This window comes from Acidimicrobiales bacterium (assembly GCA_016794585.1).
GTDB lineage: Bacteria > Actinomycetota > Acidimicrobiia > Acidimicrobiales > DATDAH01 > JAEUJM01.
In genome coordinates this window covers 1-57,671 of record JAEUJM010000019.1, presented here as the reverse complement: position 1 = coordinate 57,671, position 57,671 = coordinate 1, and the positions used below count along the sequence as shown (strand labels likewise).

The window sequence follows — 57,671 nt, the reverse complement described above, 5'->3', positions numbered from 1 at the left end:
CAGGGCCGCCCGCCGTCCGCGACGCCGGAGTCGGGATCGGGCAGCGCCACGACGGTCGATCCGGGAGCGGCCACGACCGCAGTCGCCGGCGACGAGGAAGACCAGTCCGTGGAGACAGGCGATCCCGCGACGGCGGGGACGCCGACCACCTCGCCGGCCGGCGTGGCGCTGGTCAGCGCCGGCGGCAATGCGTCGCCGACCACGGTCGCCCCACCCCCGCCCACCACCCCCACCACGGCATCCTCCCCGCCGACGACCGCGGCCGCAGCGCCCGACGGGGCGGCCGACGAGCCGGCACCCTGAGCGACGACTCGTCGCGCTGATTCCTCGGGGTTTCGGCTGGCGGCGTCGACGCGGCCGACGTGTCAGCGACCGTGCCCGACGGGGGTCCGCTCGGCGCCCTGAAAGTCGGTCGGGCGGTTCGCCGGAGGGCTGTGCTGGCGGCGTCGATGCGGCCGACGACGGCTTCGCCGGTGCCTGACGGGGTCGGCTCGGCGCCCTGACGATGGCGGTCGGAGCGGCTACTTCAGGAACTTGCTGGTGGTGTTGTCGGCCAGGACCTTGCCGCCGGTCTGGCACGTGGCGCAGTAGTTCACCGTGTAGCTGCGGTACTCGACGGCCCGCACCGTGTCGCCGCACACCGGACAGGTCTCGCCCTCACGGTGGTGGACGGCGCCGGGCCGCTCCTTCGACGAGCTCATGTCCTCGCGGCCCCGCTCGTAGGTGAGCGACGCCTCGCACTCGGTGTGGATGGCGGTGGCGAGGCGCTCGACCTCGTCGGGGGTGAGCTTGGCCGCGTTCGCGAAGGGGGAGAGCTTGGCGGTGTGACAGATCTCGTTGGCCAGGCGCCGGCCGAGGCCGGCCAGCGCCTGCTGGTTGCGCAGCACCCCGTGGATGCGCCCCGAGTGCTGGGCCAGGACGGCTCCGAGCGCGGCGGCGTCGAGGGTCTCGGCGTCGGGGCCGAGCCCGAGGATCGGGTCCTGGGTCTCCACGTCGCCGGCGACGGCCCACACGCCGGCCCGCTTCTCGGTGCCGGCCTCGGTGAGCAGCAGCGCCCGTCCGTCGGCGAAGACGAAGCGGGCCAGCCCGCCGCGAGGCTTGGGGCTCTGCTTCTCGTCGGGCTTGAGGCGGCCGCCCTGCATGAGGTGGATGACGAAGGTGAGCGGCGGGAACTCGAGCAGTAGGTACTTCCCCCGCCGGCCCACCCGCTGGAGGGAGGTGCCGTAGGCCTCGTCGGGCTGGGGCGCGTAGGTCTTCAGGGCCGTGAAGGAGATGGGCCGGAACGTGGCCAGCTCGGCGCCGCCGAACTCCTCGGTGAGACGCTCGGCGTGGGCCTGGAGCTCCGGCATCTCGGGCACCGCGCCAACCTACCGCCAGCGCCGCCACGGACGGTGGCCGCCTGCGGTCGAGCGGCTCGACGTGGAGGGAATAGCCCCCGGAATCCGGGGGCTATTCCCTCCAACGAGGGCGTTTCGGCGGCGTCAGGGTGGATCCGGCCACCCACGGTGGGACGTGCGGCCCTCGTCGGCGCCCGCCGAGCGGAATCGACGAGGTGGTGACCGCAACCGGGCTCGTCGGGCTGACCGACGGGCCCGCCGGCCGTGCGCACTCCGTCCGTGCTCATGGCCGTAGCGTGGGCGGCGATGGGGATCGTCGGGGTGGATCACGTGCAGGTGGCGGCGCCGCCGGGGTGCGAGGACGCCGCCCGCCACTTCTACGGCGAGCTGCTGGGGATGCCCGAGCTGCCCAAGCCACCCGTGCTCGCCGCCCGCGGCGGGTGCTGGTTCCGCTGCGGCGCCCAGGAGCTCCACGTCGGCGTCGAGGCCGACTTCGCCCCCGCCCGCAAGGCCCATCCCGGCCTGCTGGCCGACGATCTAGAGGACCTGGCCGCCCGCCTCACCGCCGCCGGCCACGACGTGGTGTGGGACGACGCCAACCCCGGCGTCACCCGCTTCCACGTCCACGACCCCTGGGGCAACCGCCTCGAGCTCCTCGCCGCCCCGTAGCGGCGGCGGCCGTTTATCTGAACGCCGGGGCCGATCGGTCCGTTGAACGTCGTGGTCCCCCTCGTCGAGGGACTCGGAGGTTCAATGACGGATCGACGGCGGCGGTCTCAATCGGTCATCGCGACAAGGAGCTCGTCGAGTGCCTGTGCTGGATTCTTCCATCCGAGGGTCTTGCGGGGCCGGCCGTTGAGGCTGTCAGCGACCTCGGCGAGGCGTTCGACGTCGTGGAGCGACAGGTCGGTGCCTTTGGGGAAGTACTGGCGGAGCAGTCCGTTCGTGTTCTCGTTGCTGCCGCGCTGCCAGGGCGAGTGCGGGTCGCAGAAATAGACGTCGACGCCGGTGTCGACGCTGAACTGGGCGTGTTCGGCCATCTCCTTGCCCCGGTCCCAGGTGATGGAGCGGCGCAGCGCCTCGGGCAGGGTCTGGATGGCCTCGGTCATGGCGTCTCGGACCGACGGGGCGCTCTGCCCCTCCGGAAGGTGCAGGAGCATCACGAACCGGATCGAGCGTTCCACCAGGGTGCCGATCGCGCTCTTGTTGTTCTTGCCGATGATGAGGTCACCCTCCCAGTGGCCGGGCACTGCCCGGTCCTCGACCTCGGCGGGCCGCTCTGAGATGGTGACGATGTCTTTGAGTTGGCCGCGGCGCTCGACCCGGCTGCGGTGCTTGCGGGCGGCGCGGCCGGTGCGCAGACACGCAGTGAGCTCTCGGCGCAGCTCGCCCCGGCCCTGCACATACAGCGACTTGTAGATCGTCTCGTGCGACACCCACATCTCCGGGTCGTCAGGATGGTCCTCGTGCAGCGCCGCCGAGATCTGCTCGGGGGACCACAGCTTCTCCATGCCCTCGACCACCATGGCGCACATCCGGGGGTTCGCCGCCAGCTTGGTCTCCTTGGGCCGCTCCCGCCGAGAACACGCCGCCCGATGCGCCGCCATCGGCGCGTAGAGGTCGCGTCCGCCGTTGTCTTTGACCTCGCGCCACACCGTGGAGCGGTGAAACCCGATCCGCTCGGCGATGACCGCGAAGGACTCGCCTCGTTCGAGCCCGAGGCGGATCTCGACCCGATGATCAAGCGTGAGCCGGCCGTCGGGGACCTCCCACATCTCCGGGCGCACCACCCCACCCAAAGGAACCAGCACATTCGAATACCGACCCTGCGCCGAGGCAGACCGCCGAGGCAATGTCGTCGCGCGACATGCCCCGCGCCGCCAAACGGATCATCTCCCTGCGCTTGTCCTCGGTGACCCTCCGCCACTGCCGCTTCGCTTTGCCCATCACACGACCTCCTCGTCTCGCTTGAGACTGTTCGTCTCGACGAGATGTCGCGAGGACCCCTTGAGCCCGCCGGCGCATACCGCTGCCGATCCGTCAAAGAACCGCCAGAACGGGGGGATGCACCTCAGGTTGGCGGATGAGTGGCGCAGCTCACCCCGAGACGTCGAAGACCCAGGCATCGCCGACGGGCTCGATGTCTCGGCCCTCGAGCCCGCCGACCACGAGCAGGTGGTCGCCAGCGGTGCCGACGGCGGGCTCCCTGCGGTTCGTGAACGGGCCGTCGGTGCCGTCGAGCCATACGCCGGGCGCCACCCGGACGGCCAGCTGGAACGGCCCGTCGTCCGGGTTGTCTCGGGTGGCGCTGGTGGCGACGAGGCCGACGTCCAGGTCGTGGAGGTCGTAGAAGGGGGCCTCCTCCCACTCGCCGCCGAGCGTGAACCACCGAGGCTGCGGACCGCTGTGCATGCCTGCCTCACCTTCGACGGTGATCGCTCCAGAGGCGCCCCCCTCTAGGAAGAAGGCGGGGGCCTCGACACCGTTCCAGTTGGCATTGACCACGTCGGCTGGCGGGAAGGGCAATTCGCCCCAGGAGTTCGTGCTCGGGTCGTATCTGGCGATGATCGGGGAGAGCGGGGTCTCTGATTCATCGAAGTCGTTCGAGCCAGCGCCCACGACGACATTCCCTTCCTGCCAGATGGCGTCGGCATGGACTCGCGGCTCCAGCGGACCGGGTGGCATCTCCTGCCAGGTGTCGGACGCGAGGTCGTACACGGCACCGTCCGAGGTGGCCCCGGGGTCCGGACCCGGCGCGACTGGCCGACCCGGTCCTAGGTCATCTGACGTGGTACCTCCCCAGACGGCGAACCTTCCCTCGTGGCGGGCGATTGCGGGAACGTCCCGTGCACCGAGCGGATACGGCGCGCCGTTGGTCCACGCGTCCTCGCCCACGTGCCACCGGAGTGTCTGTGGCTCACTACCTCCGCCACCCGGGAGAATGCGCAGCAATGCCATCGTGGTCCCGTCCCACAGCGGCCCGCTGAGGATGCCGTCGACCCCGGTCGGGGGCGCCTCGGTCCAGGTCATTTCCTCGAGATCGAACACCGCGGCGGTGGCCGGGCTTCCTTCGCCGTCGGCGACGGCGAGGCGGTTCGCGACGAGCGATGCGGTGGCATGACGTGTGGACGTTCCCAAGGGTGCCTCCGGGATGGCCTCCCACTCGTCGGACTCTGGGTCGTAGATGCCACCGTCGACCTGCACGTCGCTGGCCCCGCCCTGCCCGCCACCGCCCCAGACGAGGATGCGGCCGTCATCGGTCGTCGCGGTGAAGGCCCCTTCGCGGGCGGCGAAGGGAGGATCGGCGGCCTGGTGCCATGAGCCCACCGGCTCGGAGAGCGATCGGCCATCGGGGCCGGTCACGACCCGCTGGCTCTCCGGATCGCCCTGGCGCACGGCGACACTCGCGCCGAGTGCGACCAGGACGAGCGCCACGGCGCCGGCCACCACCGAGCGCTTCCGACGGCGGCGGCCTCTCACCCGTCGCTCGACGACGGCGAGGTCGGGCTCGCCGCCGACGGCCGCGCCTCGTCGGAGCAGGTCCTGTGGTTCAGCCATGGCGCTCGACCTCCTCGAGGTCGTCGGTGTCGTGCGCGGCGTGGGCGGCGTCGAGGTCGGTGAAGGTGGTGCGCAGGGCGGCGAGGGCCTGGGAGGACAGCGACTTCACGGTCCCCTCGGCGCAACCCATCTCGGACGCGGCCTCGGCCACGCTCAAGCCGACGAAGTAGCGCAAGGTGATGGCGGAGCGCTGACGGCGGGGGAGAGCGGCGACGGCCGTCCGCACGGCGAGGGCGTCGGCGACGTCGGCGGGAGCGTCGGTCGCGGCCCCGGCCGTGGCCAGCCGGTTGGCCCGACGCTCGGCGAAGCGCCGCCGCCACCACGAGTTGGCCAGGTTCAGGCCTACCCGCCGCAGCCATGCGCCGGGCGCGTCCATGTGGCGGACGCGCTCCCACTGCTCCTGGGTCCGCACGAGGGCGTCGTGGGCGAGCTCCTCGGCGATGCGGCGGTCGCCGACGTGCAGGGAGAGCAGACCCACGAGGGCCGGGTACTGGTCCCTGCAGAACGCGGCGAACGCCGGGTCCCCTGGTCCTGGTTCGGCGATGACGGCCCTCCCGGCTCTCGTCTGGACCGTCTATCGCACGAGTGTGGGGAAAGGTTCAGGCACCCCACGCGAACTGGCTCCCGATTCGACCGCCAGGGCGGTCGAATCGGGAGCCAGAACAGGAGGCGTGGTCAGCCGTCGGCGGTGGAGAAGTCGCCGGTGAGGTCCACCACGGGCTCGTCGTTGCAGGCGAAGCCCTCCTCGGGGGCGTGGCGGACCCACTCGCCGTCCTGCGCCTCCACGATCATCACGCAGGGCACCACGCTGTTGGTCGACGGGTCGGCGACGGCGTGGAGGCCGCCGGCGTCCCACTCGGTGACCGAGCCGGCGGTCTCGAGGACGCAGCTGCGGGTGAGCGTCCCGGCCTCGGAGCACTCCTTCGCCGACTGGGCGAACAGCAGCCAGCCCGACACGGACTGGGCGCCGAGGAGGGCGACCTTGCCGTCGACGGCCTCGATCATGTCGATGTAGTCCTGCGTCGCCGGGTTGTCCGCTGCTTCCTCGAAGGGGGTGAAGGCCAGGCGCACGATGGTGCCGTTGGCCGCGTCGCCGGCCGCCTCGAGGTACAGCGGGTCGTAGAAGTTGCTCTCCAGGAGGGTGACGGTGGGCGAGTAGTCGATCTCCTGCATGGCCTGCTGCAGCTGGGACATGGCGTCGCCCTGGGCCACGAAGGTGAACCACTCGACCCCCGCGTCCTTCAGGGCCTGGGCGAAGGGCGCCCAGTTGGCCTCGCCCAGGATGTTGGTGGCCTGCTCGAGCACCACGGTGCCGCCCTGCGACTCGATGGCCTCGGCGATCTTGTCCTTCTGCTCGCGGGTGGTGGCGAGGTCGCCGTAGAGGATGCCGACGTGGTCGATGGCGCCGGGGAACTCCTCGTTCAGGAGCTGGATGGCCCCGACCGGGTACTGGTCCGACGGGTTGGGCAGCGGCTGCACCGCCCGGGTCTCCCGCCAGATCTCGTCCCCATGGGTCCCCGCCTTTTCCGCGGTGACCGAGAAGCCGGCAATGTCGATGAGCCCACATTCCCGGCCGGTGGTGGCCCAGAGGTTGTCCTGCACCGCTCCGTCGCCCACGATGGCGAACTCCTGGCCACACGCCTGTTGCATCTGGCCCTGGTACTCGGCGATGGCGGCGTCGTACTGGGTCAGCTCGAGCTGGCGACCGTCGATGCCGCCCTGCTCGTTGCACCACGCCACGAAGCCCTCGCCCGCGTCGAAGATCTCCTGGTTGAGGCCGGGTGCCCCCGAGAAGCCCGGGTCGGCCACGGTGCCCACCTGGATGGTGTCGGCGCTGATGCCCTGGGTCTCGGCGGGGTCACCGCCGCCCGCGGCGGTCGTGTCGGTGGCCCCGGAGTCGGCCGCCGGCCCGCACGGGGACTCCATCGTGCCGAAGGTCACGCCCTCGGCCCCCTCGGTCCCGGAGGTCGCCGACGTGTCGGTGGTGTCCGACCCGCCCGCAGAGTCCTCGCCCCGGCTCGAGCAGGCGCCCGCCAGCAACGCCACGCACGCCCCCACGACCAGCAGTCGTCGCAGCCTCATCGGTTTCCCCCTGGTTCTGCCGAGCCCCCCGGCACCGGCGACGCGCACCATAGCCCCGGCGACCGCCGACCGCTGGTCGAGGCCCGCCCGCTCAGTAGGTGGTGGCGGCGCGCAGGGGAGCGAGGGCGTCGCCCACGGCGGCGAGGGCGGGGGCGGCGAGGATGAGGGCGCCGGCGGTCCCCGACAGGGTGATGCGACCGGTCATGAAGGCCTCCTGGGCGCTGAGGTCGCCCCGGGCGACGGCGGCCGCCGTCTCGTAGTCCTGCGTGAAGGTCACGTCGGGGTCGGGGTGGGGGCCGGCCTCGATGGAGCGGGCGTCACCGGCCACCACCACGTGCCAGACGACCCGACCGTCGGGACCGCCGTCGACGTGCTGTTCGATGACGAGCCGGTCGTCGGCGCCGGCATCGGGGGGCGGGCCCAGTGCATCGTGGGCGGCGGTGAGCCACTCGTCGCTGAGGTACCTGGCCATGCCCGAGCTTGGCACGCACAGGTGGCAGGGTCGTAGCCCTGACGGGGGCGGTCGAGCGGTCGGTGGCCGCATCGGGGCCGGGCGCCCGCCCCGGTGGCCTAACGTCGGTGCCCATGCCTGAGCGCGGACGCGGAGAAGCGGTGTTCGACCACGAGCCGGTGACGGGCGCCTGGCGCCTCCTCAGCGGTCCCGACGACGTGCTCGACCTCATGGACACGGGCGCCGAGGGCATCGTCGCCGTCGTACGTGACGCCGGCGCCACCTTCCTCGCCCCGATCTACCACGAGCTCACCGGCATCATCTGCACGGGCGGCACGGTGCGCAGCCACATCGGCATCGTCAGCCGGGAGTTCCAGGTGCCGTGCGTGATGGGCGCCACCTTCCCCGACGGCGAGCCCGCCGACGGCGACCAGGTCACCATCGACAACGGCGTCATCCGCACGTGAGCCTCCGGTGAGCGACCAGAGCAGCGCCCTCACACCAGAGGAGATGAAGGCGAAGGCCAACGAGCTCATCGCCTACCACGGCCCCATCTCCCGTCAGCTGACCGAGGAACGCACCTCGCTCGAGTCGGCTCTCATCCCGGTGACCGCCTACATCGTGGTGGCCTGCGTCGAGTCCTGGTACCGCTACCCGGAGATGATGCGGCGCATCGAGGAGGCCATGGCCGCCGGCGACATCGGCCGGGCCGGCCGCCGCCCGGGCAGCCAGGTCAACACCGTCTACCTCTGGTCCATCGCCAACTTCTGGCTCCTGGGCCGCAAGGTCATGGCCATGATCGACCCGGTCGCGGCCAACGCACCCGAGCCGGCCCACACGGTGCTCGACTTCTGGGAGCGCGCCGCCCAGGGCTTCCGAGGCGACGACGGCACCCGCCAGGCCTTCGACGCCGGCGGGGTGGTGCGGCCCTACGGCGACGACATGATCGCCACCCTGCTGGCCGGCGCCACCGACGTTGACGACGACCGCCGCGCCACCATCAAGCGCTTCAACGCCACCCTGATCAACTACCTGTTCCTGCTCTACTTCGACACCCGGGTGGGCTCCGGGGACACCGGCCCCTACCCGCTGCCCGACGGCCGCACCCTCATCGTGCGGGACTACTACCGCCTCGCCCAGAGCGACTTCTGGTGGTCCGACGTGGCGGCCGACGTGCCCTACCAGAACCTCACCGCGGCACTCGTGCTCGACGACGTCGACGTGCACATCACCGACTTCGGCACCGCCAACACCACCCCCGAGGACTACCTCGATCGGCTGGTGTCGTTCGGCCTCTACACCACCGACGGCGCCGACGACGGGTCCCTGCGTCCCGTGCCCGACGACGAGATCGACGGCCTGCTCGCCGCCGTGCGCAAGGCGCAGTCCCAGCACTACCGCAACATCGCCGCCATGAGTCGGGACGAGAAGATCCGCTGCGGCGCCTACGTGTACTTCTCGTTCCTCAAGCCCTTCGCCGACGTCGCCGGGGTGGGCGACGAGCTCGACTGGACCGTCCCCCGCGACGTCCCTGAGCCCCTCTACCAGCTGCTCTCCGCCATGGAGGGTGAGAACGCCGGCGTGGGCGACGAGGAGCACTACTACGAACCGCTGCCCTGAGGACACGGACGAGGGGGCGCCCGCGGGGGCGTACGCTCGCCGCCATGGCCGAGCCCACGGACGCCCAGCTCACCGATGACCCCGCCAACGAGGGGCGCCACACCCCCGACGGCGAGCGCTACTGGAACGAGAGCTGGTACCTCGACTTCGTCACCGATGACGGCTCGCTCGGGGGCTACGTCCGCACCGGTCTGTACCCGAACCTCGGGGTCTGCTGGTACTGGGCGTGCGTGGTGGGGGAGGGGCGGCCCCTCGTCACCCTGATCGACCACGAGGTGCCCATCCCCGCCACCGGCGTGGCCGTCCGCAGTGACGGGCTCTGGACGGATTACGTGGTCGAGACCCCGTGGCGCCACATCTCGCTGGGCCTGGAAGGCTTCGGGGTCACCCTCGACGATCCCGCCGACGTCTACGCCGCCACCGACCCCCGCGATCTCCGCGGTGAGCGCACCGCGCTCGGTCTCGAGCTCGACTGGGAGACCCAGGGCGAGGTCTTCCCCTTCCCCTTCGGCATCACCCGCTACGAGGTGCCGTGCCGGGTGCACGGCGAGATCCTGGTGGGCGACGAGCGCATCGAGTTCGAGGGCTCGGGCCAGCGCGACCACTCCTGGGGCGTGCGGGACTGGTGGGCGATGTCGCACAACTGGTCGGAAGGGGCACTGGCCGACGGAACGCGCTTCCACGGCACCCACTCCATGCCCGGGTGGGGCGACTGGTCGATCGGCTACGTCCAGGCCCCCGGCGGCACCCCGGTGGGTGACGTCAACAGCTACCGCACCGAGCCCGACTTCGCCGCGGACGGCATGCCCGAGCGGGCCCACATGACGTTCCCCGGCCTCGACATGGAGATGACCGCGGTCGCCCACTCGCCGGTGCTGCTGGTGTCGCCCGCCGGCGACATCTCCCGCTTCCCCCGCTCGATGGTCCGGTACCGGGAGGCCGACGGCCGCACCGGCGTGGGCTGGGTGGAGTACGGCCTCCCCGAGGCCGAGCCGCCCGCCACCGCCTGATCAGTCGGTCGGGACCTCGGGGCCGAAGATCTCCTCTTCGTTCTCGAGGAGCTCTTCGGGGGTCGGGGTGGGCTCACGCCGGGCCCGGATGACCTCGATGAGCACGGGGATCAGCGACAGGCCGATGATGGCGAAGATGGCGAGCTCGAGGTTCTCCTCGACCCACGGCACCCGGTCGCCGAGCACGTAGCCGAGGGTGGTGATGCCCACCGCCCACATGAGGGCCCCGATCACGTTGTAGGTGACGAACGTGCGGTACCGCATCTTGCCGACGCCGGCCACGATGGGGGCGAAGGTGCGCACCACCGGGACGAAGCGGGCCAGGACGATGGTCTTCGAGCCGTGGCGCTCGAAGAACTCCTGCGAGCGCTCGATGTACTCCTGTTTGAAGATGCGCGAGTCGGGACGGCGGAACAGCGCCGGGCCGACCTTGCGCCCGAACAGGTAGCCGACCTGGTCGCCGGCCACGGCGGCGATGAAGCAGCCCACCAACAAGATGGGCAGGGCCGGCAGCTTGTCCTGCGAGGACAGCAGGCCGGCGGTGAACAGCAGCGAGTCGCCGGGCAGGAAGAAGCCGAAGAACAGCCCCGACTCGGCGAAGATGATGAGGAAGAGTCCGAGGGCCCCGAACGACTGGAGCAGGGACTCGGGGTCCAGGCCGCCCGCGGCGATCACGGCGGAGACGATCACATGGGAAGTCATGTCAGATCGTCTCCTCGTGACCGCCGCGGGAGCCCGTCATGATCAGGCGCTGACTTCCTCGGGGTGATGCCCCTCGGGCTCGATGGGGGCGTCCATGCCCTCGGCGTCACGCTTCGAGAACGAGATCGCACCGAGCAGCACCACCAGGGAGACGCCGGCGATGGCGAAGCGGGCGGCGTTGTCGTCGAGGGCGATGATGGCCGGCAGCAGGAGCAGCGAGACCAGGTTGATGACCTTGATCAACGGGTTGAGGGCCGGGCCGGCGGTGTCCTTGAAGGGGTCGCCGACGGTGTCGCCGATGACCGCGGCCTTGTGGGCCTCGGAGCCCTTGCCGCCCTCGAAGCCGTCCTCGATGTACTTCTTGGCGTTGTCCCACGCCCCACCGGCGTTGTTCTGGTAGTTGGCCATGAGCTGGCCGGTGAGGATGGTCGCGGCCAGGAAGGCGCCGAGGGCGTAGACGTTGATGCCGAAGCCGATGATGGCCGGGGTCAGCACCGCGAGCAGGGCCGGGGTGGCCAGCTCCCGCAGCGAGGCGGTGGTGCAGATGTCGATGACCGGGCCGTAGTCGGGGCGCTTCGTCCCCGCCATGATCTTGCCGTCGGCGAACTGGCGGCGGACCTCCTGCACCACGGTGCCGGCGGTGCGGCCGACGGCGCGGATGGCGAGGGAGCTGAACATGAAGGCGATCGAGCCACCGATGAGCAGGCCGATGAACACCTTGGGGTCGGCCACGTTGATGGGCAGGGCCTCGAAGAGCTCGTTGCCGGTTGCCTCGAGGCCGACCTCGTCGGCGATCACCTCGATGAACGAGGCGAACAGGGCGACGGCGGCGATGACCGCCGAGCCGATGGCGAAGCCCTTGGTGACGGCCTTGGTGGTGTTGCCCACCGCGTCGAGGCTGACCATGATGCGCTCGGCGTCACCCTCGAACTCGCCGGACATCTCGGCGATGCCCGCGGCGTTGTCGGCCACGGGGCCGAAGGTGTCCTCGGACACGACCACGCCGGTGGTGCTGAGCATGCCCATGCCGGCCAGGGCGACCAGGTAGAAGACGAACTGGATGTTGCCGCCGCCGAGGGCGATGGCGGCACCGAGGGCGCCGGCGATGGCCACGATGGCCCACACCGAGGACTCGAGGCCAGAGCTGATGCCCGAGAGGACGGTCGTGGCCGGGCCGGTACGGGCGGCCACGGCGATGTCCTGGACCGGCTTGTGCTCGGTCGAGGTGTAGTACTCGGTCAGGCGGCTGACCACCTGGGCCAGCACGAGGCCGGCGACCACGGCGCCGAGCATGCGCCAACCGGCGTTGCTGACGTAGGTGTCCAGCGAGGGGTCGCCGACGTCGTTGCCGACGTAGAGCAGGGCGACGGCGCCGGTGCCGAGGACGGTGAGGATGCTGGCGAGGGCGAAGCCGCGGTTGATCGGGGCCATGGCCGACTTGTCCTTGTCGGTCGCCCGCACCGCGAACACGCCGATGATCGAGGCCAGCACGCCGATGGCACGAGCAGCCACCGGGAAGATGAGACCGAGGGCGGGGTTGGCGCCGATCGAGTCGAACGCGGCCACACCCAGGATGATCGAGGCCACCAGGGTGACCTCGTAGCTCTCGAACAGGTCCGAGGCCATGCCGGCGCAGTCGCCGACGTTGTCGCCCACGTTGTCCGCGATGGTGGCGGGGTTGCGGGGGTCGTCCTCGGGGATGCCGGCTTCGACCTTGCCCACGAGGTCGGCGCCGACGTCGGCCGCCTTGGTGAAGATGCCGCCACCCACGCGCAGGAACAGGGCGAGCAGCGAGCCGCCGAAGCCGAAGCCGATGAGGATGGCCGAGGCGGTGTTCTGGAAGATCATGATGATGACGGTGGCGCCGAGGAGGCCCAGGCCGACGGTGAACATGCCGGCCACGCCGCCGGTGCGGAAGGCGACCTGGAGGGCGGCGGGCATCGACCCGGAACGGGCGGCCGCGGCGGTGCGCACGTTGCCTCGCACGGCCAGGCTCATGCCGATGAAGCCGGTGAGGCCCGACAGGATGCAGCCGGCGATGAAGGCCAGCGTGCGGAACAGGCCCGACTGGAAGAAGCTCAGGGCCACGACGCCGTCCGGCTTCAGCACCTCGGTGGAGGTGACGAACACGATGATCGCCACCGGGACGACGATGATCGCGATCGTGCGGAACTGGCGCTTGAGGTAGGCCATGGCCCCCTCTTGGATCGCCGCGGCGATCTCGCGCATCTTGTCGGTACCGGTGTCGGCGTCGAGCACCGATCGCACCAGGAAGGCGCCGACGGCGAGGGCCAGGATGGCGGTGGCCGCACTGAACCACAGCCAGAACCACTCGGCGCCGCCGAGCGTGAATTCCTGGTACCCGCCTTCAGCGGCGAGGACGTTGAGAAGGGGCAACGTGTTTCCTTTGGTCGCAGGCAGCCCTGTGCCGCCTGTGGGACATGGGGTGTGGGCGCGGCGATCTGTTCAGACCGCCGTCATGCCGCCTCAAGATTTGCCCAGCGACCCCTGTCGAGGCCAATTGGCGACCGCTGGCGGTGGGTCGTCGGCCCGCCCGGCGGCGCGCCTAGGAGAGTTGTCTAGGAGAGTCGCCGCTCGGGCGGACACCGCTACTCAGGCCTGCATCGCCCGTAGCTCGACTCGCATCTCGGAGCGGATGCTCGCTCGTTGCTGTGGATCCGTCAGGCGTTCTTGTCGAGATTCAGCTCGTATCCAGTCCTCGAAGCCTTGTACTGGATCACCGATCGACGGAACGTCCGCGAGTTCCTCGGTCCACTCCTCAAGTAAGTCGGCTTCCTCGAAGGTGTGCCCAAAGGCCTCCCAGAATCGGGCGGTCGGCACCTCAAGGCGGGTCATGTGGAATACGTTGCGCTGCTGGAGGATGTTGACGCCCACCGGCGACAGACATGCGACCCGCTTCTCGACGTTGAGTGTCGACTGTTCCGCCAAACCGATCTCCGCCAGGCGAGCCGCTTCGAAGGGCAGGGTGGGGCCACGGAGCTCAGGAAGTGGCATACGATCGAAGAATCCATTGCTCCACTTCTCAGCCGCGATGGCGTCGTGGGGGCGGACTGCGGCTACCAGGATCCCATCGGCGAGCTTTGCCCCTCGTCGCATAGCGCACGGGTGCGCCAGCACCAGCGCCGATCCGTCGACCTGGACACCTGGGATTGCGACCCCGTCGATTACGTCGCCCGTGAAGAGTGGGCGGCGCGACGACACCTCGTCACCTCGGGCGAGGTAGAGCCGTGAGGGTGCGTCCCAGGTTTCGAGGCTCACTCACGTGTCTCCACCTGCAGGCGGATCACTGGTTCGCCGTCGTCACCCATCGCGACCTCAAGATGATCGTCGGGCAGGACCCGCCACTGAGGGAAAGACGCGTCGAGCAGGTCTTCAGAAGTGATGTGGCCAGCGGCGTACTCAAGCAAGCCGGTGGCATCACCTTCGCTGTAGATGTCGATTGCGGTGATCTCGGACCCTGCCAGGGGAATCTCCATCCACGACGCCACGTCGCTCACGAGATGGTCGCACCGCAGGACGTCAACGAAGGCGAGCAGTCGAGCTACGGAACGACGATGGGCCCCAGTCGTGGACTCGCCGTGACGCCACTTACGGACGGCCGGGACGGTGACGTCCACAAGACGGGCGATGTCCCTCCAGGCAAAACCCAGGCCAGCGAGTTCGCTGAGGAGGTCCTGCACAGACCGTTTAGCAGCCTCGTCAGTCCGAGCATCGAGTTGGATGGCCATCGCCTCGTCGTGCACCTCGGCGACGTCTTCAAGGAGATACCTGGTTACCCCGCGAAGATGGCCTGCTCGATCTGCGAGTTCGTCCTGCGTAGTCTTCGTTGGGGTGTCAGACGGTCGGTCGAGAAGCGCATCGGTCCTCGTTGAGTCCTGGGTCCAGTCGCGATGCATCGTGCTCACGCCAGCGGATCCTTTCGAAAGACGTCGTCGATTAGTCGGTCTGTCAGCAGCTGGTCAAACAGTGACCGTGCAGGACCCCTGAGCTGGTCACAAGCCACGAGCAGATCGGGCGTTCGGAAGGCAGGGATCAGGTCCGGCTGCCAGAAACTATCGAAATCCAGCACGAAGACGGGGCCGGTGGGGGGTGGTAAGGGCCGTCGGAGAGGGCCAGAGGGGTCGACCACTGGCCCGTCGGACGTACCGTGCCGGAGCACCAGTCGCTGCTCCGCGCCCGTTTGGTACTGGGCAGCGCCGGTCCACTCGACTGCGACTAGACCATCGGCTCGGGATGACAAAAGACTCGGGTCAATCCATTCGACCCACTCACTTGGCTCAGTAAGGCCGGGAACTCGTATCTCGTCGATGTAGCGGAGTCCCAACCGGATGACGCCATCTGGCCTCAATACGTCCTCGACGGCCTCGAACGCTCGGCGCAAGATCTCTCGGAACGCAGGGTAGCCCCGGTAGCTCGTAGCCTCGATCGTCAACCGCTCCGGACGGACTGTCACAGCGACGGTCCGATCGCGCATGGTGATCCGAGTCACTTCCTCGGTCTTGACGACTGGGTTTCCCGGCACGCCACTTGCGAGGGCAATTTCCACCGTTTGCTCTTTTGCACCCTCGATCACCCAGTCGCTACCGAGATGATCCCTAAGCGCTCGCTGCCCGGGAGGTCGGAGAGCTGTGGTCGCTGCGGGAAACCGGGCCTCGACGGCTACCAAGGCCAAAGGGGCGTTCGGCCATACCTCGGAATCTGCCATACCAATAGAGATACCAGAAGTGTAACTGCATCGCACAGCCGCGCGGACACGTGGGCGCTCCGCCGCTACACGCGGTCGTAGAGGATGGCCCGCTTGACCTCTTCGATGGCCTGGGTGACCTTGATCTCACGGGGGCAGGCCTCGGAGCAGTTGAAGGCGGTGCGGCAGCGCCACACGCCCGACTTCTCGTTGAGGATGTCGAGGCGGTCGGCCGCACCCTCGTCGCGCGAGTCGAAGATGAAGCGGTGGGCGTTGACGATGGCCGCCGGGCCCACGTACGACGAGTTGCCCCAGTACACCGGGCACGACGTGGTGCACGCCGCGCAGAGGATGCACTTGGTGGTGTCGTCGAAGCGCTCGCGGTCCTCCGAGGACTGGTAGCGCTCGGTGTAGCCGGGGTCGCTCTCGTTGATGAGGAAGGGCATCACCGAGCGGTACTGGGCGAAGAAGGGCTCCATGTCGACCACGAGGTCCTTGATGACCGGGAGGCCGCGGATGGGCTCGACCGTGACGATCTTGCCGGCGTCCTTGATGAGCATCGTGCAGGCCAGGGCGTTGGCGCCGTTGATGACCATGGCGTCCGATCCGCACACGCCGTGGGCGCAGGAGCGCCGTAGCGAGAGGGTGCCGTCGTGGTGGTACTTGACCTCGTGGAGGGCGTCGAGCACGCGGTCGGTGCCCTCCATCTCGACCTGGTAGCTCTCCCAGTGGGGCTTGGTGTCGCGCTCGGGGTCGAAGCGCTTGATGCGCAGCTCGATCTTGAAGAGCTCGACCGCGGGGGCGGGCGCCGCCGCCCCGCCCGACTCCGACGGGGCCTCGGCAGTGGTGGTGTCAGCCATCAGTACTTGCGCTCCATGGGCTCGTAGCGGCCACCGATCACGGGCTTGTAGTCCAAGGTGATGGTGCCGTCGTCGTTCAGGGTGGCGAGCGTGTGCTTCATCCACTCGCCGTCGTCGCGGTTCGGGTAGTCGTCACGGGCGTGGGCGCCGCGGCTCTCGGTGCGGGCCCGGGCGCTCTTGACGGTGACGTCGGCGAGGTCGAGCAGGTAGCTCACCTCGAGCGCCTCGGTGAGGTCGTAGTTGAAGGTGTCGCCCTTGTCGGTGATGGCGACGTCCTCGTAGGCCTCCTTCAGCTCGGCGACGGTGGCCTCGGCCGTGGCCAGGGATTCCTCGGTGCGGAACACCGTGGCGTACTTGGTCATGTCGTCCTGGAGGCGGGTGCGCAGGTCGGCGTAGTTCTCCGAGCCCTTGCCCGCCTTGAGCTTCTCGATGCGGGCGGCGACGTCCTGTTCGGCACCCGGCACCGCCTCGGGGTGGCCGACGCTGTTGACGTAGCGGGCCATGTCCTTGCCGCCGCGGCGGCCGAACACGACGATGTCGAGCAGCGAGTTGGTGCCGAGGCGGTTGGCGCCGTGGACCGACACGCAGGCGCACTCGCCGGCGGCGTAGAGGCCGGGGAGCACGGTGTTGTCGGTGTCGATGACGACCTGGCCGTCGACGTTGGTGGGGATGCCGCCCATGGCGTAGTGGGCGGTGGGCTGGATCGGGATGGGGTCGGTCTTCGGCTCGATGCCCTGGTAGGTGCGCACGAAGTCCGAGATGTCGGGCAGCTTGGCGTCGATCTGCTCGGGCGGCAGGTGGGTGAGGTCCAGGTGGACGTAGTCCCCGTTGATGCCGCAGCCCCGACCCTCGAGGATCTCGGTCATGATCGACCGCGAGACCATGTCGCGGGGGGCGAGGTCCTTCACGGTGGGGGCGTAGCGCTCCATGAAGCGCTCGCCGTCCTTGTTGCGCAGGATGCCGCCCTCGCCGCGGGCGGCCTCGGAGAGCAGGATGCCCAGCTTGTAGATACCGGTCGGGTGGAACTGGAAGAACTCCATGTCCTGCATGGGGATGCCCCGACGCAGGAGGAGGCCCGGGCCGTCACCGGTGAGGCTCACGGCGTTGGACGACACCTTGAACATGCGGCCGAAGCCGCCGGAGGCGAAGAGCACGCCCTTGGTGCGGAACACGTGCAGGTCGCCCGTGGCCATCTCGTAGGCCACCACTGACGACACCCGCTTGCCGGCGTCGCTGTCGGGGTCGTCCACGAACGCGATGTCGAGGACCTGGAATTCGTTGAAGAAGTTCACGCCCCGCTTCACGCACTGCTGGAACAGGGTCTGGAGGATCATGTGGCCCGTGCGGTCGGCCGAGTAGCACGCCCGGCGCACCGGGGCCTCGCCGTGGTTGCGGGTGTGGCCGCCGAAGCGCCGCTGGTCGATCTTGCCCTCGGGGGTCCGGTTGAACGGCAGGCCGAAGTGCTCGAGCTCGATCACCGCGTCGATGGCCTCGCGGCACATCACGTCGATGGCGGGCTGGTCGCCGAGGTAGTCGGCGCCCTTCACCGTGTCGAACGCGTGCCACTCCCAGGAGTCGTCCTCCACGTTGGCGAGCGCCGCACACATGCCGCCCTGGGCGGCGCCGGTGTGCGAGCGGGTCGGGTAGAGCTTGGTGAGGACCGCCACGTGGCACTGCCCCGCGACCTCGATGGCGGCACGCAGGCCGGCGCCACCGGCGCCGACGATCACCGCGTCGTAGCTGTGGTGATGGACTTTCACGACCTCACTTTTCCACGCGCTGGGCATCGGCACCGCATCGACCGCGCCCGGACGCCCCCTCGGGGTCGCGCGACTTCCTAGAATCACCCCTTGGTGGGGGAGACGAAGCCGATGAGTCGGGCCGAATCACAGGAGCGGACGAGGGCGGCGTTGCTCGCCGCGGCCGACCGGCGATTCGAGGCCCAGGGGTACCTGGGCACCACGCTGTCCGAGATCGCGGCCGACGCCGGGCTCACCAAGGGTGCGGTGTACGCCAACTTCCGATCGAAGGCCGACCTGTTCCTGGCGGTCCGCCAGGAGTGGTCCCTGGGCGGGATCCCGCTCCTCGCCGAGCAGGCTGCCGCCCTCGACGACCTCGACGAGTGGATCGCCCTCATCGCCGACTGGGTGGCCGCCCTCGGTGGCGAGGGCGAGCAGCGCCAGCGGGCCTACTCCGAGTTCCTGGTCGAGGCGGCCGCGACCCCCGAGGCGGCACGCGCCTTCGTCGAGCCCTACCGCTCGGCCCGCACGATGGTGTCGACCATGCTGGCCGCCGAGCTCAGCCGCCTGCTCGATCTCGCCGTCGAGCCCCTGCACCTCGAGGTGCAGGTCGACATCTTCTTCGCCGCCGTCGCCGGTCTGGCGTTCATCCGCACCCTCGACGCCACCATCCCGAGCGAGGCCTACCGGGTGGCCGTGCGCAACCTGATCCTCGGCACCATGGAGGTCGCCGCGGAGCCGCCGACGGGTTGATCCCGCCGCTGCGGGCCGACTTGACCCGGCGGTGACACGCTGGGACACTCGGAAACTGAGGGTATTCGAGTGCCGGTCGGCGCCCTTCGACCGTCGGCACTCCGCCGTCACGGTCCCCTTCACCGCCGTGACGGCGGCCCTCCCACGCCACGGGCGTACCCGGGAGGAGGTGCGGGGGCCGGTTCCCACCACCTCCTCCCGGCGGCGAGGGCGGGTCGGGTGAACGTGCTCAGGCGGACCCGACGATGACGGTGGCGTAGTGGTTGGCCACGCGGTCGAGGTCGCCGCCGAGGAGCTCGAGATCGATGGTGAGCGGCCCCGGCGCGTCGGGCACCTCGAACTCGATGCCGCCGATGCGGGTGCACTCGTCCGCGGGCAGGTCTCCCTGCCACCCCCACGTCTCCTCACCGCCGGCCCACCGGACCGTGGCGCCGACCCGGGCGCCGGCCACCAGCCGGTGCAGGTCGGACACGGCGTGCACGTCGAGCGTGAGGCGCTCGCCGGCGCGCACGGTCTCAGGCGGGCGTTGGCAGGTCACGATCACCGGCCGGCACGCCTCGACCAGCGCGGCGTGGGCCGCCTTGGGTGCGCGGTCGTGCCCGAGCACGCTCCAGGTCACCGCCGGGTGGCCGTCGGCGAAGCAGAACTGGGCGAACCCACCGGTCGGGCGGTACTTCAGCTTGCGGAGCGCCTCGATGTGGTGCTTCACGACCTCGGCCTGGTAGCGCTGGGTGGCGTCACGCCACTCGTCGAAGGTGGTGGAGTCCGCCGGCGGCACGTAACGGTCGAAGGCGTGCTTCTGGAGGTTGTGGGTGCGGGCGAGGCGGGGCCAGTCGAGATCTGGCCAGCGCTCGGGCTCGCAGAAGGCGGCGTCCTCCGGCACGGCCTGCGCGCCGAACTCGGTGACGAAGCGGGCGAGGCGGGGGAGGCGGCGCAGGAAGGTCGGGAAGTCGCGCTCGTCGCCGAAGTACCAACCGAAGTAGGTGTGGGTGTCGGTGCCGTCGAGCTGGGGCAGGTGGGGGAACATCCCCGAGCTCGCGATGACCGGTCGGGACGAGTCGGCCTTGCGGAGCGAGCGCTTGATGGAGCGGTCGAGGATCGTGCGGTTCCAGGTGGGCAGCTCCTGGGCGGCGAGCGCCCGTAGCGCCAGCTTGCGCACCTCGGCGGGGTCGCCGAGCGCTTCGGCGTCGATGTCGATGGCCATGGGCTCGTTGTGCCCGCACCAGATGGCCACCGAGGGATGGTGGCCGAGCAGCTCGACGGCCTTGCGGGCCTGGCGGACCGCCTGCTTGCGCACCCCACGGGCGTAGCCCCACTGGAGGGGGAGGTCCTGCCAGAGCAGGAGTCCGGCCTCGTCGGCGGCGTCGTACACCTCGGGCCGGGTGATGTGGGCGTGCAGGCGGAGGAAGTCGAGCCCGGCGTCACGGGCGAGGGCGACGTCACCTCGGAGATCCTCGACGGTGGCCTCGGCGAGGGCCTGGCGGGTCGGCCCCTGGTTCGAGCCCTTCAGGAAGAGGCGCTCGCCGTTGACGTGGGCGATCCAGTTGCGCAGCTCGACCGTGCGGAAGCCCAGTCGGCGGGTGACCCGGTGGCTGACCTCGCCGCCGTCGGTGCGCACCTCGATGGTGACGTCGTGCAGCGGCTGGTCGCCGAGCGACCACGGCCACCAGCGCTCGGGGTCGGCCACCGAGACCGACCACTCGACCCGGTTCTCGCCCGCTGCGAGCGGATGTTCGGCCACCTGCTCGACGATCGGGCGGTCGTCGCCGGCGGGCGCGACGGTGGTGCGGATCTCGACCGTCCCTGCGTCGAGCGTGTCGACCACCGCCCCGATGGCGACGGTGGCGTTCGTCTCGCTGGCGTCGGTGCAGATCATCGACGGGCGCCGGAAGCGCACGGGGCCCGTCTCCTCGAGGCGCACCGGCCGCCAGATGCCGCCGGGGTTGCGGTCGCGGTCGTGGCAGTCCCAGTGCTGGAACACGCCGGTCAGGTTGCGCTTGGCCGCCCGGTCGAGCTGCGGCGCGCAGATCACCTCGATGGCGAGCGCGTGCTCGGCCCGCGCGGTGAGGGCCTCGGTGACCTCGAAGGTGTGGTGGAAGAAGTAGCCCTCGGTCGCACCGACGTAGCCCTCGTCGAGCCACACGTCGCCCTGGTAGAAGACGCCGTCGAGGACCAGCCAGGATCGTCGCCCCTCGGCGGGCGCGGGCGCACCGAAGCCGTGGCGGAAGAGCAGCGGTCCCTCGGTGCCCGCGAAGGCCGGTGTCGACTGCCAGTGGCCCGGCACCTCGATCGGCTCCCAGCCGGAGTCGTCGAACCCATCGAGGGTGTAGGTGCGACGCAGGTCCTCGTCGGCGATCGCCGCTCGCCACGTGCCCGAGAGATCGAGAGCCAAGGGGTCCGAGGGTAATGGTCGCGGCCGGGCCCCCGGCCCTCGGGGCCGCGGAATCCGACCCGGACGGGGCCGCCGGGGTAGGGGACGGTCGTGGACACCTACCAACTGCTCCTGGCCATCCTCGGGGTGGCGGTGCTGGGGTCGGCGGTGCTCCCCCGGCTGGTGCACCGCCGGCCGATCTCGGTGCCGATCGTGTACGTGGCGGCCGGCATGGTCCTGTTCGCGCTGCCGCTGGGCCTGGAGGCGCCGCTGCCCGGCACGGGGGCGGACACGGACACCAACTGGGCCGAGCGGCTCACGGAGTTCGTGGTGATCGTCTCCCTCATGGGCGCCGGACTGAAGCTGCGCCGACCCATCGGCTGGCGGTCTTGGGGCACCACCTGGCGATTGCTCGGCATCACCATGCCGCTCACGATCGCCGGCATCGCGCTGTTGGGGGGACTGGCGGCGGGGCTGCCGCTGGCGGCGGCCGTCCTCCTCGGCGCCGTGCTCGCACCCACCGACCCGGTGCTCGCGTCCGACGTGCAGGTGGAGGGCGTGCAGGGTCCCGAGGAGGAGGACGCCGACGACGAGGTCCGCTTCGGCCTGACCTCGGAGGCCGGCCTCAACGACGCCCTCGCCTTCCCGTTCACGAACCTCGCCATCGCGATCGCGGCCGGTGGAAGCTGGCTGGCCGGTTGGGTCGTGGACGACGTGGTCGTGCACCTCTCCGTCGGTCTCGTGGTGGGCGTGCTGCTCGGTCGGGTCATCGCCTACCTGGCCTTCAGCGTCGGGTCACCGCTGGCCCTCGCCCGCACCGGCCAGGGCTTCGTCTCCGTGGGAGCGACCCTGCTGGTCTACGGCGTGGCGGAGCTCGCCCATGGCTACGGCTTCCTCGCGGTGTTCGTGGCCGCGGTCACCATCCGCAGGTACGAGCTCGACCACGAGTACCACGAGGTGCTGCACGACTTCGCCGAGACCCTCGAACGCCTCGCGAGCATCGTGTTCCTGTTGCTGCTGGGCGGGTCGGTGGTCGACGGTGCCCTCGGGGCACTCACGCCCGCAGGCATCGCCGTGGCCGTGGCCGCGATCGTGGTGGTGCGGCCGCTGGCTGGCTGGGTCGGCCTGCTCGGGTCGCCCACCGACGCGCCCACACGGGCGGCGCTGGCCTTCTTCGGGGTCCGCGGGATGGGCACGATCTACTACCTGGCGCACGCGGTGACCGAGGAGGCCTTTCCGGAAGCCCGCGAGGTGTGGTCGATCGCCATCCTCACCATCGTCTTGTCGATCGTCGTCCATGGGACCACCGCCAGCATCGCCCTGTCCGGGATCGAGCGGAAGGTCGACCGTGACGGGGCGGGCACAGACCGCCGAGCTCGACCGTCGCCCCCCTCCGCGTGACCGGTAGGTTGGCGCGCATGTCGTCGCGACCCGCCACCATCGGCCAGCTCCGCGAGTCCGGCTGGGAGTCGGTTCCCATCAAGGAGGAGGTGCGCCGCAACGCGGTCGCCAAGATCGCCTCCGGCGAGCCCCTCTTCGCCGAGGTGCTCGGCTACGAGGACACCGTCATGCCCCAGCTCGAGAACGCGCTGCTCGCGGGGCACGACGTGATCTTCCTGGGCGAGCGGGGTCAGGCGAAGACCCGCATGATCCGCTCGCTCACCGGGCTGCTCGACGAGTGGATGCCGATCATCGTCGGTTCCGAGATCAACGACGACCCCTACCACCCGGTGTCGAAGCACGCCCGGGACCTCGTGGCCGAGCACGGCGACGACACCAACATCGAGTGGGTCCACCGCGACCTGCGCTACGGCGAGAAGCTGGCCACCCCCGACACGTCCATCGCCGACCTCATCGGCGAGGTCGATCCCATCAAGGTCGCCGAGGGCCGTTACCTCTCCGACGAGCTCACCCTCCACTACGGCCTCGTCCCCCGTACCAACCGTGGCATCTTCGCCATCAACGAGCTGCCCGACCTCTCCGAGCGCATCCAGGTCGGACTGCTGAACGTGCTCGAGGAGCGAGACGTCCAGGTGCGCGGCTACAAGATCCGCCTCCCCCTCGACGTGTTGCTCTTCGCCTCGGCCAACCCCGAGGACTACACGAACCGCGGGCGGATCATCACCCCGCTGAAGGACCGCTTCGGCGCCCAGATCCGCACCCACTACCCCCTCGACGTCGAGACCGAGGTGGCCATCGCCGCCCAGGAGGCCCGTCCGTTCGACCTCGAGGGCGTGCGGGTCTCCGTGCCCGAGTACATGTCCGAGATCGTGGCCACCATCAGCCACCTGGCCCGTCAGAGCCCGCACATCAACCAGGCCTCCGGCGTGTCGGTGCGCCTCACCGTGTCGAACGAGGAGACCCTGATCGCCAACGCCCTCCGGCGGTCGCTGCGCATGGGCGAGACCGAGGTCGTGCCGCGGGTGAGCGACCTCGAGGCGCTCGTCTCCTCCACCGCCGGCAAGGTCGAGATCGAGGCCATCGAGGAGGGCCGCGACGCGCAGATCGTCGAGCAGATCATGAAGGGCGCGGTGCTGACGGTGTTCAAGGAGCACTTCGCGGTCGAGGACCTGCGTGGTGTGCTCGACGCCTTCGACGAGGGCGCGGTGGTCAACGCCGGCGAGGACGTCGGCGCCGACGACTACGCCCAGCTCGTCACCTCGGTGCCGGCGCTGCGCGACGCCGTGCGGCAGCTGACCGACGACGAGTCGCCCGCGGCGGTGGCCGGCGCCGTCGAGCTCGTCCTCGAGGGCCTCCACCTGTCGAAACGCCTCAACAAGGACGCAGTCGGCGCCCGCGCCACCTACCGAGGCCGCGGCTGAGCCGAGCGGTCCGGGAGCGGGGACGGGAGCCCAGATGGGGGAGAGCGGCTCGGTGGACGGGTGGGAGCGGGCGGCCCAGCGGTTCGTGGCGAACGGCCCCATCGGGCTGATGACCTTCGACGCCCGAGCCGTCGTGGTGTACGCCAACGAGGCGGCGCTGGAGATCATCGGACGCGACCCCACGGGAATGTCCGTCACCGACCTCCTGCACGCGGACGACCTCACCCGGATCCTCGCCGCAACCAAGATCCAGCGGAGCTGGGCCGACCCCTCCCGCAACCCCGGATCGGTGTGGCGGATGCTCCTGGCCGACGGTGGCAGCGTCGAGGTGCTCACCCAGGCCCGGATGCTTCCGGTCGACGGCGAGTCCTACCTCCAGATCGGGTTCCTTCCGGCACCACCGCGGCTCACGGTGCTCGACACCCTCCACGACGTGGCCGCCGGCCGGCCCCTGTCGCACACCTTCGCCCGGCTCATGGAGGGCATCGTCAGCGATGTCGCCGGCATGGCCATCAACTGGATGGACCCGGAAGGCCAACTGCACGTGTTCGGCAACCTCCCGCCGGTGCTCGCCGGGGTCGGGAGGGACGGTCGGCGGGACGCCGACCCCGAGACGCCCTGGTGGCGGGCGACCGAGTACGGCGAGCCGGCCGAGCAGGTAGGCCTCGACGGCCTGCCGGCCGAGGTCGGCGACGCCGCGACCGCAGCCGGCTTCGTGGCCTGCTGCGTGTCGCCCGTGCCCGACCCGGCGACCGGCGAGTCTCTCCTCTACGTCAACTGGGTGCGCGACGCCTCGATGCTCGCCTACGTCCGGCAGACCTTCGCCGACGTGCTGGCCGATGTCCTGCAGGTGGCCCTCGTGCGCGCCGAGGACGCCCGCCGCCTGTACTTCGCCGCCCGCCATGACCACCTGACCGGCCTGGCCAACCGCGGCGCCTTCTTCGACGCCCTCACCGCAGCCATCGGTCAGGGTCCCGCGAGCGTGCTGTACCTGGACCTCGACGGTTTCAAACTCGTCAACGACCACTTTGGTCACGACGCCGGCGACCAGGTCCTCGTCGCCGTCGCCGAGCGCCTGGAGGCGTGCGTGCCCGGGGACGCGCTCGTGGCCCGTCTCGGCGGCGACGAGTTCGCCATCGTGGTGCCCGGCGACGACGGGACCGTGGCGGAGGCGCTCGCGGTACGGGTGGTCGACTCGGTGGGCCGGCCCTTCGCGCTCGAGCCCTACGGCGAGATCGCGGTCAGCGTCAGCGTCGGCTGTTCGGTCACCGACGGGCAGGCGCCGGCGAACGCCAACGACCTCGTGGTGGCCGCCGACGAGGCCTTGCGCTCGGCCAAGGGAGATGGCAAGGGCACCTGGGTGCGGGCCACCAGCCGCTGAACGGCTGCACCGCCCCGCGGCGCGCGGCACGATGGTGGCCATGGCCATCTCGAAGGACGCCGCCCGCACCTACCAGCTCGAGTACGCCCCCGTCTTCGACGCCGCCTGCCGGGCGGCCGCCCGCTGCAACATGGCCGTGCAGGCCGCCGACCCGGCCACCGGCGCCATCACCCTCTCGACCTCGATGTCGCTGGCGTCTTGGGGTGAGAACATCGCCCTGCAGGTGGGGCAACTCGAGCCGGGTGTGATCCAGGTGGGCATGCGCTCGGGGGTGAAGTTCGGCCTCGTGGACTGGGGCAAGAACGACAAGAACATCAACCGCTTCTTCGCCGCCCTCGACGCCGAGCTCGGCCTGTCGGGGCCCCTCCCCGGTGTGCCCCCGAACGCACCCCAGCAGATGTCCCCGGGTCCCCGCGGGCAGATGTCACCGGCGCCGCACTTCGCCCCGGGCGTCGGCGTGCCCGGACCCGCCCTCGGCGTCCCCACCGCGCCCCCCGGCCCGCCGGCGGGCTGGCACCCGGACCCGGGTGGCCGCCACGAGTACCGCTACTGGGACGGCGCCACCTGGACCGACCAGGTCAGCGACGCCGGCGCCGTCTCCGCCGACCCGCTCTGAGCGGAGCCGTTCCCGAGGCAATGGCGCGCGCCATTGCCTCGACTTCGCCGGGCGGCCGGCTCCTCGACTACGGGGAGAGGAGGTCGCGGGTGGCCCAGTCCGAGGCCAGCGCCGCCGAGTCGCGGGGCTTGCGGTTCCGATCGAACAGCCCGAAGGGCACGTCGAAGCCGTGGAGCCACTCGTAGTTGTCGATGCCCGTCCAGTGGAAGAAGCCCCGGACGTCGATCCCGTCGGCCGCCGCGGAGGCGACCTCGGCCAGGGACGCCCGGAGCACCTCCTCGCGCCACTCGTCGTCGGTGGTGCCGACGCCGTGCTCGGCGATCAGCAGCGGCCGGCCAGGCAGCTCGTCGGCGAGGCGACGCAGGACGATGCCGAGGCCCTCGCTCCACGGGGCGTAGCCGAGGGGCCCGACGCGGGCGTCGGCGGGATAGGGGACGAACGGGTTGTCGGCATCGTCGGCGATCCCGTAGGCCGAGTAGTAGGAGAAGCCGACGAGGTCGAACGAGCCGGCCATCTCGGGGATCTCGACGTCGGCGCGGCCGGGCGTGCGCAGCAATCCGTCGCGCAGGGCGCTGATCCACCCCCACAGGGCCTCGTCGACGGTGTCGGCGAGGGCGGTGACGTGGGGTTCGGTGGAGCGGGGCACGACCGGCGCCAGGTTGTAGACGGTGGCCACGGGCTGGTCGCCGCCCTTGAGCAGCAGCCACGCCTCGTGGTTGGCCAGGTGCACCGCCCGCAAGGCGTCGAAGAACTTCTCGGGGTCACGTCGGCCGGGAGGGAACGTCCCGTCGAGCCACCCCAGCGAGGCGTAGGCCACCGGTTCGTTGATGGGCTTCCAGCCGAACACCAGGTCGCCGAAGGTCTCGGCCACCCGGTCGACATGGCGGGGCCAGTGGTAGCGGCGGGCCTTGTCGTCGACGAAGCCGCCGAGGTCGTCCGAGAACCAGCCCGGGAGCGAGAAGTGGTGGAGGCACACCCACACCGACAGGCCGGCGTCGTTGGCGGCCTCGAGCATCGACCGGTAGTGCTCGACGGCGTCGCGGTCCCACTTGCCGGGCTCGGGCTCGAGGCGGGCCCACTCGATCGACAGGCGGTGGTGGGTGAGGCCGGCATCGGCGAGCAGGGCGAAGTCGTCGCGGTAGTTGGTGGCGAAGCCGTTGCCGTCACGCGACGCCGGCGCCCGCCCGAGCCGCTCCCACCGGGCCCAGTCGGCGCGGGGCGCGGCCCCCTCGGCCTGGGTGGACGAGGCGGCGGTCCCCCACCAGAAGCGGTCTTGGCTGCCGGCGTCCCAGGTCATGGGGTGGATCCTGACTCATCGACGGCGGGCAGCGTGAACGGCGGGATGGCCGTGGTCACCGTGTACTCGCCGAGGGCGGCCTCGACCACGAGGCGAGCCCATGGCTTGAACCGTTCCTCTCCGTCGAACACGTCGTCGAGCACTGCCTGGGCGGCGTCGACTGATCGCACGTCGCACCGACGGAGCAGGATCGCGATGTCGTCGTCGTCTCGACCCGGCCTCGCGGCTGGAGCTTCATGGCCAGGAGCAACCGAGCCGGAGCGACTTCGATCACCACCGAACCTGCTTCGAGGAATGGCACTCCCGGAGGTAGCCCGTGCGCGGGGACGAACTGCGCAGCGCCGGCGTTGAGCCAATCGGGAGGCAGGTCTCGCTGCTCGGCGAACTCGTGCACGACTCGATCGATCTCGGGGCCGGGGACGTACCACGCGTCGATGTCTCGAGTCAGCGCGCGCTCGTGGTGGTCGTAGTGGCAGAGGGCGAGAGCAGCGCCGCCGAGGAGGTAGATCCGGGCGGGGACCCCGAGGCCATCAAGTCGACGGGCGACTGCGGTCAGCAGCGATCGGACTTCCGCGGCGTCGAACAGTCGCGTGCGGTCGGTCATGTCAGACGCTGTCGAAGAACTCGCGCGGGATGTACACGTTTCGTCGCGCGAAGGCCCGCGGAACCGTTGCCCGTGCCGCGAGGCGAAGGTCGGGGTGCTCGATCAGGTCCCACTCGACCGAGGAGAACCGAGACGGCTCGTCGACCCAGGTGGGCGTGGGCAGGCCCCGTTGGACCAACGAGTGATCGACGATGGCCGCCAATGCGGCGTCGACGCGTTGGTCGTTCGTGGTCTCCGGGGCGGCGATGGTCAACGCAATGGCGGTCGTCGGCTCCGCACCACGGAGATCGTTGCTGAACTCGACCAGCGACTTGTTCACGACCGCGGGTCGGTCGGCCTCGTCGCGCAATGCGAGGGCCCATTCGGCGACCGTCGGGCGGGTGGTGGGGATCGACACGAGGCGGTGCCCGGTGGCGCGCAGAATCTGCTCGAGCTTGGCCACGGTCGTGTCGCGGTCACCGGTCTCGATGTCGGACAGGGAGGGCTGGGCGACGCCGCAGCGGCGGGCGAGCTCACGCTGCGACCAGCCGCGGCTGGTGCGGGCGGCGTGGAGGAACGAGCTTGCGGGCACACCTGAACGATAACAGATATGTGATCACGCCGACCATGGGGGCGCTCGGGTCTGACCGGGCGCAGGCCCGTCGCCCGCGTAGCCTCCGGACATGGCACGCCACACCAGAGGCCGGGTCTCCCGGTGGCTGCCGACGGTCCTGGGCCTGGTCTGCCTCGCCGGCCTCGTGGTCGTCGTGGCCCGGGTGATGGCGCCCGACTCGTCGAGCGGCACGGCGGCCGAGCCGACCGAGGAGGGTGCCGACGCCGAGCCGTCCGGCGATGCCTTCGGGGTCACCACCACCTCATCGCCGCTGCCGGACGGGTGCGAGACGGTCGTCGTGTCCCCGCCCGACGCGGCCGACCAGTACGAGGGAGACCTGTGCGTGCCCGAGGGCGTGGTCAACGACACCGCCATCGTCCTGGTCCACGGCGGCGGCGGCTTCGGCGGCGAGCGCAGCGACATGCGGGCGTGGGCCGAGGTGTACCGCGACGCCGGCTACGCCACCCTCTCGACCGACTACCTGATCTTCGACGAAACGACCCGTTCGCCCGTCTACCCCGAGCCCGAGCAGGACGTGAAGGCCGCGGTCCAGTGGCTGCGGGGCGAGGGTCCCGACCACGGCGTGGCCGCCGATCACATCGTCGTGCACGGCATCTCGGCCGGCGCCCGCCTCGGCGGCCAGATCGAGGTGACGCCCGACGACCCGTACTACCAGGACACCGAGCTCTGGCCCGGGACGTCCGATGCCATCGATGGCTTCATCGGCTTCTACGGCTACTACACCGGCCTCCAGTTCGACGAGGAGCGCTACTACGGGGGCCCCGAGGACAGCGCGGACCCGCTCGTGCTGGGCCGCTGGCAGCGAGCCGACTCCACCGAGTTGGCCGCCGGCGCCGTCGCCCCTGCCCTGTTGGTGCACGGCGCCGACGACGGCCTCGTGGCGGCCGAGCAGAGCGAGCGCTTCGGCGCCGCCCTTGGCGCTGCGGGCGTCGACGTCACCACCCGAATCCTCCCCGGCGAGGGCCATGCCTTCGACCTCGACGAGGACGGCTCGCTGAGCGCCGACGGCGAGGCCCTCGCCCCCGAGGTCCTCGCCTGGCTCCGCGACCACGTGGGCTGACACCGCCCCTTCCGTCCTGACCCCGATCCGGTGCCCCGGATCCGGCGCCCAGGGCAGCGAGGTCCGGTGACCGTTCGCGGCGATGGCTCGGGTGCCCACCCGGCCGTACGGCGCCGAAGGGTGACGGGTAGCCTCGGGACGTGCTCCGCCGGCGCAAGGCCCCCGCTCCCCGCTTCGCCTACTCGCGGTGGGACGGCACCCAGGTGGGCTTCGAGCTCGACGCCGACGACGTGTTCTCCGAGATCACCGACGACCTGCTCTACCACGGCGACCTCAACGCCGCGCTGCGGCGGATGATGCAGTCCGGGTTCCGCGACCGCAACGGCGAGCGCATGGAGGGCGTGCGCGACATGCTCGAGAAGCTGCGCCGGCGCCGCAAGGAGACCCTCGAGCAGCATGACCTCGGGGGCGTCTACGACGACATCGCCGAAGAGCTGCGCGAGGTCGTCGAGATGGAGCGGGGCGGCATCGAGGACCTCCAGCGCGAGGCCCGCGAGTCGGGCGACGCCCGCCGCCAGGAGCTCACCGACCAGGTCGCCATGGAGCGCAACCTCCAGCTCGACATGCTCCCCCCCGACCTCGCCGGCCAGGTCCGTGAGCTCCAGGAGTACGAGTTCACGTCGTCAGAGGCCCGTGAGCGCTTCGACGAGCTGGTCGACCAGCTGCGCCAGCAGCTCATGCAGCGCTACGTGGACCAGATGACCGGGGCCATGAACGACATGTCCCCCGAGGACATGGCCCGCATGAAGGACATGATGGCCGAGCTCAACCAGATGCTCGAGCAGCGCGAGCGCGGCGAGACGCCCGACTTCGAGGGGTTCATGGAGCGCTTCGGCGACTTCTTCCCCGAGAACCCCGAGACCCTCGACGAGCTGCTCGAGGTGATGGCCCAGCGCATGGCGGCCATGCAGGCGATGCTCAACTCGATGACGCCCGAGCAGCGGGCGCAGCTCCAGAGCCTGTCCGAGCAGTTGCTCGAGGACATGGACCTGCGCTGGCAGGCCGACCAACTGGCCGAGAACCTGCGCAACGCGTTCCCCAACGCCGGCTGGGACAAGCAGTACAACTTCAGCGGCCAGGACCCACTCGGCTTCGCCGAGGCGGCCGAGATGATGGGAGAGCTGGGCGACATCGACCAGCTCGAGAACCTGCTGCGGGGCGCCACCAACCCCGGCGCACTCGCCGAGGCCGACATCGACAAGGTGCGCGACCTGCTCGGCGAGCAGTCGGCCGAGAGCCTCGAGCGCATCCAGGAGCTGGCCCGCATGCTCGAGGAGGCGGGTCTGGTCGAGAACAAGGAGGGTCGCCTCGAGCTCACGCCCCGGGGCCTGCGCCGCGTCGGCGCCAACGCCCTCAACGACCTGTTCAAGCACCTGTCCCGCAGTCAGATGGGCCGCCACGAGCTCGAGCGCAAGGGCACGGGCCACGAGCGCACCTACGACACCAAGCCCTACGAGTTCGGTGACCCCTTCAACCTGAGCATCGAGCGCACGGTCCGCAACGCCATCCGCCGCACCGGCGGCGGCACGCCGGTGCGCCTCACCCCCGACGACTTCGAGGTCGAGGAGACCGAGCACCTGGTGCGCACCAGCACCGTGCTGATGATCGACCTCTCCCTCTCGATGCCCATGCGGGACAACTTCCTGGCCGCCAAGAAGGTGGCCATGGCCCTGCACTCGCTGATCTCCACCAACTACCCCCGCGACTACCTGGGGCTCGTGGGCTTCAGCGAGATCGCCCGCGACCTCACCCCCGAGCAGCTGCCCGAGGTGTCGTGGGACTTCGTCTACGGCACCAACATGCAGCACGGCTTCCAGATCGCCCGTCGCAAGCTCGCCCGCCAGACCGGTACGAAGCAGATCATCATGATCACCGACGGTGAGCCCACCGCCCACCTGCGCGAGAACGGCGAGGTGTTCTTCAACTACCCGCCAGTGCGCGAGACCGTCGACGCCACCCTCACCGAGGTCGCCCGCCTCACCCGCGAGGGCATCCGCATCAACACCTTCATGCTCGACGCCGACCGCGGCCTCAAGCACTTCATCGAGCAGCTCACCCGCCTGAACAAGGGCCGGGCCTTCTTCACCAGCCCCGACACCCTCGGCGACTACGTCCTGGTCGACTTCATCGAGCAGCGCCGGGCCCTCGTCCAGGGTCGCGGCGGCCGCCGGCGCTCCGCCTGAACAGGGCGGCGTTTACGCTGGCCCGAACGACGGGAGGGGGCAGCGGGTGACGACGACGCCGGCGGAGGTGCCGAAGGTACGACGTGGTGATCCGGTGCTGCGGTGGCTGCGTCGCCACCAGTGGCTGCTCCTCGGTGCGCTCATCGTGGTCGGCGCGGGGCTCGGGCTCATCGGGTGGCGCAAGCAGGAGCCCACCTGGGGCTGGGTCGACGTCGTGTACGCCGACTTCGGGATGGTCACGTTCTGGAGCGGGCCCTCGACCACCAACAACTGGTACCTCGGCGTCGCCCGCTTCCTGCTGCCGCTCGCCCTCGGCTTCACCGCGTTGTTCGGCCTCTACGCCGCCTTCCACGACCGGCTCATGGCCATGCGGGCCGGGTTCCTGAAGGGCCACGTCATCGTGGTCGGTCTCGGCGACAAGGGATTCGGCTTCGCGGAGTCGGCTCGCACCCAAGGCGCGTCCGTGCTGGTGATCGACCTCGAGCCGAAGGGCACCAACCTCGAGGCGTGCCGGCGGCTGGGCATCCACACCATGACCGGCGACGCCCGTGACCCCGACGTGCTGGTGGCCGCCGGCGTCGACCGGGCGCGCGACCTCGTCGCGGTCGGCCCGAGCGACGACGTGAACGCGGCGGTCGCCGTGCGGGCGATGGAGCTGTCGGCGGGCCGGCAGGGCTCGGTGCTGCGCTGCCTGGTGCACATCGAGGACGGCGACCTCGCGAACCTGCTTCGGCTGCGCCAGTTCCGACGCTCTGACGCGCCCGGGGCCCGGATCGACTTCTTCTCCCTGTCCGTGAGCGGGGCCCAGCTGCTGCTCGACCGCTACCCACCACACCTCGACGGCGGACGGAGCGGTTCGATCTGGCTCGTCGGCGTCGACGACCTCTGGGACGGGTTCCTCGCGAAGCTGGCGCTCGCGGGTGAGGATCGCGGGGTCGCAGAGGGGGCGGTGTCGGTGACCCTCGTGGGGAAGGGGGCGGAGGCCGAGCTCGCCGAGGTGGCGTGGCAGCTGGGCGACCTCGGCGACCGACTGCGGATCGGCGCCGCCGACGTCGACGCGCACGAGTTCCGGGTCGATGCGGTCGAGGGTGTCGACGCGGTCCGAGACGTCTACGTGCGCCTGGACACCGACGAGGCCACGCTCGCGACGGCGCTGTCGCTCGACGCCCAACTCCCCGCAGGCGTGCAGGTGGTGGCGTGCCTGACCCGCACGGCGGCGCTGACCGGTCTGCTCGGCGAGGTCGAGAAGGCCGGCGAACGCCTCCAGGTCGTCGCGCTTGTGGCGGCGCTGTGCAACCGGGGTCAGATCGAGGACTCGGCGATGGAGACGCTGGCGCGCGCCTTCCACGGCCACTACGTGTCGCGGCGCCTCGCCGAGGGTCAGGACCCCTCGTCGAACCCCTCGACCGTGCCCTGGGAGGAGCTCGAGGAGTCGCTCCGCGAGTCCAACCGCGACCTCGCCCGCCACATCGGCGTGAAGCTCCGCCTCGTCGGATGCGAGCTGGTGCCGGCTCGGTTCGGCGACACCGGCGGCTTCGAGTTCACGGCCGCCGAGGTGGACGGTCTCGCTCCGGCCGAGCACGACCGATGGACCGCCGACATGGCCCGCAACGGTTGGCGTTACGCACCGGGTCCGAAGGATCCGGTCGTGAAGACGTCGCCCTACATGGTGCCGTGGAACAAGGTCCCGCCGGAGATCCAGGAGTACGACCGCGAGGCCATCCGGGACATCCCCGAGGTGCTGGCCCGCGTGGGCCTGCGCATCGTGCGGGCGGGTTGACCCCGGCCGATCACCCGGTGGCGAGCGCGAGCCTGATGGTCGGGAGGAGGCCATGACGTACCGCGACCGCATCCACGCACCCGGGCCGAAGCGCCTCCTCGCGCTCGACGGAGGCGGCATCCGAGGGATCCTCAGCCTCGAGATCCTGGCCAAGCTCGAAGGCGACCTCCGGGAGGCGACCGGCCGCGCCGACCTCGTGCTGGCCGACGCCTTCGACTACATCGGGGGGACGAGCACCGGCGCCATCATCGCCACAGGCCTCGCGTTGGGGTTCGACACGCAGCGGCTGCGGACGCTCTACCTCGAGCGCGGGGCGGAGATGTTCGATCGGGCCCGCCTGCGCGATCGGGTCCGTCACCTCTACGACGACGAGCCGCTGGCCGCGATCCTCCGCGACGAGCTCGGCGCCGACACCACGCTCGGCAGCGAGGACCTCCGCACATTGCTCCTGGTCGTGTTGCGCAACGCCACCACCGACTCGCCCTGGCCGCTCAGCAACAACCCGGCGGCGATGTTCAACGACCGGGCCCTGCCCGACTGCAACCTCGATCTGCCCCTGTGGCAGCTCGTGCGGGCCAGCACCGCCGCCCCGATCTACTTCCCTCCCGAGACGGTGCGTCTCGGCGGCAACGAGTTCGTCTTCGTCGATGGCGGGATCACCCCGTTCAACAACCCGGCGCTCCAGCTGTTCGTGATGGCCACCGCGCCCGCGTACCGACTGGGGTGGTCGACCGGGGTCGACGAGCTCCTGCTCGTCTCCGTGGGCACGGGGAGTGCCGAACGCCCGCGACCCGACCTCGAGGCCCACGACCTGCACGTGCTCAACCAGGTGGTGTCGGCGATGGGCGCGCTCCTCGGGTCGGCGGCGACGCAACAGGACATGCTGTGCCGCCTGCTCGGCGACTGTCGGGCGGGCCCGCCGATCGACCTGGAGGTCGGAGACCTGCGCGGCGGGGACCGACTGCTGGCCGACCCGCTGTTCACCTACGTGAGGTACGACCTCGACCTGACCCGGGCCAACCTCGATGCACTCGGATTCGTGGACGTGGCCGTGGAGCAGGTCCTCCCCCTGGACTCGGTGGCGCACCTCGACGTGCTGGGCGCGGTCGGCGCCGCGATGGCAGAGCGCATCGTCGACATCGCCCACCTCGACGGCTTCCTCCCGGCGGCGCCCTGACGGCGTTGTGCACTGCCGAGCCGCGAGGCGACTCGGCGCGATGCTCACGTCGTGGGTTCGGCGAGCTCGTCGAGGCGCTCCAGGCAGTAGTTGCGCCGAGGGGAGTCGTCGCGCCCGGTCTGCGAGAAGATCGCCGCGGCACGCGTGAACGCGGAGCGGGCCTCGGCCGTCTCGCCGGCCCGTTGGTGATGGTCCCCCAGGGCCTGGAGTGCATCGCCGAGGTCGACCGACGCCGCCGAGTCCGAGCCGAGCGAGGCGGACTCCTGCTCGAAGAGCGCGACGGCGCGCTCGAGGTGGTGCTGTGCCCGGTCGAACTGGTCCCGTCGGAGCGCCGGATCGTTCTGCTGGGCGGCCAGCCGGCTGCCAGCGTCACCGATGCCCTCGTGTGAGAACGCCGTCTGTGGATGGTCGGCGCCGAGCAACCGCGTCGAGGCGTCGAGGTCGAACAGGAAGTCCTGGTGGGCCCGCTCGGCCTCACCCAGCTCGAGCCTCGCCCAGGCGCCGTTGTGGAGCGGGACGAGACGGCGGGGGTGGTCGGCCTCGAAGTGCTCGGCGCAGATCTCTCCGTCGAGCTCGTGTGCGGCCAGGGAGTCGTCGAATCGCTCCTGGTCGTAGAGCACCTGACCCAGGTAGTTGCACGCGGCGCCGTACTCGGGGCTCCGGTCGAGGCCCGCTTCGGCCAGCAGGCGTTGGGCGCTCGTGAGGGCCTCGACGGCGCCGGTGCCATCCTCGTGTTGCCAGCACAGGGCTCCCGATTCGGTCAGGGCGGCCGCGAGCGTCCGGTCGCGCCGCTCCGCCTCGGCCACGCTCTCGAGGATCGCGATCGCCCGGTCGACGGCGATCCGGGCCTCGGCCATCTTCGAGTTGCGACGAGCCACCCATGCCGCGGCGAGGTGGGCCCTGGCGTCTCGGATCGGATCGCCGCCGATCCCGACCGACGCCCAGCCGGCGAGGGCGTCTCCCACGAGCGGGAGGGCAACACCGGAACGGCCGGTCACGCCGAGGTGGACGGCGAAGTCGAGCAGGAGCTGGACCCTCGACGGGAACACCTCCTCGGCCGTCGCCGCGAGCACGTCGTCCACGTGCGGTTCGAGGACGGCGGCCCGGTCGCGTTCGTCCGGGGTGATCAGGTAGATCGAGTAGTCACTCGGGTCGAACGCGGGGAACAGGGAGCTCACGACCTCGACCGCGTGCCGCCGCCAGCTCGGGAGGTCTTCGCCCAGAAGATCGCGGGCGACCAGCTGCACCATGCGGTGCACCGAGAAGGTGCGGCGGTCGGATGCCGGCCGCACGAGCGAGAGGTCGGCCAGCTTGGCCAGGGCGGTACGACCGGTCCCGGCGGCGATGACGGGCCGGAGTGGCTCGGGGTAGGTCCCGACGGGGGCCTCGAGTACCGAGAGAGGGATGCCGTCGGCTCCGAGACAGGCGATGAAGGACATCAGCGCCCGACACCCGGGCACTTGCTGCTCGGCCTTCGCGATCGCCTCCTGGAAGGTGGCGAACACGGCCTTGCCGTAGTCGGACCCCGACGGGACGAGGTTCATCATCGTGGTGAGGCGCGCGACGTACTCGTCGACGGTGAGGAAGCTGTCCTCGCGGATCGTGGCCGCGGCGTGCGAGAGCGGGAGGGGGAGACAGCCGATCGCATCGGTCAGCTCGTGCAGCTCGTCTTCGGTCAGGTTTCGGCGCGAGCACGCTCGCTGGAGGAACCGGTGGGCGTCGGGCAGGGCCCACTCCGCCAGGTCGACGACGTGCTCGCCCAGGTTGCAGACGGACTCGGCCTGGGTGGTGAGGAGTACCTGGGCGTGTGAGCCCTTCCACTGCAGCCAGGGGTGAAGGGCCTCGTCGTCGGCGTTGTCGAAGACGAAGAGCCACGGCTTCGCTGGCGCGCCGGCCCGGCACTCCCGCCTCAGGAAGTCGTACACGCGGCGGGCGGCGAGGCTGACGTCACCGGACAGCGATGGCCCGAAGAAGTGGGTGCGGCCCAGGTGCTCGAAGCCGCTCTCCACCTCGGGGAACGTGCTCAGCAGGCGGTCCATCTCGGCGTTGAACCACCAGATGCCGGCATAGGCGTCCTCGTGACGGCTGGCGTACTCGCGGGCGAGGGTCGACTTGCCTGCGCCTCCCATGCCGTGGATGACGACAGGGGCGGTGAACGGCGGCACCGTCTCGGGGGCGAGCGCACGGTGGAGGGCGGCGAGGTTGTCCTCGCGTCCGGTGAAGTGCACCGCGCTCCGCCGCACCTCGTCGCTCACGATCGGCGGAGGGTGCTCGAGGTAGCCGAGGTTCGCCTCCAGCGGGGAGGTCGTGCCGGATGCGGCATCGAGCAGGATGCTCGTCAGGTCGTCGTCGTCCAGATCCGTCAAGCCCCGGAGATCCCACCGGGGCGCCGTGGCGAGCAGCCCCACCGGTTGGCAGTCGTCGACCCGCAGGACGACCAAGCGGCGCGACTCGTGGAGCGGTTCTCCCTTGGTCACCTGGCTCCACTCCATCTTGCAGTAGTCGCTGGCGACGTAGTCGTGCGAGAGCAGGGCCAGGACCCGGTCCGAGTGGCTCAGGCCGAAGTCGATCCGCTCCATGAAGTTGCGGTCCTGCATGTGCCAGTTCTGGAGGAACACACGGAGCCCCGCCTGCTGGAGGCACCGCGCGAAGCGCTGCGCCATCTCGCTCTCCTTGCCGGCCCGGCTGAGGAAGACGTCGTACCGGTCCACGTAATCGTTGTCGGGTGCCGCGATGCTGCCGGAGGCCGCCTTCGCAAGGATCTCGGTCAGCGACACGTCGTCGAGGAGCTCGAGTGGTCCCACCTCCCGCCAGGCGTACTGGCTGAAGACTCCGGCGGGGTCGCACCCGTCGACCCGGAGGAGCACGACGCGGCCGGCGTGGTTGAAGCGGTCCTCGCCCAAGGCAGCCTCCCAGGACCTCCGGCAGGCAGGGTCCTCGATGAACCCTTCGGAAAGCAGGACGATCACCCGCAGAGCGCGTCCCAGGTCGGCATCGGGCTCGCCCCTCGAAGGGGGACCGGCGGTCCGGGCTGACAGGCCGGTTGCCTCGAGCAGCCGGCGGACCCGATCGGCTGCCGCCTCATCGGGAGCGTGGAGGATGAAAACGTCGAGTTCAGGCGTGTCTCCCGGCAAGGCGGCTCCCCGTCAGCCAACCGAACAGAACGGTGGCGACCGTAGTTCGAGAGGCGCCCCGCCGTCGTCGATCGAGCTGGTTCGCTCGACTCCGACAGCGGTCCATCGACCTGATCCAACTCATCGAGCACGGCCGTGTCACCGGTCGTGTCAGCCACGGGACACCACCGCTGTTGGATGAAATGACAGCTGGAACCACGTTGCGAAGTCCCAGGCACGGCGGGGGAGCGGATGGCCTAACGTTCACGCTTCGAGACGGAGGAGGGGTATGTCGGGCCAGCGGACGGAACGGGTTGCCGGCCAGCGGCGCCCCGCGAGCGCAGCACGGCGGACGGCATGACCGACGGGATCTTCATCAGCTATCGGCGGGACGACAGCCTCGGCTGGAGCGGTCGGATCTACGACCAGCTGTGGCCCGTCTTCGGCAAGGACCGGGTCTTCTTCGACCTCGATTCGCTCTATCCCGGGTCGGACTGGGACGAGGCCATCGATCGGACGGTGGAGCAGGCGGCGATCGTGGTGCTCATCGTGGGCCCCCGGTGGGCCACCCTCGAGGACAAGCGGGGGAACCCCCGCATCCACGACGAGAACGACAAGCACGCCTACGAGGTGGCCACCGCGCTCGCCTCGGGCAAGCCGGTCATCCCGGTGACGATCGACGGGGCGGTCATGCCCGACGCGGCCGAGCTTCCCGAATCACTCCAGCGGCTGACCAAGAAGCAGGCGTTCACCCTCACGCCGGCCGCGTACTACCACGAGATCAAGGTGCTCGTGGATCTCCTGGCCCGGGTCGTGCAGCCGCTCGGAGAGGGGGCCGCAGGCGCCGCGCCTGACGTGGTCGCCACGGCCAGCGGGGCGACCAGCGCGGTCGCTCCCACCGCGGTCGACGAGCCCCCGCCGGCGCCGGCCGGCGAGTCCGCGGCCACCGCGCCGGTGGACGATCCGGAGGGCCCGGACGCTCTGGACCATGACCCGCCCTTGGGTCCGGTCGATCCCGCGGATTCCCCTGACGAAGGACCGACTGGTGGCCCCACCCCGCCGCCCGACCCAGCCGACGGGGCCGAGGCGGAGGACGGTCGAGCTGGTGGCGAGCTCGACGCAGCCAACGAGGCCGAGCAACGCGCGCTCGACCTCGCCCGGTCCGACGAGTTCGGCGAGGCGCTCCGCATCGAGCGGGGCGTCCTCGAGGTGCGCACCCGCCTCCTGCGTGAGGATCACCCGCACACCCTCTTGGCGCGATCGAACATCGGGCTCTGGCTGGCCGCCACGGGCGAGGTCGAGGAAGCCGAGCGGGAGCTGCGCCGCACGCTCGGGGATCGACAGCGGGTGCTCGGGCCCCAGCACGCCGAGACCCTCGCCACCCAGGTCGAGCTCGCCAACCTCCTCTACCGCCAAGGGGACGTCGCCGGGGCCAAGGCGCTCGAGGTGCAGGTGCTCGAGGCCCGCCGCCGCACGCTCGGTGACACCCATCCCGACACCTTGACCGCCATGAGGAACCTGGTCATCTCCCAGCGCGCGCTCGCGCAGTTCGACGAGGCCGTCCCCCTCCTGCGGGAGCTCGCCGAGGTCGCCGGGAGCCAGGAGGGGGCCCGGTCGCCCGGGCACCTCGACGCCCGGCAGGCGCTCGCGCTGTCCCTCTTCGACGGGGGGGACGTCGCCGAGGCCCTCGCCGTCCAGCGGGCGGTGGTGGCGGACTGGGCGGCGACCCCGGACGAGCCGGGCGGGTTCGCAGCGCAGTTCGTCCTCGGATGCTGGCTCCGTGAGAGCGGCGACCTCGCCGGCGCCCGTGAGGTCGAGCAGCGCTCGCTCAGTGGGCGGGCGCGGGTGCTCGGCCCGGACGACCCCGAGACCCTCGATTCGGCCGCCAACCTGGCGGTCACCCTCTTCCAGCTCAACGACCTGGTCGGCTCCAAGGCGCTTTTCGCCGACGTCGTCGAGCGACGCCGCCGGGTGCTGGGCCCCGACCACGCCGACACCCTCTCGGCCGAGCGGGCCCTCGACAGCGCCGAGCTGGCCGGCGTCGAGCTCCCGGACGACCGGCACGGCCTGCCCTCGGTCGACGCGCCCACGGGGGTCACCCCCGACCCGCCGTCCGCCGACCCGCCGTCCACCGTGTTGCCGTCCGCCGAGCCTCCCTCCGGTGATCGGGTGCCGGCGCCCGCCCCGGCACCGGCGGTGGACACCGCCGCGCCCCCGTCGGCAGAGGGACCCGTCCTGCGGGTCGCGCCGGACGGAGGCGGCGACCACGAGAGCATCGCCGCAGCGCTGCGGGTGGCGGTCGAGGAGACGACGGTGGTCGTCGCGCCCGGGCAGTACCCGGGGACGGTCGTGGTGAACCACCCGGGCGTGCGTATCATCGCCGAGGCCGCCCCAGGAAGCGTGGTCGTCACCGCGGAGAACGCCGCGTGTGTCGTGGTCAACGGCACCGGTTGCGCGCTGGAGGGCCTCGTGCTCGTCCGTCAGGGCAAGAAGGACGGTCCCGTCGTCGAGGTCCTCGGCGGCGACTTGCTGGTCGACCGCTGCGATCTCTCCGGATCGGGCACCGGCTCGGTCGTCGGCGTCAGCGCCCCGAAGGCGGCGGTCCACGTCCGCGACAGCGAGGTCCACGACGTCGGGACCGGGGTCGAGGGCAGGACGTTGACCGTCGAGGACACCCGGTTCCGGTCCGTCTCGGACGTGGCCGTCGACGCGAAGTCGGGCGAGCGACTCGACGTGGCCCGCACGACGATCGAGGGCTCGCGCCACGAGGGCATCCGGATGGGGAGCACCGCCGTGGTGCTCGGTCGGGTGACGGGTCGCATCGTCGGGTGCCAGCTCGTGGCGTGCGGTGACGTGGTGCGGGCCGCCGTCGGCGTCGGCAAGGGCTGCACGCTGCACATGGAGGACTGCCGGATCGAGCAGGCCGAGGGCTTCGGGCTCGAGGTGGGCAAGACCGGCGAGGCCGCCCTCGTCGACACGCAGTTCCTGGACATCGGTCAGAAGTTCCTGCGCGACAAGGCCAACAAGCCCTTCCAGGGTGCGATCAAGCTCGGGAAGGGTGCGGGGCTCGACCTGACCAGGGTGCAGCTCGACGGGCACCCCCTCGACCCGTCCGGCTGACCGCAGACCGTCGCCCGGGGACCGGCGGCGTCAGGCCTCGGTCCACACCACCGCACCGTCGTCGCCGATCGACGCCCGCCAAGCGCCCGCCGGGCGCCCCACCAGCGCCTCCAGCACGTGGCGCTCGATGTTGCGGTCGAGGTGGCGGGCGCCGTAGGTGGGGTCGTAGCCCTCGGTGGCGAGGAGGTCGACGACGGCGGGATCGAACGTGAGGTCCCAGCCCTGTGGGGCGAGGTCGGCGGTGACCCGGGCGAGGCGGCGGCGGGCGATCTCCGTGATGGCGTCGGGCGTCAGGGGGCGGAACAGGACGATCTCGTCGATGCGGTTGACGAGCTCGGGGGGAAGGGTGCGCTCGACGGCGGCGCGCACCTCGGCCTCGGCGTCGGCGAGGCCGGCGCCGCTCCCGCCATTGCCGCCGCCACCGAAGCCCACGGGGTTGGCGGAGAAGGCACGGGCACCGAGGTTCGAGGTCATGATCACGACGGTGTCGGCGAAGGACGCGGTCCGGCCCCGGGAGTCGGTGAGGCGGCCGTCGTCGAACACCTGGAGGAACACGTTCCACACCGTGGGGTGGGCCTTCTCCACCTCGTCGAGGAGCACCACCGACGTCGGCTTGGCCAGCACCTTGGAGGTGAACCAGCCCTCCGGCTCGTCGGACCCCTTGTAGCCGGGGTGGGGCCCGAACAGCCGACTGATGGCCCAGTCCTCGGCGTACTCGCTCATGTCGAGGCGGATGAGCAGGTCGTCGCCGCCGAACACCTCGTCGGCGAGCGCCTTGGCCAGCTCGGTCTTGCCGACACCGGTCGGGCCCACGAGCAGGAACACGCCGTTGGGTCGGTGGGGGGAGAGATCGAGGCCGGCGGTGGTGAGGCTGATGCGCCGCACCACTCGCTCGATGGCGTCGTCCTGGCCGACGAGGTGCTCTCCCAGTCGCGCGGTGAGCTCGTCGGCCTGGACCACCTGCCAGGTCGGCGTGGCGTCGGGGCGGGGCAGGTCGCGCGGGCCGACGGTGTCGGTGCGCCGGATCCGGGCGCGGATGCACGCCCGGTCCAGGCGGGCCACCAGCAGGCCGGGGTGGGCGAGGTCGTCGCCAGGGCCGGGCGGTGCCGCAGAGGCCTCGATCGTCGACGGCGTGATCTCGGCCATCCGATGGTGCGCTGCGAGGCGTCGGCAGTGCTCGGTGCCGATCTCGAGCAACTGGTGGTGGGTGGGGACGGGCATCGACAGGCGCTCGAGCTGCGAGAAGAGCTCGGGCTCCTCGGTCTGGAGGCGGCCCGCGTAGGACTCGTCGAGCGTGGCGATGGTGAGCACGTCGGGCTGGGCGATCAAGGACCGGACCACGCCCCGCAGGTCGAGGTCGACCGCGGGCGAGGACAGGCCGAGCAGCACCTCGAGGTCGTCGAGGGCGAGGATGCCCCGCAGCGCGGCGAAGCCGCGGATGTGGCGCAAGGTGTTGCCTCGGGCCCGACCCAGGACGGCTTCGGCCCGGATGCGCACGACCGGTCGGCCGGCGAGGACGTCGACGGCGCCGTCCTCCTCGATGAGCGCGGCCAGCGCGCCGAGCGCGGTGCTCCGCCCCGACCCGCGTGGACCGATGAGGCAGGGGGTCGCCGGGGTCGAGAGGGCGAGGAGCGAAGCCGCGGACGTGGTCAGCTCGCCGAGCCCGAGAGCGGCGCGGGGCTCGACGACGTCCGCGGTGCCGTCGGGTGGGGGCCAGTGGGCCGGCCAGCCGGCAGGGAGCGTGTCGTCGGCGACCGCGGCGCCCCCTTCGTCGTCGTGCAACGCCATGCTCATCTCCCGCTTCCGGCCTCGTCGACCCCAGCTTCGCACTTGGCGTGGTCGCTCCGGGCCGCCCCCGACCTCGACCTGGCGCATCGCGCCGGTCGTGGTGCGGGTGGGCGCGCCGAGTCGACCTCGGATCAGGCGCCCGCGGGGACGAGGCCCCGGCGGACCCGTTCGCAGGCCGTGGCGACACCGCCCGTGTCGCCTGCGTCCAGCACCACGGCGAGGTCGTCGAGCGCCCGCGCCAGGCAGTCGTCGGCGGCACCACGGGCCTCGGCGGCGAGGGCGCGGGCACGGACGGCGAGGGTTGCGAGGTCGGCCGCAGGGTGCTCGACCGCGCGCAGCAGGTCGCGGACCCGGGAGGCCAGGGAGCCGTCGGCGGGCGGCGTCGAGGGCGTGCCGGCGGGGCGCTGCGACCAGAACGGACCGGGTCGCGCAGCTCGCGGAGGACGAGCCCGCCCACCGGCGGGACGGACGACCCCCTTGCCGGGAATCCGCAGACCTGGGCGCGACGGCGCCGCCTGCTCCTGCTGGTGCCACTGCTGGGGAGCGAGGATCCCCTGGGCGCCGTCGTCCGGCCCGAGCCCGTAGTAGGCATCGTCGGCGGGCCCGACGGCCATGGGTGGCGGCGGGGCCATCGCGAACGACGCCGGCGCCGCCATCGCCGGGGCGATCCCCAGCGCGTCGGGGGACCAGCCCGACGGGAACGAGACGGGCTGCACGATCGTCAGCGGGGCGCCGTCGGCGTCGACCGGGCCGTCCGGGGACTCGGCCACGAACGCGGTGAAGCGACACAGCACGCCGGTGGTGAGGGACAAGTCGACGATCGGCCGGGTGTCGCCGCCGTGCGCCTCGTAGCGGTCCTCGAGGTCTCGCAGACGGGCCTTGCCCCAGAGGCTCCGGGCCGACGCCGGGCCAGGGGTAAGGGTGAGCACCCGGGTCCAGGCGGAGCCGTCCCGGCGGCGGGCCCGCACGGTGACGGCACCGGTGGCGCCCGACGCTCGCCGAGCGTGGGCGACGAGGGGGACGCCCTCGTGCAGGTCGAGCCCGGTGACCGACGCCAGCGAGGTGGGGTCGATCCCCGGCCCGTCGATGGTGAGATCGCTGAGCAGGGGCGGGGCCAGGCGGCGTCGGAGGCCGGCGAGGGCCTCGTCGAGGCGGTCCTCGGACTCGACCAGGTCGGCGCGACCCCCGGTCGTACGGGCCAGGCGCTCGAGCAGGCCGGCGTTGACGGCCCGGTCGATGCCCACCGAGAAGAGACGGACGGGCCGGTCGGCGACCGTGGCCACGAGCTGGCCCTCGTTGGCGACCTGACCGTCGGTGACCAGGAGCACGATGCGCTCGCGGTCGGCGCCGGCGGGCTCGTCGGCGGTCCGGTCGAGCAGGGCCACGGCGCGCTGGAGCGGGTCGAGCAGCTCGGTGCCGCCCCGGGCGTCGAGCCGTGCGGCCCACTCGCCGGCTCGCCACCGGTTGCGATCCGTTGCGTCGGTGAGTGTGCCGTCGCCGAACGCCTCGCACTCGTGGTCGAAGGCCAGCAGAGCGAAGCGGTCGCCGGGGCCGAGGGCGTCGACGAGGCGGCCGGCGGCCCGCCGGGCGGCGACGATCTTCCAGCCTCCCATCGAGCCCGACCGGTCGAGCAGCACCACGACGTCACGCGGGGTCACGTCCCCCGTGGGCGGCGGGCCCACCACGGTGATCGAGACCGTGGCGGCGTCGGCGTCGGCGTCGGCCTCGGCGTCAACGTCGGCCGGATCGGGGCTCACGGTCGCGGCGGCCTCGACCTCGGTGACGGCGAGGTCGTAGCGCAGCACGAAGTCGCGGTCGACGCGCTCGCCGGGGTCGACCTCGACGCGCACGGCGCCGTCGTCGCCCGTGGTGCGGGTGACCGCGTGCAACGACGAGGCGAGCTCGCCGAGGGGCAGCCCCGCCGGATCGACCGTGACCGCCAACGAGAGGGCGATCGGCTCGGGGAAGCCCGGCAGCAGCACCGGTGGCGTCACGCGCGAGCCGTCCGGGGCGGCATCGGTGTCCGGGCCCCAGCCGGCGCCAACGGACTCCCCGTCGAGGGGGGTCCCCGGCACGTACCGCGGTGCCACCACGAGGGGTACCCGGACGGTCACGCCGCCGTCCTCGTGCGGCAGAGGGGCCACCAGTGCGAGGGTCACCTCTGCGGTCTCGCCCGCACCGATGTTGCCGACCCGGCAGGTGAACACCTCGGGCCGCTCCTCCTCGACGATGGCGGCGCGGCGGCCCTGGGCGAGCGCCCGGTCGTAGTCGGCGCGTGCCTCGCCCCGCTCCTTCAGCACGCCGGTGACGACCCGGTCGCCGAGCCGGGCGGTGAACGAGACCACCGCGGCGCGAGCGGGGAGCGGGAAGACGTAGGTGACCTCGATGGCGCGGTCGTGGTGGTTGCGGAAGCGCTGGACCACGGTGGTGTCCGCGAGCAGGCCGTGGGCCGCGACCGTGACGTCGAGGGCCTCGAGGGCGAGGTTGTCGAGGCCGGGCACCTCGGTGGTGAGGGCGCCGAGGCCGGCGTCGGCATCGGGCTCGGGGGCGAGCGTGGGGGCGAGTCGGAGGTGGGTCATCGGCGGGACTCCTGGTTGTGCGGGCCGGTCTTCGGCGCGATCAGGGGGTGGAGGGGGGCGTCAGGGTTGTCGGGGGCGGCGGTGGGCAGCAGCACGGCGCGGGCGGCGTCGAGGACGCGGGTGGCCGCCGCCGAGGACAGGGCGAGGCCGGTGGGCACCTGGAGTGCGACACCCTCGCCGAGGGGGAAGACGGTTGCCGTGGGGTACGGCGCCGGCGTGACCGAGGCAGTGCCTCGGGTGGTGTCCGGGGCGAGGGCCGGCGTGGAGGACGGCGCCAGGAAGCCGGCCGGCGGTGCGACGGCTCGGGCCGCCGCCAGGGGTGCCGCCTCCTCCGCCGCGACGGATTCGTCCGTGGGGGCGTGGGACGTCGTGGCGCGAGCCGCCCAGAAGCGCTCGGTCGAGCCGGACCCTCCGGCGGCGACCCGGGCGACCTCCTCTGGTGCCAGTCCCACGAGGGCCCGCTGGATCTCTGCAAGCTGGAGGCCGTCGCCCTGGAGTCGCTTGACGGCGACGAGCTGGTCGACGTGGGTGTCGTCGTAGAGGGCGTTGCGTCCCCGCCGTGCCGCCGGGGGGGCCAGCAGGCCGAGGGTGGCGTAGTAGCGGACGTTGCGGACGGTGAGGGCCTCGGCCACCTGGCCGTTGGGGGCCTCGATGCCGGAGGCGGCCACCCGGGCGTCGGCCCGGGCGACCAGTTCCTCGATGCCGAAAAGCGGATCAGTCATGTCACTGATACTATCACTGATACAAACAGTGACAACCGATCCCAGGAGGCCCGCCTTTGCCCGACGCCATCACCACCATCGACTGGTCGCCCTTCGACCCGCCCGATCCCTCTGCTCCTCCCGCTCCCGTCGATCGTCCGACGACGACGGAGCGCCACCGTCCGCCGGCCGAGCGCACCGGACTGCTGCTCGGTGATCGCCGGGGGTCCCTCGACGCCGGTCGCCCCGTCGGGTTCGGGGCGACGCTCCGCGGGCAGGAGCCGCTCGGCGAGTGCTGGTCCGACCGGAGCGAGGCGCATGCGCTGGTGGTGGCTCCCACGGGAGCGGGCAAGACCACGTGGCTGGCCTGCCAGCTCGCCGAGCACCCGGGCTCGGCGGTGGTGGTGGATCCCAAGGGGGAGCTGGCGGCCATGACCGCCCGGCGCCGACTCGAGCTCGGCAACGACGTGGTGGTCCTCGATCCGTTCGGGGTGACCAAGGGGTTCGACGTGCGCCTCTTCCGGGGCCGGTTCGACCCGGGGCGGTGGTTGGCCTCCACCGTGGGCATCGAGGACGAGGCGATGGCCCTGGCCGCGGAGATCCACGCCGCACCGCTGGCCCGCGACCCGTTCTGGGCAGCTTCGGCGACCGACCTCACCGCCGCGCTGATCCTGCACGTCTACCTGGACCTTCCCCCCGAGGAGCGGTCATGGGCCCGGGTCGCGGAGCTGCACTTCACCGGCGACTTCGACCTGACCATCGCCCAGCTCCTCGACGCCGGGGCGGTGTCGAACCCGACGGCCCGGGAGAGCCTGGCCGCCTACCTCACCCATCCGGAGCGCGAGACCCGACCCTCGGTGCTGAGCACGGCGAGGGCGGGGCTCCGTGCCTTCCACACCCCGCAGGTGAAGCAGGTGCTCTCGGGGACGTCGTTCGACGCCGCCGGCATGGTGAGCGGCGAGCGTCCCGTCACCCTCTATCTGGTGCTCCCTCCGCAGAACATGGTGAGCCACGCTCCGCTCGTGCGCCTCTGGCTGACGGCGCTGCTGCGGGCGTTCACCTCACCCGAGCGGGCGCACCGCCGCGCCGACGCCCGCTCCGAGGTGCTCTTCCTGATCGACGAGCTGCCGGCACTGGGCCGCATGGGCATGGTGCCGTCGCTGTTCGCCTATCTCCGGAGCTTCGGGGTGCGGGCCGTAGCCGTTGTCCAGTCGCTCGCGCAGCTCGAGGTGGCCTATGAGGCCGAGGCCCGGGTGATCCGCGAGAACGCGGGCCTGCGCCTGGCCTTCGGGGTGAGCGATCTCGACCAGGCCGAGGCGGCGGGGAGCCTGCTCGGGATCGACCCCGACGTCCTGCTGGGCCTCGCCCGCGACGAGATGGTGGTGCGGACCGGTGCAGGCGTGTCGCGGTGTCGCCGGGCCACCCATCTGGACCCCACGTTCGTCACCGCCGGGTGTTTCGACCCCAACCCCTTCCACGCCACCGGCGGCGACCGGTGGCAGCGCTGACGCGGTGGCCGCGTCTCGGCCGTGCTCGTCGTGTGGCGCGACGCGCGCGCTGCGTGGGGCAATCGCCGATTCGCCCTTGCAACGGCGGGGGATGCGGGCCATGATGAAGATCACACCGTTGTAATTACAACTGTGGTATGTACCCATCCGAGGGGGCTCCCCATGCGAAGCGCAGCAGCGAACGAACTCGAAGACCAGGGCTGGCAGGACTACGCCAACTGCCTCGGTGTCGATCCCGACCTGTTCTTCCCGGAGCGGGGCGCCTCCACCCGTGAGGCCAAAGAGGTCTGCCGGGGCTGCGTCGTGCGCGAGGACTGCCTCGAGTTCGCCCTGGCCAACGGCGAGAAGTTCGGCATCTGGGGCGGCATGAGCGAGCGCGAGCGTCGCCGTCTCCGTCGCCAGCGGGCCCTCGCCCGGGCCGAGGTCCGCCCGGCCTGATCGTCTCGCGGGCCTCAGTGGCCCGCTGCCGCCAGCCGCGCCTCGATGCTGCGGTCGGCCGCCAGATCCAGCTGTTCCCAGCGATCCTCGGGGGTGGATCGCAGCACCGCCTCCGGCACCAGCCCGACGAGCTCGGCGCGTGCCACCGCCGCGTGGGCGGCCACCGCGTCCCAGGCGTCCGCCGGGCCGACGTGGAGGGGGTCGACGAGGTTGCACGACACCATCACGTGGTCGCCCACGGCGAGCCCGAGGGTGCGGATCGTCGCCGAGCGCACGGACGCGGCGACCGCCTTGGCCCGGTCGAGGTCGGGTTCGGCCAGCCACAGGTTGTAGGCGACGAGCAGCGGGCGCGCCCCGACGGCCACGGCGCCGGCGGAACGGTGGGCCACCGGCGGCCCGAGGTCCGGTCCGAAGGCCCGGAACGCACCCCGGCGCACCTCGGGCAGCGAGCGGGATGGCCCGTACAGGAAGCAGGGCAGGTCGAGGGTGGCCGCCGCCCACCGGGCGTAGTCGTCCCTCGCCTGCATAGCGTCGGCCATCGTGGCATCGCGCAACGGCACGAAGGGCACGACGTCGACCGCCCCGAAGCGCGGATGCACACCGGCGTGGTCCCGGAGGTCGATGAGCTCGACGGCCCGCTCGGTCACCACCCGGGGGGCGTGCTCGCCCACGAGGGTGAAGACGCTGCGATGGTGATCGGGGTCCGTGTGCACGTCGAGCAGGGCGTCCCCGGCTGCATCGCCCAAACGGGCGAGCACCGAGAGATCGCGCCCCTCGCTCACGTTCATCACGCACTCCAGCACGGTCGGGGTAGGGTAGTCACCGTGAACCTCGGCGCCCCCGAACTGCTGATCATCCTGCTGATCATCCTTCTGGTGTTCGGTGGGTCGAAGCTGCCCAAGCTGGCCCGCTCGCTCGGCCAGGCGCAGAAGGAGTTCAAGGCCGGCACCGACGAGGCCAACGACGCGTCCTCGAAGGACACGCCCCCCTCGGCCTGAGCCCCGGCGGCCGTTCCCGGTGGTCCGGCGGGCCTGAGCGGGAACCAACGAGTCGGGACGGTCGTTCTTCTCGATGAGCCGGAGCGATGCTCCCGAGGATCGCATCCCCACCTGGGAGGAGGTCGCCCGTGACCACGGGCGCTTCCTCTACACGGTGGCCTACCGGCTGACCGGTAACCACGACGATGCGCAGGATCTGGTGCAGGACGTACTGCTACGAGTGAACAGAGGTCTGGCGACCTATCGGCCGGGCTCCCTCGAGGGCTGGCTCAGCCGCATCACCACCAACGCCTTCCTCGATCGCGTCCGGGCCCAGAAGCGCCGTCCGCTCGACGCCCTCCCCGACGACCCCGAGCGGGTCCTGCCCACCTCGGCCTCCGCCGACGAGGCCCTGGCCAAGGCGCAACTGCCCGACGACGTCCAGGCCGCCCTGCTCGCCCTGCCCGAGGACTACCGGGCCGCCGTCGTGCTGTGCGACGTCGTGGGCTTCAGCTACCAGGAGATCGCCGAGTCGCTGGACCTGCCGGTCGGCACCGTCCGCAGTCGCATCCACCGCGGCCGCAGCCGTCTCCGGGAGGTGCTCGTCGATGCCTGACGCCCGGCCGGAGCACCTCGACGGCCCCGACGGGCCCCACCTCGGCGACGCGCTGAGTGCCCTGGTCGATGGCGAGCTGAGCCCGGCCGAGGAGGCCGAGGCCCGCCGCCATCTCGACGGCTGTGCCGAGTGCACCGACGAGCTCGCCGCCACCCAGGCCACCGCGGATCTCGTGCGCGGCCTCCCCGCGGTCGACCCGCGCTTCGGCTTCTACGAGCGGATGCTGCGCCCGTCGTTCGGGTCGGGCTCGACCGACCGCCGCCGGGTCCGCATCGCCCTGTCCGTGGCCAGCGCCGCGGCAGTCGTGGCGCTGGTGGTGGGACTGGCATCGAACCTCAGCGGCACCGAGGTCACTCCCGCGGTGGACGACATGGTCGAGATCCACGAGGCGGGCTTCGTGCCGTCGACGGGCTTCGCGGCGATGGCCCCCGAGGAGATGGGTGGGCTCGACGCTCCCGCCCAGCTCGAAGGCGGCTTCCAGCGCGAGGCGGTCTACCAACGGGACGGCGACGACACCGTCGCCGCCGCGTACCGGTCCGACACCGACACCGTCACGGTGTTCGAACAGGACGGCGACCTCGACGATGACGCCCTCGACGACCACATGGAGCCGATGGACGCCCACGCCTGGGCGATGGAGGCCGGTGACGGCATGCACGCGGTGGTCGTCGAGCGCGCCGGCGTGGTCTACACGGTGGTGGGCGACGCCTCGATGGCGGTGCTCCTGGTGGTGGGCGGCGACCTCCCCGACGGCCCGGCGCCCTCCCTGCTCGAGCGGGCGCGTGGGGCCGGCGCCGAAGTGGTCTGGACCTTCGGCCTCGGGAGCTGAGGCCCGACCCGGTTCGGGACCCGACCCCGTGCCGCGTTCCGGGTACCCCCGGTCGCGCCGAGCGCGCAGGGGTGAGTCAGAAGGGCGCAGGCGGACCGTCAGCGTCCGACGAGCCGCAGCGGTCGTCGCGATGACCGGGTGGGCACCCAGCGGGGTTGGCGCCACTCGGTGTGCCCGGCGGTCGAGCGCAGCGGCGTCCAGTACTCGCAGCCGCTGAAGAAGTAGTGGGTGACCTGGCTGTGGCGGCTCGCGTCCGGGTCCTGCCGGGGAAGGCCGCCGTGGAGCAGGTTGCCGGCCCAGATCAGGGCTTGGCCCTTGCGGAGGAGGGCGGGGACCGGCTCGAGGCCTTCGGCCGCCACGCGCTCGGCCACGTGGGCCTCGTAGCGCTCGTAGTGCTCGGTGCCCGGCGGGGCGCCCCAGTCCGCGGGGGTGAGCTCGGGCCATCGGTGGGTGCCGGGCAGGGAGAAGACCGGCCCGCTCTCGACGTGGATGTCCTCGAGCGCGACCCACACCCCGCACATGAACCCCGACGGCTTCGAGTTGAAGTGGACGGTGTCGGCGTGGGCCCGCTGCTCGGTCCCGACCGCGAAGTTCAGGGTCTGGAACGGCTGCGGTGTGCGGCCGTAGAGGCCTTCCAGCAGCGCGAGGACGTGCGGGGCGATGGCGACTCGGTGCACCGCTCGACTGGGCCGCCAGGCGTCCTGGACCCGGTTGGGGGACTCGGGGTCGAAGGGCCGGCTCGCGATGAGTGCCTCGGCGTCGGCGCGGGCGCGGTCGATCAGGGCCTCCGAGAGGCCGCTGTCGACGACCAGCGAGCCCTGCTCGGCGAACGTGCGCCGATCGGCCTCGCTGGGGGAGGGGTGCAGCGCTACTCGTCCTCGGGGTAGCCGAGATCCCACTCGAGGCTCAGCGCCTCGCGCTCGGCGTCACGGGCGACCCGCTCGCGGTTGCGGCGGAACTGGGGATCGTGGGGCGGCAGCAGCATCAGGCGCGCCATGACCCGGGTGCGGAAGTCGTCGATCACGGCGCGGTCGCCGAAGTCGGACACGACCTCCCAGTGCGGAGCCACCGGGCCGAGGTACACGATGCGCACGTGGCCCCGGGGCGGCTGCGGCTCGACGTTCGAATCTGCCATGGACATGGGCTTCACCCTACCGGGGGGCCGGACTGGCGAAGGTTCCCCCTCGGCGTGGGAACCTTTCGTGGCCGGGCGTCGTACTACTGGTGAACACACGGAGGATCGATGGACACCACCTGGATGGCGATCGGCTACTGCAACGACAAGCCCCCCTCGCTGTTCTTCCCCAGTGACGGCGTGGGCGTGGAAGTGGCCCGCAAGATCTGTGCCGATTGCCCGGTGAAGGAGCCGTGCCTCGAGTACGCGCTCGCCGAGCGCATCGACCACGGCGTCTGGGGCGGCTGCTCCGAGCGCGAGCGCCGCCGCATCCTCAAGCGCCGTCGCCAAGAGGTGGCGGGCACGTCCACCGAGGTCTCGCTGCGTCGCTGAGCCCGGCTCCTCGGGTCGCTCAGGCCGGACGGCGGGCGATGACGGTGTCCTGGTAGTCGTAGCTCTCGCCCCCACCGGGGCGGATCCACTCACCCCACCGGATGGGCTCGTCGAGCACGAGACCGGCCTCGGCGTACCACCCGCGGATCACGTCCTCGTCGTAGGCCACGGCCTTCTCGGGCGCGTCGTGGTTCAACAGCCAGCAGCCGGGCGGCGCGGCGGCGGGCGTGAAGGCGATGTCCCAGTCCCCGGCGGGCGCGGCACGCGCCGAGTCACCGATGACGAAGAACGTGCAGAGGGATCGGCCGCCGGGGCGCAGCACCCGCTGGACCTCCCTGATGTAGCGACGGACGTCGTCATCGAGCATGTGGGTGAACACCGAGGTGGCGAAGACGACGTCGAAGGTCTCGTCGGCGAACGGGAACTCGAAGCGGTCGGGCCGGATGCGGCCCCGCTTGTTGTAGACGCCGTTCCACACGTCCACGTGGGTGAAGTGTCCGGCCGGCCACTTCGGCTCGACGTGGCGGCGGCACCACCGGATCACCCGTTTGTCGACGTCGATGCCGTCGTACGAGCCGCCATCGGCGAGGAAGTCGCTGAGGGCGAGGGCGCTGCGGCCGGGGCCGCACCCCACCTCGAGCACCTGCTCGTCGGCGGCGAGGGCGGCCCACCGGCGGAGGCGATCGACCCAGTGGTCGCCCACCGCGACCCAGTCGCCAGGGCCCGGCTGGGCCAGCAGGCGCCCCCGGGGCTTCAGGGAGCGACGGGCCGATGGGGGCCCGGGGGGCAGGGACGGAGCCGTCTCGGGCATCGTCCGACCCTATTCACTCGCCCGTCACCGGTCCGACCTCGATCCGTGACGTAGGGCACACGGAGCGGCGCGGGGCCTCGGTACTCTGTGCCGGTGGCCCTCGACCTCCCCGACGAACGCGCCGGGGGCGACGGCGCGGGCGCAGAGCGGTTCCTCAACCGCGAGCTGTCGTGGCTCGACTTCAACGCCCGCGTCCTGGCCCAGGCCGAGGACGAGCGCGTGCCTCTCCTCGAACGGGCGAAGTTCCTCGCGATCTTCTCCCAGAACCTGGACGAGTTCTTCCAGGTGCGGGTGGCGGGCCTGAAGGACCAGGTCGCGGCCGGCCTCAGCGCCACCACCCCCGACGGGCGCACACCGGCCCAACAGCTTCTCGAGATCCGCGACATCGTCGACGGCCTGACCCGACGTTGCCAGCAGATCTTCCTCGAGGTGGTGGCGCCCGCCCTCTCGGCCGAGGGCATCACGTTGTCCAGCTGGGACGAACTCGACGAGGACGACCGCAAGTACCTCGTCGAGGTCTTCGAGGACCACATCTTCCCGGTGCTCACGCCGCTCGCCGTGGACCCGGGGCACCCGTTCCCCTACATCTCCGACCTGTCGCTGAACCTCGCGGTGATGGTCCGCAACCCCCTCACGGGCGAGACGCGCTTCGCCCGGGTGAAGGTGCCGTCCCTGCTGCCGCGCTTCGTGGTGATGCCCGACGGGGAGCGCTTCGTCCCGCTCGAGCAGGTGATCGCCGAGCACCTCGAGCTGCTCTTCCCGGGGATGGTGGTGGACAGCCACGAGCCCTTCCGGGTCACCCGCAACGCCGACCTCACCCTCGAGGAGGAGGAGGCCGAGGACCTGCTCGCCGCGGTCGAGATGGAGCTGCGCCGCCGCCGTTTCGGCGGGGCGGTGCGCCTCGAGATCGACGCCGCCATGTCGGCCGAGACGCGCTCGCTGCTCGTCAGCGAGCTCGACCTCGACGAGGAGGACGTCTACGAGTGCGTCGGCCCGCTCGATCTGAGCGGCCTGTGGGCGGTGCACGCCCTCGATCGCCCCGATCTGAAGGACGCGCCCTGGGTGGCGGTCACCGAGCCTCGCCTCTCCAGCACCGACGACGAGCCCCTCGACCTCTTCGACGAGCTCAAGCGGGGTGACGTGCTCGTGCACCACCCCTACTCGTCGTTCACGTCGTCGGTCGAGGAGTTCATCCGCCAGGCCTCGATCGACCCGAAGGTCCAGGCCATCAAGATCACGCTCTACCGCACGTCGGGCGACAGCCCCATCGTGGGGTCGCTCATCCGTGCCGCCGAGCGGGGCAAGCAGGTGGCGGCGCTGGTGGAGCTGAAGGCCCGCTTCGACGAGCAGGCCAACATCGTGTGGGCCCGCCGCCTGGAAGAGGCGGGCGTGCACGTGGTCTACGGCCTCGTCGGGCTCAAGATCCACACCAAGACTGCCCTCGTGGTGCGCGAGGAGGCCGACGGGATGCACCGCTACTGCCACGTCGGCACCGGCAACTACAACTCGAAGACCGCCCGCCTCTACGAGGACCTCGGCCTGCTCAGCGCCGATCCGCAGCTCGGGTCCGACCTCACCCAGCTCTTCAACTTCCTCACCGGCTATGGGCGCAACGTGCAGTACCACCGGCTCCTCGTGGCCCCCACGGCCCTGCGCTCGGGCATCGCCGACCTCATCCGCAACGAAATGGCCGCCCCCGGTGGCGGGCGCATCGTGTTGAAGCTGAACAGCCTCGCGGACGCCGAGATGATCGATCTCCTCTACGAGGCGTCGCAGGCCGGCGTGCAGATCGACCTCATCGTGCGCGGCATCTGCTGTCTCGTGCCCGGGGTGCCCGGGCAGTCCGAGAACATCCGTGTGCGGTCGATCGTGGGCCGCTACCTCGAGCACTCGCGGATCTACCGCTTCGCCAACGGGGCCGGCCCGTCGCGGCCCCGGCACTACATCGGCTCGGCCGACCTCATGCCTCGCAACCTCGACCGTCGGGTCGAGGCGCTCGTCCCCGTGCTCGACCCCACCCTCCAAGCCCGGCTGGAGGAGGTGCTCCACCTCTGCCTCACCGACGACCGCCTCGCGTGGTCGCTGGGTCCCGACGGCCGCTGGCAGCGCCCGACCCCGGGCGGGGTGCGCAACGTGCAGGATCGCCTGCAGGAGCTCGCTGCCAACCGGGTCGGTCGCCGCGAGCTGCCCACATGAGCGCGAAGGGCGGCGGCGACGACGGCGCGCCGCAGGTCACGGCCGCCGGCGGTGTGGTCTGGCGCCCCCTGGGGGGTGGCGGCGCCGACGTCGAGGGCGCCGACGTCGAGGGCGCCGACGTCGAGGTGCTGCTGGTGCACCGGCCGAAGTACGACGACTGGTCGCTCCCCAAGGGCAAGCACGAGCCCGGTGAGTCCGACGAGGACTGCGCCCGTCGAGAGATCGAGGAGGAGACCGGGATCACGGGCCTCCTCGGCGACGAGATCGGCACCACCCGCTACGTGGACGGCAAGGGCCGCGCCAAGGTCGTCCACTACTTCGAGGTGACGGACCCGGTCGGTGCCTTCGTGCCCAACCGGGAGGTGGACGAGGTGCGCTGGTTGGCCCCGGGCGATGCGCAGGCCCTGCTCACGTACTCCTACGACGTCGAGATCGTCGAGGCCTTCGCGGCGCGCCGCGCGTCCGTCTCCAAGCCGGTCGTCGGCGACGAGCCCGCCGCCGTCGTCGAGCCCGGCGACAGCGCCGACGCCGTGGACACGACGGACGGACACGACGCCGACGGCGCTCCGCGCGACGACGATCGCCTCGTGGGGGTCGCCGCCACCGCGGTCCCGACAGGCGAGGATGGCGACGTGACGCCCGAGCCCGCTCTCGCCGTGCCCACCGCTGGGGCCCGCCTCACCACCTATCGACCCGCCCCGAACGACCCCGCCGACTGGTTCTCGGCCGACGAGCTCGAGCGGGCGCGCTCGTACCAGCGGCCGCTGGCCCGTCTCCGTCTCGTCCGGGGGGCCCTCTCGGCGGTCGTGCTGTTCGTGTTCGTGTTCGGCGAGGTCGGTCCCCGTCTCCTCGACGCCCTCGATGTCACCAATTGGGTGGCGCAGCTGTTCGTCATGGTCGCCGCGCTGGAACTGGTCTCCCTGCTCTACAACCCCGCCCTCGACGCCTGGGTGGACCTGAAGCACGACAAGGAGTGGGGACTCTCCACCCAGACCACCGGGGGGTTCGTGGGCGATCAGGTCAAGAGCCTGCTGCTCGGGCTCGTCATGAACACCGTGCTGCTCGTGCCGCTGTTCTGGGTGATCCGCACCACCGACCTGTGGTGGCTCTACGGCTGGGCCCTCGTCCTGGTCTTCAGCATCGGCATCGGGTTCCTCTTCCCCATCGTCATCGCCCCGATCTTCAACAAGTTCACCCCGCTCGAGGAGGGCGAGCTGTCCCGTCGCATCGACAGCGTCGCCCGCCTGGCCGGCGTCGACATCAGCGGCGCCTACGTGGCCGACGAGAGCCGGCGGTCCCGCCGCGACAACGCCTACGTCGCCGGCTTGGGCGCCACCCGCCGGGTGGTGCTCTTCGACACCCTCCTCGAGCACCCACCCGCGGTCGTCGAGCAGGTGGTGGCCCACGAGATCGGCCACTGGCGCCTGCACCACCTCCGCCGCCAGATCCCCCTGGCCGCGGTGCTGTCGTTCTTCGTGTTCGGCTTCCTGAAGCTGCTGTCCGAGTGGACCTGGCTGTTCGAGCAGGCCGGCATCCCCACCACCGGCTCGGTGCCCGCCATCGGCAACCCGGCGGCGCTGCCCATCCTGCTGTTCGGGGTGCAGGCCGGCTTCGCGGTCACCGGGCTCGTGTCGGGCTGGGTGTCGCGGGCCTTCGAGCGCCAAGCCGACCTCGAGGCCCTCGAGCTGCTCCAGCAGCCGCAGACGATGCTCGACATGCAGCGCCGCCTGCACGTGAAGAACCTCGCCGACCTCGACCCGAACCTGCTCCGCCGCCTCCAGGCCACCCACCCGCCGGCGGCGGAGCGCATGGCCTTCACCAAGGCCTGGGCCGAGGCCAACCACCTCGCGGTGGTGGCCCCGACCGAGCCCGAGGCGCCGGCCGCCGACGAGGTCACGGCCGGAGCCGGCGCCGGCAGCTGACCGGCACGCCGCCCGTCACGTGATGGTGACGGGGGTGCCGAGGGGGAGGAGCTCGGCGAGGCGGAGCACCACGTCGTTGGGGACGCGGATGCAGCCGTGGGAGACGTCCCGGCCGATGCTGGTGGGGTCGTCCGTGCCGTGGATGGCGATCTGGCCGTTGCCGCCGCCGAACTCGGACAGCGTCTCGGAGAAGCCGCTGAGGCCGAGGGCGAAGGGGCCGTAGGCGCCGGCCGGGTTCGGGGTCTCGAGCCGGTCGACCACGGAGAACGTCCCGGTGGGGGTGGGGGCGTCGGGGGCGCCGATGGCCACCGCGGTCTCGAGCACGACCGCGTCGGAGGCGACCTCGGTCACGGTCAGGGACCGTGCGGCGCGGTCGACGGCGACGGTGTACGAGCCGGCCACGAGGTCGACCCGGTCGGACTCGACCCAGCCGGTACCGCCGTTCGGTCGCTGTGGCACCTGCACCTCGACCCACCCGTCGGCGTCGTCGACGACGAGCAGGGTGCGCGGGGAGCCGAACACCGTGGTGGCGGGCAGGGAGGTGACGAGGGCGGCGTTCTCGTCCGGCGCAGCCCGCACGACGAGGGCCTCGTCGGTCCGGGCGATGCGCACCGCCGGTGCCTCGGCGGCGACGGTCGTGGAGGGCGACGGGGCGGGGGCCGAGGTCGTCGGCGCGGCCGCCGTGGTGGGGGTGGCATCGGGAGCGGCGCGCTCGGCGGGGGCCGAGCCGCAGCCGGCCAGCAGCAGGAGGCTCAGGCCCGCGCTCGCGGCGAGGGCGCCGGCGCCGGCGCGAGCCCGGGGCCGGCGGCGCCCGGCGTCGAGCCGTCGGGCGCGCCCGTCCAAGG

At 71.4% G+C, this 57,671-nt stretch carries 49 protein-coding genes (1 of these 49 running past the window's edge); 23 read left to right on the top strand and 26 right to left on the bottom strand.

Annotation, left to right across the window (positions count from 1 at the left end):
- On the top strand, positions 1–303 hold the 3' portion of the coding sequence (locus JNK12_11280; protein ID MBL8776511.1) for a hypothetical protein. It extends 213 nt beyond the left edge of the window; only the last 303 of its 516 coding nucleotides appear in the window; the start codon falls outside the window, past its left edge; the stop codon is at positions 301–303.
- Positions 304–521: 218 nt separating this feature from the next.
- Here JNK12_11280 and JNK12_11275 read toward each other — a convergent pair whose 3' ends face one another.
- Complete coding sequence (locus JNK12_11275; protein ID MBL8776510.1) at positions 522–1,358, bottom strand: hypothetical protein; 837 nt, start codon at positions 1,356–1,358, stop codon at positions 522–524.
- 285 nt (positions 1,359–1,643) lie between these two features.
- Here JNK12_11275 and JNK12_11270 point away from each other — a divergent pair, with 285 nt between their 5' ends.
- A complete protein-coding gene (locus JNK12_11270; protein MBL8776509.1) occupies positions 1,644–2,006 on the top strand; it encodes a glyoxalase in 363 nt (120 codons plus the stop codon).
- Between the two features lie 107 nt (positions 2,007–2,113).
- Here JNK12_11270 and JNK12_11265 read toward each other — a convergent pair whose 3' ends face one another.
- The 5 genes from JNK12_11265 to JNK12_11245 form a co-directional block, all read right to left on the bottom strand.
- The gene (locus JNK12_11265) at positions 2,114–3,124 is read right to left on the bottom strand and encodes an IS30 family transposase (GenBank protein MBL8776508.1); all 1,011 of its coding nucleotides are present in this window, start codon (positions 3,122–3,124) and stop codon (positions 2,114–2,116) included.
- Between the two features lie 310 nt (positions 3,125–3,434).
- Entirely contained in the window at positions 3,435–4,895 is a 1,461-nt protein-coding gene (locus JNK12_11260) for a hypothetical protein (protein ID MBL8776507.1), read from the bottom strand.
- Positions 4,888–5,373, bottom strand: coding sequence for a sigma-70 family RNA polymerase sigma factor (locus JNK12_11255; protein ID MBL8776506.1), 486 nt, complete (start codon positions 5,371–5,373; stop codon positions 4,888–4,890). Before JNK12_11255 ends, JNK12_11260 begins: the two co-directional genes overlap by 8 nt.
- Positions 5,374–5,570: 197 nt before the next feature.
- Positions 5,571–6,977, bottom strand: coding sequence for an ABC transporter substrate-binding protein (locus JNK12_11250; GenBank protein MBL8776505.1), 1,407 nt, complete (start codon positions 6,975–6,977; stop codon positions 5,571–5,573).
- Positions 6,978–7,068: 91 nt separating this feature from the next.
- A complete protein-coding gene (locus JNK12_11245; GenBank protein ID MBL8776504.1) occupies positions 7,069–7,449 on the bottom strand; it encodes an SCP2 sterol-binding domain-containing protein in 381 nt (126 codons plus the stop codon).
- Positions 7,450–7,562: 113 nt separating this feature from the next.
- Here JNK12_11245 and JNK12_11240 point away from each other — a divergent pair, with 113 nt between their 5' ends.
- Genes JNK12_11240 through JNK12_11230 form a run of 3 tightly spaced genes read left to right on the top strand, consistent with a single transcriptional unit; the run spans position 7,563 to position 10,058 of the window.
- Entirely contained in the window at positions 7,563–7,895 is a 333-nt protein-coding gene (locus tag JNK12_11240) for a hypothetical protein (GenBank protein ID MBL8776503.1), read from the top strand.
- Between the two features lie 7 nt (positions 7,896–7,902).
- Positions 7,903–9,048, top strand: coding sequence for a hypothetical protein (locus JNK12_11235; GenBank protein ID MBL8776502.1), 1,146 nt, complete (start codon positions 7,903–7,905; stop codon positions 9,046–9,048).
- Positions 9,049–9,092: 44 nt separating this feature from the next.
- On the top strand, positions 9,093–10,058 hold the full coding sequence (locus JNK12_11230) for a hypothetical protein (protein ID MBL8776501.1): 966 nt from the start codon (positions 9,093–9,095) through the stop codon (positions 10,056–10,058).
- Here the strand turns inward: JNK12_11230 and JNK12_11225 are convergent, their stop codons facing one another.
- From JNK12_11225 to JNK12_11195, 7 genes are all read right to left on the bottom strand, one after another.
- Positions 10,059–10,760 (bottom strand): VTT domain-containing protein, encoded by a 702-nt coding sequence (locus JNK12_11225; GenBank protein ID MBL8776500.1) that lies wholly within the window; start codon positions 10,758–10,760, stop codon positions 10,059–10,061.
- Between the two features lie 42 nt (positions 10,761–10,802).
- Positions 10,803–13,181, bottom strand: coding sequence for a sodium-translocating pyrophosphatase (locus JNK12_11220; protein MBL8776499.1), 2,379 nt, complete (start codon positions 13,179–13,181; stop codon positions 10,803–10,805).
- A gap of 192 nt (positions 13,182–13,373) precedes the next feature.
- Positions 13,374–14,039, bottom strand: a complete 666-nt coding sequence (locus tag JNK12_11215) for a hypothetical protein (GenBank protein MBL8776498.1) — start codon at positions 14,037–14,039, stop codon at positions 13,374–13,376.
- Positions 14,036–14,686, bottom strand: a complete 651-nt coding sequence (locus JNK12_11210; protein MBL8776497.1) for a hypothetical protein — start codon at positions 14,684–14,686, stop codon at positions 14,036–14,038. Before JNK12_11210 ends, JNK12_11215 begins: the two co-directional genes overlap by 4 nt.
- On the bottom strand, positions 14,683–15,447 hold the full coding sequence (locus tag JNK12_11205; GenBank protein MBL8776496.1) for a TIGR04255 family protein: 765 nt from the start codon (positions 15,445–15,447) through the stop codon (positions 14,683–14,685). The genes JNK12_11210 and JNK12_11205 overlap by 4 nt, the downstream gene beginning before the upstream one ends.
- 104 nt (positions 15,448–15,551) lie before the next feature.
- A complete protein-coding gene (locus JNK12_11200) occupies positions 15,552–16,325 on the bottom strand; it encodes a succinate dehydrogenase iron-sulfur subunit (GenBank protein MBL8776495.1) in 774 nt (257 codons plus the stop codon).
- On the bottom strand, positions 16,325–18,112 hold the full coding sequence (locus JNK12_11195) for a succinate dehydrogenase flavoprotein subunit (protein MBL8776494.1): 1,788 nt from the start codon (positions 18,110–18,112) through the stop codon (positions 16,325–16,327). The genes JNK12_11200 and JNK12_11195 overlap by 1 nt, the downstream gene beginning before the upstream one ends.
- A gap of 84 nt (positions 18,113–18,196) precedes the next feature.
- Here JNK12_11195 and JNK12_11190 point away from each other — a divergent pair, with 84 nt between their 5' ends.
- A complete protein-coding gene (locus JNK12_11190; protein ID MBL8776493.1) occupies positions 18,197–18,817 on the top strand; it encodes a TetR/AcrR family transcriptional regulator in 621 nt (206 codons plus the stop codon).
- Positions 18,818–19,046: 229 nt separating this feature from the next.
- Here the strand turns inward: JNK12_11190 and JNK12_11185 are convergent, their stop codons facing one another.
- Positions 19,047–21,209 carry a hypothetical protein gene (locus JNK12_11185; GenBank protein MBL8776492.1) on the bottom strand — a complete coding sequence of 721 codons (2,163 nt, stop codon included), beginning with the start codon at positions 21,207–21,209 and terminating at the stop codon, positions 19,047–19,049.
- Positions 21,210–21,299: 90 nt separating this feature from the next.
- Here JNK12_11185 and JNK12_11180 point away from each other — a divergent pair, with 90 nt between their 5' ends.
- From JNK12_11180 to JNK12_11165, 4 genes are all read left to right on the top strand, one after another.
- Positions 21,300–22,589 carry a cation:proton antiporter gene (locus JNK12_11180; GenBank protein ID MBL8776491.1) on the top strand — a complete coding sequence of 430 codons (1,290 nt, stop codon included), beginning with the start codon at positions 21,300–21,302 and terminating at the stop codon, positions 22,587–22,589.
- A 17-nt stretch (positions 22,590–22,606) separates the two neighbouring features.
- Complete coding sequence (locus JNK12_11175) at positions 22,607–24,010, top strand: magnesium chelatase (protein ID MBL8776490.1); 1,404 nt, start codon at positions 22,607–22,609, stop codon at positions 24,008–24,010.
- Between the two features lie 34 nt (positions 24,011–24,044).
- Complete coding sequence (locus JNK12_11170) at positions 24,045–25,391, top strand: GGDEF domain-containing protein (GenBank protein ID MBL8776489.1); 1,347 nt, start codon at positions 24,045–24,047, stop codon at positions 25,389–25,391.
- A 421-nt stretch (positions 25,392–25,812) separates the two neighbouring features.
- Complete coding sequence (locus tag JNK12_11165; GenBank protein MBL8776488.1) at positions 25,813–26,007, top strand: DUF2510 domain-containing protein; 195 nt, start codon at positions 25,813–25,815, stop codon at positions 26,005–26,007.
- A gap of 67 nt (positions 26,008–26,074) precedes the next feature.
- Here JNK12_11165 and JNK12_11160 read toward each other — a convergent pair whose 3' ends face one another.
- From JNK12_11160 to JNK12_11150, 3 genes are all read right to left on the bottom strand, one after another.
- A complete protein-coding gene (locus JNK12_11160) occupies positions 26,075–27,304 on the bottom strand; it encodes a glycoside hydrolase family 1 protein (protein MBL8776487.1) in 1,230 nt (409 codons plus the stop codon).
- The gene (locus tag JNK12_11155; protein MBL8776486.1) at positions 27,301–27,474 is read right to left on the bottom strand and encodes a hypothetical protein; all 174 of its coding nucleotides are present in this window, start codon (positions 27,472–27,474) and stop codon (positions 27,301–27,303) included. The genes JNK12_11160 and JNK12_11155 overlap by 4 nt, the downstream gene beginning before the upstream one ends.
- Before the next feature lie 435 nt (positions 27,475–27,909).
- Positions 27,910–28,479 carry a helix-turn-helix transcriptional regulator gene (locus JNK12_11150; GenBank protein ID MBL8776485.1) on the bottom strand — a complete coding sequence of 190 codons (570 nt, stop codon included), beginning with the start codon at positions 28,477–28,479 and terminating at the stop codon, positions 27,910–27,912.
- A gap of 91 nt (positions 28,480–28,570) precedes the next feature.
- On the opposite strand from JNK12_11150, the gene JNK12_11145 reads away from it, so the two are divergent.
- The 4 genes from JNK12_11145 to JNK12_11130 all read left to right on the top strand — a co-directional run bounded on the left by JNK12_11145 (position 28,571) and on the right by JNK12_11130 (position 34,721).
- The gene (locus JNK12_11145) at positions 28,571–29,581 is read left to right on the top strand and encodes an alpha/beta hydrolase (GenBank protein MBL8776484.1); all 1,011 of its coding nucleotides are present in this window, start codon (positions 28,571–28,573) and stop codon (positions 29,579–29,581) included.
- Positions 29,582–29,721: 140 nt separating this feature from the next.
- Positions 29,722–31,764: a hypothetical protein gene (locus JNK12_11140; protein ID MBL8776483.1), complete on the top strand. Its 2,043-nt coding sequence runs from the start codon at positions 29,722–29,724 to the stop codon at positions 31,762–31,764.
- Positions 31,765–31,810: 46 nt separating this feature from the next.
- The gene (locus JNK12_11135) at positions 31,811–33,544 is read left to right on the top strand and encodes an NAD-binding protein (protein ID MBL8776482.1); all 1,734 of its coding nucleotides are present in this window, start codon (positions 31,811–31,813) and stop codon (positions 33,542–33,544) included.
- Between the two features lie 52 nt (positions 33,545–33,596).
- Positions 33,597–34,721 (top strand): patatin-like phospholipase family protein, encoded by a 1,125-nt coding sequence (locus tag JNK12_11130; protein MBL8776481.1) that lies wholly within the window; start codon positions 33,597–33,599, stop codon positions 34,719–34,721.
- A 44-nt stretch (positions 34,722–34,765) separates the two neighbouring features.
- Here JNK12_11130 and JNK12_11125 read toward each other — a convergent pair whose 3' ends face one another.
- Positions 34,766–37,624 carry a toll/interleukin-1 receptor domain-containing protein gene (locus JNK12_11125; GenBank protein ID MBL8776480.1) on the bottom strand — a complete coding sequence of 953 codons (2,859 nt, stop codon included), beginning with the start codon at positions 37,622–37,624 and terminating at the stop codon, positions 34,766–34,768.
- A 567-nt stretch (positions 37,625–38,191) separates the two neighbouring features.
- Here JNK12_11125 and JNK12_11120 point away from each other — a divergent pair.
- Positions 38,192–40,954: a tetratricopeptide repeat protein gene (locus JNK12_11120; protein ID MBL8776479.1), complete on the top strand. Its 2,763-nt coding sequence runs from the start codon at positions 38,192–38,194 to the stop codon at positions 40,952–40,954.
- A gap of 30 nt (positions 40,955–40,984) precedes the next feature.
- On the opposite strand, the gene JNK12_11115 is transcribed toward JNK12_11120, so the two are convergent.
- From JNK12_11115 to JNK12_11105, 3 genes are all read right to left on the bottom strand, one after another.
- Complete coding sequence (locus JNK12_11115) at positions 40,985–42,742, bottom strand: AAA family ATPase (GenBank protein MBL8776478.1); 1,758 nt, start codon at positions 42,740–42,742, stop codon at positions 40,985–40,987.
- A 131-nt stretch (positions 42,743–42,873) separates the two neighbouring features.
- Entirely contained in the window at positions 42,874–45,321 is a 2,448-nt protein-coding gene (locus JNK12_11110; protein ID MBL8776477.1) for a VWA domain-containing protein, read from the bottom strand.
- Entirely contained in the window at positions 45,318–46,043 is a 726-nt protein-coding gene (locus JNK12_11105) for a MerR family transcriptional regulator (protein ID MBL8776476.1), read from the bottom strand. Before JNK12_11105 ends, JNK12_11110 begins: the two co-directional genes overlap by 4 nt.
- Positions 46,044–46,099: 56 nt before the next feature.
- Here JNK12_11105 and JNK12_11100 point away from each other — a divergent pair, with 56 nt between their 5' ends.
- Both JNK12_11100 and JNK12_11095 read left to right on the top strand, forming a co-directional pair.
- Positions 46,100–47,530, top strand: coding sequence for a type IV secretory system conjugative DNA transfer family protein (locus tag JNK12_11100; protein MBL8776475.1), 1,431 nt, complete (start codon positions 46,100–46,102; stop codon positions 47,528–47,530).
- A gap of 162 nt (positions 47,531–47,692) precedes the next feature.
- A complete protein-coding gene (locus JNK12_11095; protein ID MBL8776474.1) occupies positions 47,693–47,968 on the top strand; it encodes a WhiB family transcriptional regulator in 276 nt (91 codons plus the stop codon).
- A 14-nt stretch (positions 47,969–47,982) separates the two neighbouring features.
- Here JNK12_11095 and JNK12_11090 read toward each other — a convergent pair whose 3' ends face one another.
- Positions 47,983–48,750 (bottom strand): hypothetical protein, encoded by a 768-nt coding sequence (locus JNK12_11090; protein ID MBL8776473.1) that lies wholly within the window; start codon positions 48,748–48,750, stop codon positions 47,983–47,985.
- Here JNK12_11090 and tatA point away from each other — a divergent pair.
- From tatA to JNK12_11075, 3 genes are all read left to right on the top strand, one after another.
- On the top strand, positions 48,658–48,966 hold the full coding sequence (gene tatA / locus JNK12_11085; GenBank protein MBL8776472.1) for a twin-arginine translocase TatA/TatE family subunit: 309 nt from the start codon (positions 48,658–48,660) through the stop codon (positions 48,964–48,966). The genes JNK12_11090 and tatA overlap by 93 nt on opposite strands.
- A gap of 73 nt (positions 48,967–49,039) precedes the next feature.
- Positions 49,040–49,561: a sigma-70 family RNA polymerase sigma factor gene (locus tag JNK12_11080; protein ID MBL8776471.1), complete on the top strand. Its 522-nt coding sequence runs from the start codon at positions 49,040–49,042 to the stop codon at positions 49,559–49,561.
- On the top strand, positions 49,554–50,390 hold the full coding sequence (locus tag JNK12_11075) for a zf-HC2 domain-containing protein (protein ID MBL8776470.1): 837 nt from the start codon (positions 49,554–49,556) through the stop codon (positions 50,388–50,390). Before JNK12_11080 ends, JNK12_11075 begins: the two co-directional genes overlap by 8 nt.
- A gap of 98 nt (positions 50,391–50,488) precedes the next feature.
- Here JNK12_11075 and JNK12_11070 read toward each other — a convergent pair whose 3' ends face one another.
- Together JNK12_11070 and JNK12_11065 are read right to left on the bottom strand one after the other, a co-directional pair.
- Complete coding sequence (locus JNK12_11070) at positions 50,489–51,289, bottom strand: phytanoyl-CoA dioxygenase family protein (GenBank protein MBL8776469.1); 801 nt, start codon at positions 51,287–51,289, stop codon at positions 50,489–50,491.
- Positions 51,259–51,531, bottom strand: a complete 273-nt coding sequence (locus JNK12_11065) for a hypothetical protein (GenBank protein ID MBL8776468.1) — start codon at positions 51,529–51,531, stop codon at positions 51,259–51,261. The genes JNK12_11070 and JNK12_11065 overlap by 31 nt, the downstream gene beginning before the upstream one ends.
- Positions 51,532–51,648: 117 nt before the next feature.
- Here JNK12_11065 and JNK12_11060 point away from each other — a divergent pair, with 117 nt between their 5' ends.
- The gene (locus JNK12_11060) at positions 51,649–51,897 is read left to right on the top strand and encodes a WhiB family transcriptional regulator (GenBank protein MBL8776467.1); all 249 of its coding nucleotides are present in this window, start codon (positions 51,649–51,651) and stop codon (positions 51,895–51,897) included.
- Between the two features lie 19 nt (positions 51,898–51,916).
- Here JNK12_11060 and JNK12_11055 read toward each other — a convergent pair whose 3' ends face one another.
- Complete coding sequence (locus JNK12_11055) at positions 51,917–52,708, bottom strand: class I SAM-dependent methyltransferase (GenBank protein MBL8776466.1); 792 nt, start codon at positions 52,706–52,708, stop codon at positions 51,917–51,919.
- 93 nt (positions 52,709–52,801) lie between these two features.
- Between JNK12_11055 and JNK12_11050 the strand changes: the two genes are divergently transcribed.
- Both JNK12_11050 and JNK12_11045 read left to right on the top strand, forming a co-directional pair.
- A complete protein-coding gene (locus JNK12_11050; protein ID MBL8776465.1) occupies positions 52,802–54,904 on the top strand; it encodes an RNA degradosome polyphosphate kinase in 2,103 nt (700 codons plus the stop codon).
- A complete protein-coding gene (locus JNK12_11045) occupies positions 54,901–56,826 on the top strand; it encodes a M48 family metalloprotease (protein ID MBL8776464.1) in 1,926 nt (641 codons plus the stop codon). The genes JNK12_11050 and JNK12_11045 overlap by 4 nt, the downstream gene beginning before the upstream one ends.
- A gap of 15 nt (positions 56,827–56,841) precedes the next feature.
- Here the strand turns inward: JNK12_11045 and JNK12_11040 are convergent.
- A partial coding sequence (locus JNK12_11040; protein ID MBL8776463.1) for a L,D-transpeptidase family protein occupies positions 56,842–57,671 on the bottom strand: 830 nt, incomplete at its 5' end.

Excerpts from the sequence above, each read along its gene's own strand:
- JNK12_11105 (MBL8776476.1), bottom strand. The coding sequence starts at position 46,043 with ATGACTGATCCGCTTTTCGGCATCGAGGAACTGGTCGCCCGGGCCGAC.
- JNK12_11045 (MBL8776464.1), top strand. The coding sequence starts at position 54,901 with ATGAGCGCGAAGGGCGGCGGCGACGACGGCGCGCCGCAGGTCACGGCC.
- JNK12_11115 (MBL8776478.1), bottom strand. The coding sequence starts at position 42,742 with ATGGCGTTGCACGACGACGAAGGGGGCGCCGCGGTCGCCGACGACACG.
- JNK12_11190 (MBL8776493.1), top strand. The coding sequence starts at position 18,197 with ATGAGTCGGGCCGAATCACAGGAGCGGACGAGGGCGGCGTTGCTCGCC.
- JNK12_11055 (MBL8776466.1), bottom strand. The coding sequence starts at position 52,708 with ATGCCCGAGACGGCTCCGTCCCTGCCCCCCGGGCCCCCATCGGCCCGT.
- JNK12_11110 (MBL8776477.1), bottom strand. The coding sequence starts at position 45,321 with ATGACCCACCTCCGACTCGCCCCCACGCTCGCCCCCGAGCCCGATGCC.
- JNK12_11075 (MBL8776470.1), top strand. The coding sequence starts at position 49,554 with ATGCCTGACGCCCGGCCGGAGCACCTCGACGGCCCCGACGGGCCCCAC.
- JNK12_11195 (MBL8776494.1), bottom strand. The coding sequence starts at position 18,112 with ATGCCCAGCGCGTGGAAAAGTGAGGTCGTGAAAGTCCATCACCACAGC.
- JNK12_11175 (MBL8776490.1), top strand. The coding sequence starts at position 22,607 with ATGTCGTCGCGACCCGCCACCATCGGCCAGCTCCGCGAGTCCGGCTGG.
- JNK12_11095 (MBL8776474.1), top strand. The coding sequence starts at position 47,693 with ATGCGAAGCGCAGCAGCGAACGAACTCGAAGACCAGGGCTGGCAGGAC.
- JNK12_11165 (MBL8776488.1), top strand. The coding sequence starts at position 25,813 with ATGTCACCGGCGCCGCACTTCGCCCCGGGCGTCGGCGTGCCCGGACCC.
- JNK12_11065 (MBL8776468.1), bottom strand. The coding sequence starts at position 51,531 with ATGTCCATGGCAGATTCGAACGTCGAGCCGCAGCCGCCCCGGGGCCAC.
- JNK12_11260 (MBL8776507.1), bottom strand. The coding sequence starts at position 4,895 with ATGGCTGAACCACAGGACCTGCTCCGACGAGGCGCGGCCGTCGGCGGC.
- JNK12_11120 (MBL8776479.1), top strand. The coding sequence starts at position 38,192 with ATGACCGACGGGATCTTCATCAGCTATCGGCGGGACGACAGCCTCGGC.
- JNK12_11145 (MBL8776484.1), top strand. The coding sequence starts at position 28,571 with ATGGCACGCCACACCAGAGGCCGGGTCTCCCGGTGGCTGCCGACGGTC.
- JNK12_11080 (MBL8776471.1), top strand. The coding sequence starts at position 49,040 with ATGAGCCGGAGCGATGCTCCCGAGGATCGCATCCCCACCTGGGAGGAG.
- JNK12_11245 (MBL8776504.1), bottom strand. The coding sequence starts at position 7,449 with ATGGCCAGGTACCTCAGCGACGAGTGGCTCACCGCCGCCCACGATGCA.
- JNK12_11170 (MBL8776489.1), top strand. The coding sequence starts at position 24,045 with ATGGGGGAGAGCGGCTCGGTGGACGGGTGGGAGCGGGCGGCCCAGCGG.
- tatA (MBL8776472.1), top strand. The coding sequence starts at position 48,658 with ATGGTGATCGGGGTCCGTGTGCACGTCGAGCAGGGCGTCCCCGGCTGC.
- JNK12_11130 (MBL8776481.1), top strand. The coding sequence starts at position 33,597 with ATGACGTACCGCGACCGCATCCACGCACCCGGGCCGAAGCGCCTCCTC.
- JNK12_11270 (MBL8776509.1), top strand. The coding sequence starts at position 1,644 with ATGGGGATCGTCGGGGTGGATCACGTGCAGGTGGCGGCGCCGCCGGGG.
- JNK12_11160 (MBL8776487.1), bottom strand. The coding sequence starts at position 27,304 with ATGACCTGGGACGCCGGCAGCCAAGACCGCTTCTGGTGGGGGACCGCC.
- JNK12_11225 (MBL8776500.1), bottom strand. The coding sequence starts at position 10,760 with ATGACTTCCCATGTGATCGTCTCCGCCGTGATCGCCGCGGGCGGCCTG.
- JNK12_11230 (MBL8776501.1), top strand. The coding sequence starts at position 9,093 with ATGGCCGAGCCCACGGACGCCCAGCTCACCGATGACCCCGCCAACGAG.
- JNK12_11250 (MBL8776505.1), bottom strand. The coding sequence starts at position 6,977 with ATGAGGCTGCGACGACTGCTGGTCGTGGGGGCGTGCGTGGCGTTGCTG.
- JNK12_11060 (MBL8776467.1), top strand. The coding sequence starts at position 51,649 with ATGGCGATCGGCTACTGCAACGACAAGCCCCCCTCGCTGTTCTTCCCC.
- JNK12_11200 (MBL8776495.1), bottom strand. The coding sequence starts at position 16,325 with ATGGCTGACACCACCACTGCCGAGGCCCCGTCGGAGTCGGGCGGGGCG.
- JNK12_11240 (MBL8776503.1), top strand. The coding sequence starts at position 7,563 with ATGCCTGAGCGCGGACGCGGAGAAGCGGTGTTCGACCACGAGCCGGTG.